Annotated in this window: 42 protein-coding genes and 1 pseudogene; 20 read left to right on the top strand and 23 right to left on the bottom strand. The window is 73.4% G+C overall.

Going from position 1 to position 48,792, the window contains the following annotated elements; translation table 11 throughout:
* Positions 1 to 284 precede the first annotated feature (284 nt).
* From B124_RS30460 to B124_RS30445, 4 genes are read left to right on the top strand one after another with little or no spacing between them, the layout of a single operon-like run.
* Entirely contained in the window at positions 285 to 1,844 is a 1,560-nt protein-coding gene (locus B124_RS30460) for an FGGY-family carbohydrate kinase (RefSeq protein WP_496506213.1), read from the top strand.
* Positions 1,841 to 2,479 carry a histidine phosphatase family protein gene (locus tag B124_RS30455; protein WP_496506212.1) on the top strand — a complete coding sequence of 213 codons (639 nt, stop codon included), beginning with the start codon at positions 1,841 to 1,843 and terminating at the stop codon, positions 2,477 to 2,479. The genes B124_RS30460 and B124_RS30455 overlap by 4 nt, the downstream gene beginning before the upstream one ends.
* Positions 2,476 to 3,504 (top strand): 2-hydroxyacid dehydrogenase, encoded by a 1,029-nt coding sequence (locus B124_RS30450; RefSeq protein WP_496506211.1) that lies wholly within the window; start codon positions 2,476 to 2,478, stop codon positions 3,502 to 3,504. Before B124_RS30455 ends, B124_RS30450 begins: the two co-directional genes overlap by 4 nt.
* A gap of 20 nt (positions 3,505 to 3,524) precedes the next feature.
* Positions 3,525 to 4,718: a hypothetical protein gene (locus B124_RS30445; protein ID WP_496506210.1), complete on the top strand. Its 1,194-nt coding sequence runs from the start codon at positions 3,525 to 3,527 to the stop codon at positions 4,716 to 4,718.
* A gap of 67 nt (positions 4,719 to 4,785) precedes the next feature.
* On the opposite strand, the gene msrB is transcribed toward B124_RS30445, so the two are convergent.
* A complete protein-coding gene (msrB, locus tag B124_RS30440) occupies positions 4,786 to 5,205 on the bottom strand; it encodes a peptide-methionine (R)-S-oxide reductase MsrB (RefSeq protein ID WP_496506209.1) in 420 nt (139 codons plus the stop codon).
* Between the two features lie 182 nt (positions 5,206 to 5,387).
* Between msrB and B124_RS30435 the strand changes: the two are divergent.
* Positions 5,388 to 6,609 (top strand): annotated as a pseudogene (locus B124_RS30435) (RNA-guided endonuclease InsQ/TnpB family protein).
* A gap of 38 nt (positions 6,610 to 6,647) precedes the next feature.
* Here B124_RS30435 and murC read toward each other — a convergent pair.
* The 3 genes from murC to B124_RS30420 form a co-directional block, all read right to left on the bottom strand.
* On the bottom strand, positions 6,648 to 8,057 hold the full coding sequence (murC, locus tag B124_RS30430) for a UDP-N-acetylmuramate--L-alanine ligase (protein WP_496506208.1): 1,410 nt from the start codon (positions 8,055 to 8,057) through the stop codon (positions 6,648 to 6,650).
* Between the two features lie 127 nt (positions 8,058 to 8,184).
* Complete coding sequence (locus tag B124_RS30425) at positions 8,185 to 8,652, bottom strand: indole-3-glycerol phosphate synthase (RefSeq protein WP_496506207.1); 468 nt, start codon at positions 8,650 to 8,652, stop codon at positions 8,185 to 8,187.
* Positions 8,653 to 8,758: 106 nt separating this feature from the next.
* Positions 8,759 to 9,526: a pyrimidine reductase family protein gene (locus tag B124_RS30420; RefSeq protein WP_496506206.1), complete on the bottom strand. Its 768-nt coding sequence runs from the start codon at positions 9,524 to 9,526 to the stop codon at positions 8,759 to 8,761.
* Positions 9,527 to 9,591: 65 nt separating this feature from the next.
* Between B124_RS30420 and zapE the strand changes: the two genes are divergently transcribed.
* The 3 genes from zapE (at position 9,592) to B124_RS30405 (ending at position 13,384) form a co-directional block, all read left to right on the top strand.
* Entirely contained in the window at positions 9,592 to 10,782 is a 1,191-nt protein-coding gene (zapE, locus tag B124_RS30415; protein ID WP_496506205.1) for a cell division protein ZapE, read from the top strand.
* Between the two features lie 103 nt (positions 10,783 to 10,885).
* Positions 10,886 to 12,247, top strand: a complete 1,362-nt coding sequence (locus B124_RS30410) for an alkaline phosphatase PhoX (RefSeq protein ID WP_496506204.1) — start codon at positions 10,886 to 10,888, stop codon at positions 12,245 to 12,247.
* Positions 12,248 to 12,463: 216 nt separating this feature from the next.
* The gene (locus B124_RS30405; RefSeq protein ID WP_496506203.1) at positions 12,464 to 13,384 is read left to right on the top strand and encodes a polysaccharide deacetylase family protein; all 921 of its coding nucleotides are present in this window, start codon (positions 12,464 to 12,466) and stop codon (positions 13,382 to 13,384) included.
* Between the two features lie 104 nt (positions 13,385 to 13,488).
* Here B124_RS30405 and B124_RS30400 read toward each other — a convergent pair whose 3' ends face one another.
* Positions 13,489 to 14,166, bottom strand: coding sequence for an AIM24 family protein (locus tag B124_RS30400; protein WP_496506202.1), 678 nt, complete (start codon positions 14,164 to 14,166; stop codon positions 13,489 to 13,491).
* A gap of 6 nt (positions 14,167 to 14,172) precedes the next feature.
* On the opposite strand from B124_RS30400, the gene B124_RS30395 reads away from it, so the two are divergent.
* Positions 14,173 to 14,994, top strand: coding sequence for a peptidyl-tRNA hydrolase (locus tag B124_RS30395; RefSeq protein ID WP_496506201.1), 822 nt, complete (start codon positions 14,173 to 14,175; stop codon positions 14,992 to 14,994).
* Positions 14,995 to 15,039: 45 nt separating this feature from the next.
* Here the strand turns inward: B124_RS30395 and B124_RS30390 are convergent, their stop codons facing one another.
* Positions 15,040 to 16,446, bottom strand: a complete 1,407-nt coding sequence (locus tag B124_RS30390) for an FAD-dependent oxidoreductase (RefSeq protein ID WP_496506200.1) — start codon at positions 16,444 to 16,446, stop codon at positions 15,040 to 15,042.
* A gap of 200 nt (positions 16,447 to 16,646) precedes the next feature.
* On the opposite strand from B124_RS30390, the gene hemG reads away from it, so the two are divergent.
* Both hemG and hemQ read left to right on the top strand, forming a co-directional pair.
* Positions 16,647 to 18,320 (top strand): protoporphyrinogen oxidase, encoded by a 1,674-nt coding sequence (gene hemG / locus B124_RS30385; RefSeq protein ID WP_496506199.1) that lies wholly within the window; start codon positions 16,647 to 16,649, stop codon positions 18,318 to 18,320.
* Positions 18,317 to 19,063 (top strand): hydrogen peroxide-dependent heme synthase, encoded by a 747-nt coding sequence (hemQ, locus tag B124_RS30380; protein WP_496506198.1) that lies wholly within the window; start codon positions 18,317 to 18,319, stop codon positions 19,061 to 19,063. Before hemG ends, hemQ begins: the two co-directional genes overlap by 4 nt.
* A gap of 61 nt (positions 19,064 to 19,124) precedes the next feature.
* Here hemQ and B124_RS30375 read toward each other — a convergent pair whose 3' ends face one another.
* The 3 genes from B124_RS30375 to B124_RS30365 form a co-directional block, all read right to left on the bottom strand.
* Positions 19,125 to 20,738 (bottom strand): alpha/beta hydrolase, encoded by a 1,614-nt coding sequence (locus tag B124_RS30375; protein ID WP_496506216.1) that lies wholly within the window; start codon positions 20,736 to 20,738, stop codon positions 19,125 to 19,127.
* 193 nt (positions 20,739 to 20,931) lie between these two features.
* Complete coding sequence (locus B124_RS30370; RefSeq protein ID WP_496506197.1) at positions 20,932 to 21,666, bottom strand: TIGR04222 domain-containing membrane protein; 735 nt, start codon at positions 21,664 to 21,666, stop codon at positions 20,932 to 20,934.
* Between the two features lie 39 nt (positions 21,667 to 21,705).
* Entirely contained in the window at positions 21,706 to 22,170 is a 465-nt protein-coding gene (locus B124_RS30365; protein ID WP_496506196.1) for a winged helix-turn-helix transcriptional regulator, read from the bottom strand.
* Positions 22,171 to 22,285: 115 nt separating this feature from the next.
* On the opposite strand from B124_RS30365, the gene B124_RS30360 reads away from it, so the two are divergent.
* On the top strand, positions 22,286 to 23,224 hold the full coding sequence (locus B124_RS30360) for an NADP-dependent oxidoreductase (RefSeq protein ID WP_496506195.1): 939 nt from the start codon (positions 22,286 to 22,288) through the stop codon (positions 23,222 to 23,224).
* 139 nt (positions 23,225 to 23,363) lie between these two features.
* Here B124_RS30360 and hemE read toward each other — a convergent pair whose 3' ends face one another.
* Positions 23,364 to 24,371: a uroporphyrinogen decarboxylase gene (gene hemE / locus B124_RS30355; RefSeq protein WP_496506215.1), complete on the bottom strand. Its 1,008-nt coding sequence runs from the start codon at positions 24,369 to 24,371 to the stop codon at positions 23,364 to 23,366.
* Between the two features lie 188 nt (positions 24,372 to 24,559).
* Between hemE and B124_RS30350 the strand changes: the two genes are divergently transcribed.
* The 3 genes from B124_RS30350 to B124_RS30340 all read left to right on the top strand — a co-directional run bounded on the left by B124_RS30350 (position 24,560) and on the right by B124_RS30340 (position 27,491).
* Complete coding sequence (locus B124_RS30350) at positions 24,560 to 25,255, top strand: DUF3000 domain-containing protein (RefSeq protein WP_496506194.1); 696 nt, start codon at positions 24,560 to 24,562, stop codon at positions 25,253 to 25,255.
* Between the two features lie 177 nt (positions 25,256 to 25,432).
* On the top strand, positions 25,433 to 26,125 hold the full coding sequence (locus tag B124_RS30345; RefSeq protein WP_496506193.1) for a LuxR C-terminal-related transcriptional regulator: 693 nt from the start codon (positions 25,433 to 25,435) through the stop codon (positions 26,123 to 26,125).
* A 106-nt stretch (positions 26,126 to 26,231) separates the two neighbouring features.
* Positions 26,232 to 27,491: an HRDC domain-containing protein gene (locus B124_RS30340; RefSeq protein ID WP_496506192.1), complete on the top strand. Its 1,260-nt coding sequence runs from the start codon at positions 26,232 to 26,234 to the stop codon at positions 27,489 to 27,491.
* A 21-nt stretch (positions 27,492 to 27,512) separates the two neighbouring features.
* Here the strand turns inward: B124_RS30340 and B124_RS30335 are convergent, their stop codons facing one another.
* Complete coding sequence (locus B124_RS30335; RefSeq protein WP_496506191.1) at positions 27,513 to 29,066, bottom strand: isocitrate lyase/PEP mutase family protein; 1,554 nt, start codon at positions 29,064 to 29,066, stop codon at positions 27,513 to 27,515.
* A gap of 427 nt (positions 29,067 to 29,493) precedes the next feature.
* Here B124_RS30335 and B124_RS30330 point away from each other — a divergent pair, with 427 nt between their 5' ends.
* From B124_RS30330 to B124_RS30320, 3 genes are all read left to right on the top strand, one after another.
* Positions 29,494 to 30,714 carry a thiolase family protein gene (locus tag B124_RS30330; protein WP_496506190.1) on the top strand — a complete coding sequence of 407 codons (1,221 nt, stop codon included), beginning with the start codon at positions 29,494 to 29,496 and terminating at the stop codon, positions 30,712 to 30,714.
* Complete coding sequence (locus B124_RS30325) at positions 30,711 to 32,840, top strand: 3-hydroxyacyl-CoA dehydrogenase NAD-binding domain-containing protein (RefSeq protein ID WP_496506189.1); 2,130 nt, start codon at positions 30,711 to 30,713, stop codon at positions 32,838 to 32,840. Before B124_RS30330 ends, B124_RS30325 begins: the two co-directional genes overlap by 4 nt.
* A gap of 77 nt (positions 32,841 to 32,917) precedes the next feature.
* Entirely contained in the window at positions 32,918 to 33,307 is a 390-nt protein-coding gene (locus B124_RS30320) for a PIN domain-containing protein (protein WP_496506188.1), read from the top strand.
* 96 nt (positions 33,308 to 33,403) lie between these two features.
* On the opposite strand, the gene B124_RS30315 is transcribed toward B124_RS30320, so the two are convergent.
* The 8 genes from B124_RS30315 to B124_RS30280 form a co-directional block, all read right to left on the bottom strand.
* Positions 33,404 to 34,195, bottom strand: coding sequence for a hypothetical protein (locus B124_RS30315; RefSeq protein ID WP_496506187.1), 792 nt, complete (start codon positions 34,193 to 34,195; stop codon positions 33,404 to 33,406).
* Positions 34,192 to 34,530, bottom strand: coding sequence for a PadR family transcriptional regulator (locus tag B124_RS30310; protein ID WP_496506186.1), 339 nt, complete (start codon positions 34,528 to 34,530; stop codon positions 34,192 to 34,194). Before B124_RS30310 ends, B124_RS30315 begins: the two co-directional genes overlap by 4 nt.
* The gene (locus B124_RS30305; protein ID WP_496506185.1) at positions 34,527 to 35,267 is read right to left on the bottom strand and encodes a CPBP family glutamic-type intramembrane protease; all 741 of its coding nucleotides are present in this window, start codon (positions 35,265 to 35,267) and stop codon (positions 34,527 to 34,529) included. The genes B124_RS30310 and B124_RS30305 overlap by 4 nt, the downstream gene beginning before the upstream one ends.
* Positions 35,268 to 35,427: 160 nt before the next feature.
* Positions 35,428 to 37,401 carry a 1-deoxy-D-xylulose-5-phosphate synthase gene (gene dxs / locus B124_RS30300; RefSeq protein WP_496506184.1) on the bottom strand — a complete coding sequence of 658 codons (1,974 nt, stop codon included), beginning with the start codon at positions 37,399 to 37,401 and terminating at the stop codon, positions 35,428 to 35,430.
* Between the two features lie 220 nt (positions 37,402 to 37,621).
* A complete protein-coding gene (locus B124_RS30295; RefSeq protein ID WP_496506183.1) occupies positions 37,622 to 38,971 on the bottom strand; it encodes a sugar ABC transporter permease in 1,350 nt (449 codons plus the stop codon).
* Positions 38,968 to 39,759: an ATP-binding cassette domain-containing protein gene (locus B124_RS30290; protein ID WP_496506182.1), complete on the bottom strand. Its 792-nt coding sequence runs from the start codon at positions 39,757 to 39,759 to the stop codon at positions 38,968 to 38,970. Before B124_RS30290 ends, B124_RS30295 begins: the two co-directional genes overlap by 4 nt.
* 129 nt (positions 39,760 to 39,888) lie before the next feature.
* A complete protein-coding gene (locus B124_RS30285) occupies positions 39,889 to 40,986 on the bottom strand; it encodes a substrate-binding domain-containing protein (RefSeq protein ID WP_496506214.1) in 1,098 nt (365 codons plus the stop codon).
* A 142-nt stretch (positions 40,987 to 41,128) separates the two neighbouring features.
* Positions 41,129 to 42,334 (bottom strand): ROK family transcriptional regulator, encoded by a 1,206-nt coding sequence (locus tag B124_RS30280; protein ID WP_496506181.1) that lies wholly within the window; start codon positions 42,332 to 42,334, stop codon positions 41,129 to 41,131.
* 491 nt (positions 42,335 to 42,825) lie between these two features.
* Between B124_RS30280 and B124_RS30275 the strand changes: the two genes are divergently transcribed.
* The gene (locus B124_RS30275; protein WP_496506180.1) at positions 42,826 to 43,470 is read left to right on the top strand and encodes a hypothetical protein; all 645 of its coding nucleotides are present in this window, start codon (positions 42,826 to 42,828) and stop codon (positions 43,468 to 43,470) included.
* Positions 43,461 to 44,486 (top strand): hypothetical protein, encoded by a 1,026-nt coding sequence (locus B124_RS30270; RefSeq protein ID WP_496506179.1) that lies wholly within the window; start codon positions 43,461 to 43,463, stop codon positions 44,484 to 44,486. The genes B124_RS30275 and B124_RS30270 overlap by 10 nt, the downstream gene beginning before the upstream one ends.
* 51 nt (positions 44,487 to 44,537) lie before the next feature.
* Here B124_RS30270 and B124_RS30265 read toward each other — a convergent pair whose 3' ends face one another.
* The 4 genes from B124_RS30265 to B124_RS30250 all read right to left on the bottom strand — a co-directional run.
* On the bottom strand, positions 44,538 to 45,467 hold the full coding sequence (locus B124_RS30265) for a carbohydrate ABC transporter permease (protein WP_496506178.1): 930 nt from the start codon (positions 45,465 to 45,467) through the stop codon (positions 44,538 to 44,540).
* A 36-nt stretch (positions 45,468 to 45,503) separates the two neighbouring features.
* Positions 45,504 to 46,535, bottom strand: coding sequence for a carbohydrate ABC transporter permease (locus B124_RS30260; protein ID WP_496506177.1), 1,032 nt, complete (start codon positions 46,533 to 46,535; stop codon positions 45,504 to 45,506).
* Positions 46,536 to 46,579: 44 nt separating this feature from the next.
* Positions 46,580 to 48,001, bottom strand: a complete 1,422-nt coding sequence (gene ngcE, locus B124_RS30255) for an N-acetylglucosamine/diacetylchitobiose ABC transporter substrate-binding protein (RefSeq protein WP_496506176.1) — start codon at positions 47,999 to 48,001, stop codon at positions 46,580 to 46,582.
* A 531-nt stretch (positions 48,002 to 48,532) separates the two neighbouring features.
* The coding region (locus B124_RS30250) for a transposase (RefSeq protein WP_496506175.1) at positions 48,533 to 48,792 on the bottom strand (260 nt) is incomplete at its 5' end.

Here is a 48,792-nt window from a genome sequence, read left to right as displayed (position 1 = left end):
CGCCGGCAGGCTTGTGCTGGCAGACTCCATGTCAGCCTCTCCGCTGCTAGACCCAGTGGGGAGGCACCCTCGTATCGGTGCCGGAGCGTGTCTGCCAGTCCGCTCACTGTTCGGCGCTCGACGGCGCTCAGCCCTGTCGACGGTCTCCACGCCCCGGGCAACCGCCGGATCCCGCAGAACTCATGCCGGACGTCATCAACGCGTCGAGCGAGCAGGGCGGTAACCCGGCGGCACCTCGGGTGCATCAGCAGTCACACGACCACCGACACAAGGATGGTGCACCAGTGAGCGACCCGGCTGACGACGCCTGGCTCGGCATCGACCTGGGCACCCAGGGCGTCCGGGCGGTGGCCGCCGACTCCGCGGGGCGGCTGCTCGGCGCGGGGACGGCCCCGCTGACCAGCAACCGGCACGACGGCCGCCACGAGCAGGACCCCGACGAGTGGTGGCGCGCGGTCTGCGCCGCGGTCGGGCAGGCCCGCACCGCGGGCGCAGAACCGCGGCGGATCCGGGCCGTGGCCGTGGACGCCACCTCCGGCACCGTCACCCTGACCGACCGGCGCGGACAGGCCGTCACCTCCGCGCTGATGTACGACGACGGGCGCGCCGCCGCCGAGGCCGAGAAGGTCAACGAGGCCGGCGAGGCGCAGTGGACCCGGGCCGGCTACCGGCGGATGCAGCGCTCCTGGGGGCTGCCGAAGCTGCGCTGGCTCCTCGACCGGCATCCGCGGGCCGCGGCGGACGGCTGGCGTCTCGCCCACCAGAACGACGTGGTCAACCGCCGGCTCGTCGGCCACGACGTGCCGGCCGACACCAGCAACGCGCTCAAGACCGGCGCCGACGCCGCCACCGTGACCTGGCCCGAGCAGGTCTTCGCCGACCTCGGCATCCCCGCCGAGGTGCTGCCCCCGCTGGTGGCGCCCGGCACCGTGCTCGGGGAGGTCTCGGCGGCGGCGGCCGAGGAGACCGGCCTGCTCGCGGGCACCCCGGTGGTCGCCGGGATGACCGACGGCTGCGCCGCCCAACTGGGCTCCGGCGCCACGGCGGTGGGGAGCTGGAACTCCGTCATGGGCACCACGCTGGTGCTCAAGGGCGTGACCGAAGAGCTGGTCCACGACCCGGCGGGCGTCATGTACTCGCACCGCTCGCCCGCGGGCACCTGGCTGCCCGGCGGCGCGTCCAGCGTCGGGGCCGGGCTGGTGGCGCGGGAGTTCGCCGGCGAGGACCTGGACCGGCTGACGGCCGAGGCGGCGAAGCTGCTGCCGACCGGGCTGCTGCGCTATCCGCTGGTTTCGCCCGGGGAGCGGTTCCCGTTCACCGCCCCGGACGCGACGGCGTTCCGCAGCCGGGAGGCGGCGGGCCGCGCCGAGGACTTCGCGGCGCTGCTGCAGGGGGCCGCGTACGTCGAGCGGCTCTGCTTCGACTACGCCGACCTGCTCGGGGCGCCCGCCACCGGGGCCGTCGTCCTCACCGGCGGGGCGACCCGCAACCCGGTGTGGAACCAGCTCCGCGCGGACGTGCTGCGCCGCCCGGTGACGCTGCCGAGGAACGCCCAGCCGGCGCTCGGCATGGCCGTCCTGGCCGCCGCCGCCCTCGACGACAGCGGCGGCAGCAGCGGCAGCGGCAGCGGCAAAGACAGCGACGGCAGCGGCAGTCCCGGCGCGGGCGGCGCCCTGGACCGTGCCGCCGCGGCGATGGTCCGGGCCGACCGCACCGTCGAGCCCCGCGACACGTACCGATCCGCCCACGACGAGGGCTACGTCCGGCTCGTCGACCTGCTGGCCCGGCGCGGCTGGCTGCCCGAGGTCGTCGCGGCCCACGCACGAGAAAGGACCGCGTCTTGAGCCTCAACGTCATCTTCGTCCGGCACGGGGAGAGCGTCTGGCACGGCGAGAACCGCTACGCCGGCACCACGGACATCGACCTCACAGAACACGGCCGCGCCCAGGCCGCCGCGCTCGCCGACTGGGCGGCGCAGGCGGGTCTTACGGGCGTGTGGTCCTCGCCGATGCTGCGCTGCCGGCAGACGGCTGCGGACTGCGCGGACCGCGCCGGGCTGCCGCTGCGCCTGGACCCGCGGCTGCGCGAGCTGGACTTCGGCGTCGCGGAGGGGCTGACCCGTGCCGAGATGCGCGAGCGGATGCCCGAGGCGGTGGCCTCCTTCGAGAACGACCCGGTGGGCAGCCACTTCCCCGGCGGCGAGGATCCCGCGGCGGTCGTCGAGCGGTACGTCGGCTTGCTGACCGACTTGCGCGCGGAGTACGACACCGGCGAGAAGGGCGACGGCCGGATACTCGTCGTCGCCCACTCCACCGCCATCCGGCTCACCCTGTGCCGGCTGCTCGACCTGCCGCTGCGCGACTACCGCCGCCGCTTCCCCCGGCTGGCCAACTGCGCCCTCAACGAGCTGGTCCTCAGCGACGGCACCCCCTCGCTGCTGACGCTGAACCGCCCCGTGACCCCCGGAGTCCCCGCGTGACCACCATCCTCGCCGCCGGCGACCACTTCGTCCGCAACGACCTGCTCCGCGACCGCATCCGCCCCCACGCCCCCGACGCGGCGTTCCGCGAGCTGACCCTGCCCTGGCCGGTCGAGCCGTTCGGCCCGGTGGCCGAGGTCCGCGAGGCGTCGGGGACGGAGGACCAGCTCATCGAGGCCCTGGACGGCGTCGAGGTCTGCGTGACGCAGATGGCGCCGCTGACCGAGCGCATCCTCGCCGCCAGCCCCGCCCTGCGGCTGTTCTGCGTCAGCCGCGGCGGCCCCGTCAACGCCAACCTCGACGCCGCCACCCGCCACGGCGTCGCCGTCACCTACGCCCCCGGCCGCAACGCCACGGCCACCGCCGAGCACACCGTGGCCCTGATGCTGGCCGCCGCCCGCCGGATCCCCGCCACCCACGCGGACCTGGCGGCCGGCACCTGGCGCGGCGACTACTACCGCTACGAGGCCGTCGGCCCGGAGCTGGCGGGCAGCACGGTCGGCATCGTCGGCTACGGCGCCATCGGCTCCCGCGTGGCCCGTATCGTCCGCGGCTTCGGCGCCCGCGTGCTCGTCGCCGACCCCTTCGCCGACGCAGCGGCCGTCGCGCCGGACGAACTGGTCGGGCTCCCCGAACTGATGAATCGTTCCGCCTTCGTCACCGTGCACGCCCGCGCCACCCCGCAGACCGAAGGTCTGATCTCCCGCGAGCTGATCGGCCTCATGCCCGCCGGCGGCGTCCTCGTCAACTGCGCCCGCGGCTCCCTCGTCGACTACGACGCGGTCTGCGACGCGCTGGACGACGGCCGGCTCTTCGGCGCCGCGTTCGACGTGTTCCCCGTCGAACCGCTGCCCGCAGACTCGCGACTGCCCCGTACCCCGGGCGTCGTGATGACCCCCCACCTGGCCGGCGCCAGCCGCCAGACCGCCCACAACGCGGCTGACATGGTGGCCGCCGAGGTCGGCCGGCACCTGGCCGGCCGCCCCCTGATCCACTGCGCGAATCCGGAAGTGCTCACCAGATGAACCCGTGGAAAGGAACCAGCATGCGCGGCAAGTTCCGTACGGCCAGAGCGGCCGTCGTCGCCGGCATAGCCGTCCCCGCCCTTCTGCTCACCGCCGCCCCGGCAGGCTTCGCAGCCGCCGCCCAACCCGCCGAGGTCTCCCCTGCATCGAAGCCGGCCCTGCCGGAGCTGCCCACCCACATCGAAGGCGGGGCGTGGCCGACGAGCCACGTCCAGGGCGTCACCGTCGACACCGAACGCGGCTACGTCTACTGGTCGTTCACGCAGATGCTGGTCAAGACCGACCTCGACGGCAACGTCGTCGGCACCGTCGAGGGCCTCACCGGCCACCTCGGCGACATCGACCTCAACAACCGCGACGGCCGCGTCTACGGTTCTCTGGAGTACAAGGCGGAAGAGGCGTTCTACATCGCCGTCTTCGACGTGGACAAGATCGACCGGGTCGGCATGGACGCCGAGACCGACGGCGTGATGACCGCCGTCCACCTCCAGGAGGTCGTCGACGACTTCACCGCCGACATGAACGGCGACGGCGTCTTCGACGGCGACACCGCGAACACCCCCGACCACCGCTACGGCTGCTCCGGCATCGACGGCGTCTCCTTCGGCCCGGAGTTCGGCAAGAGCGGCGGGGCGCAGAAGCTGATGGTCGCGTACGGGGTGTACTCCAACACCGAGCGCACGGACAACGACCACCAGGTGATCCTGGAGTACGACGTGCGCGACTGGGGCCAGTACGAGCGCCCGCTGTCGCAGGCCGACCCGCACCGCAGCGGCCCGAAGCGGCCCGGCGGCAAGTACTTCGCGTACACCGGCAACACCACCTACGGCGTGCAGAACCTCCAGTACGACCCGTACACCCGCAACTGGATGATGGCGGTCTACGACGGCAAGAAGGAAGGCTTCCCGAACTACTCGTTCTTCACCGTCGACGGTTCGAAGGAGCCGGTGCGCGGCGAGATCAAGGGCCAGGCGGAGCCGGAGACCGGCAAGCTGCTGACGCTGCGCGACGCGGGCCTGAACGACCCGGCGACGGGCCTGCGCGGCTGGGAGTTCCACGGCAACTACGGCATCGACGCGCTGGGCGACGGCCGCTACTACGTCGCCGAGGGCCACGCGGTGGACGACGGCGGCGTGAAGAAGAATGCGGGCGAGGTCTACCTCTACCGCTGGACGGGCGAGACCCCGGCCCCGTTCGAGCGCGTCGAGGACTGACGCGGGGAGGTTCTCGTCCCTCCCGGGCCCGCACGTATCGGGGGCGGGCCCGGGGGGTCCCCGGCGGTCACCGTCCGGTGGACTCCGCGGCAGGCAGCAGCCGCAGGGAGACGGAGTTGATGCAGTAGCGCTGGTCGGTGGGCGTCGGGTAGCCCTCGCCGGAGAAGACGTGGCCCAGGTGGGAGCCGCAGCGTGCGCAGCGCACCTCGGTACGGACCATGCCCAGCGAGCGGTCCTCGATCAGCTCGACGGCCTCACTCTGCGCGGGGTCGTAGAAGCTCGGCCAGCCGCAGTGGCTCTCGAACTTCTCCGTGGAGCGGAACAGCTCCGCGCCGCAGGCGCGGCACTCGTAGACGCCCTCCGCCTTGGTGTCGGTGTACTCGCCGGTGAAGGCGGGCTCGGTGCCCGCCTGCCGCAGGACGCGGTACTCCTCGGGCGACAGCTCCGTGCGCCACTGCTCGTCCGGCTTGTCGACCTCGTATGTCATCACATCTCCTTCGTGGATGCCGCCGGCTTCAGCCGGGAGAGGAATCGAAGTTCCCGCGTGTGCGGGGCAGGGAGAGCCGGATCGCCGTCCGGGCGATCCGCTGTCCACTAAAACGGCTGGTGAGGGACACTGCAAAGAGCAATCGGGGTCAACTGTCAGTCCTCCCCGGTAGGTTCTGGTGCATGACGACAGAGATGGCGACGGAGGCGGTCGGGCATGCCCGGTACACCTTTCGTCTCCGGTTGTCGTCCACGGCCCGTACGGCTCTTGAAGCTGAGTGGGGCCGGGTGCGGTGGGTGTGGAACGAGTGCGTCGCGAAGTCCCGGCAGGTGCACCGGCACAACCGGGCGACGGGCGAGCAAGCGACGTGCGGGCCAGTGCAGCTCGCGGCGCTGCTGACCCGGGCCCGCGCCCGTACGCCGTGGTTGCGTAAGGGGGCGTGTGTTCCGCAGCAGCAGGTGGTACGCGACTTCGGACGAGCCCGCGCCAAGGCGATCAAGGACATCAGGGCCGGGTTGCCGATGCGGCAGCGGGCGGGGATGCCCCGTTGGAAGAAGAAACGTGAGGCACTGCCCTCGCTCGAATACACCCGGCGCGGGTTCCGCCTGAAGGACGGCCGTCTGCATCTGGCGGGCGGGATCGTCGTACGTCCGGTGTGGTCGCGGGAACTGCCTGAGCCGCCCAGTTCGGTGCGGGTGTACCGGGATGCGGTGGGGCACTGGCAGGCGAGCTTCGTCGTCCCCGCCGTGACCGAGCGGCTTCCCGCCACCGGACGGGTGATCGGCATCGACTGGGGTGTGAAGGAGACGGCCACCACCACCTCCGATGACCACGACCTTCCCCACCCCCAGCACGGAAGGACCGCTGCGCAGAAGCTGGCCAGGTACCAGCGGATGATGGCCCGCAGGAAGCCGAAGCGCGGGCAGGCAGCGTCGCACGGCAACCGCGAAGCGAAGCGGCAGACGGCCAAGCTCCACCAGAAGGTCGCCCGGCAACGCCAGGACACCGCCCGCAAGTGGGCCAAGAAGGTCGTCCGTGACCACGATGCCCTGGCCGTCGAGGACTTCCGCCCGAGGTTCCTGGCGAAGTCGGCCATGGCCCGTAAGGCCGCTGACGCGGCGATCGGCGCCACCAAGGCGGCGCTGGTGGAGATGGGCCGCAAACACGGCCGGATCGTGCACCTGGTACACCCGGCGCACACCACCATGGATTGCGCAGACTGCGGAGCGAGAACCAAGCACGCGCTGCCTCTCTCGGAACGAACGTATACGTGCACCGCGTGCGGAGTGTCCCGGCCCCGGGACAAGAACTCCGCCCGCGTGATGCTCGTCCGGGCTGGTCTTCAACCCGGCTGGCGCTGACCGTGCAAGACCTGCACCCCCGGCGGGGAGGCAGGCGACGTGAGCCAGGAATCCCCTCGGCTACGAGGAGGAGGAGTCAACTCAGCCCTCCAGTCGGGACAGGATCCTCGGTCCCAGCTCGGTGACGTCTCCTGCCCCCATGGTCAGAACGAGATCGCCGGGCTTCGCCATTCCGGCGACGAGGCCGGGGACGGCGGCCAGGTCGGGTGCAAAGGTCACGTCGGCGCCCCGGGCGCGGGCGGCTTCGATGATGATGTCGCTGGTCACGCCGGGGATGGGGTCCTCCCGGGCGGGGTAGATGCCGAGCACGACGCAGGCGTCGGCGAGCGCGAGTGCGTGGCCCATCTCGGTGCCCAGCTCGCGGGTGCGCGAGAACAGGTGCGGCTGGAAGACGACGAGGATGCGGCCGGAGCGCCCGCCGGGGCCGTCGTCGGCGGCGGCCCGTACGGCCTCCAGGTCGGCGCTCATCTCGGTGGGGTGGTGCGCGTACGTGTCCACGACCCGTACGCCCGCGGCCGTGCCCTTCGGCTGCAGCCGCCGGCCGACGCCGGTGAAGGACGCCAGCGCCGGCGCCAGCTCCGCGGCGGGCACGCCGGCCGCGGCGCCGGCGGCGAGGGCGGCGACGGCGTTGTGGGCGTAGTGGCGGCCGGGGACGGAGACGCCGAAGGTGAGCTTCTCGCCGTCGAGGACCACGGTGACCTCGCTGGCCAGGCCGCGGGGGGTGACGGCGAGCACGCGCACGTCGGCGTCGGGTGACTCGCCGTAGGTGACGGTGCGCACGCCGCTGCCGGCCAGCCGGCGGGTCAGCTCGCGGGCGCCGGGGTGGTCGGCGGAGACGACGAGGGTGCCGCCGGGGACGATGCGGGCGGCGAAGGTCTCGAAGGAGGCGTAGATCTCCTCCAGCGAGGCGTAGTTGGCGTGGTGGTCCAGCTCGGCGTTGAGGACGATGGCGACCTCGGGCGCGTACTTGTGGAAGCTGCGGTCGCTCTCGTCCGCCTCGGCGACGAAGAGCTCGCCAGTGCCGTGGTGCGCGTTGGAGCCGGGGGCGTCGATGTCGCCGCCGATGGCGTACGACGGGTCGCGGCCCAGGGTGCGCAGGGCGACGGCGAGCATCGAGGTGGTCGTCGTCTTGCCGTGGGTGCCGGCGACGGCGATGGGGCGCAGCCCGTCCATGACGGCGGCCAGCGCGTCGGAGCGGTGCACGACGGGCAGGCCGCGCTCGCGGGCGGCTGCCAGCTCGGGGTTGTCCTCGCGGATGGCGGAGGAGACGACGACGGCGGTGGCGCCGGGGTCCAGGTGCCCGGCGGCGTGGCCGAGGTGCACGACGGCCCCCAGCTCGCGGAGCGCGGCGACGGCGCCGGACTCGCGGGCGTCACTGCCGGCGACGGCGGCGCCACGCTGGGCGAGGATCTTCGCGATGCCCGACATACCGGCGCCGCCGATGCCGATGAAGTGCGGACTCTCCAGCGTGGGCGGGATCCCCGGGGTCATGTGGTGCGCTCCTTGGGCTCGGGTCGGACGCGACGATTCTCGCACCCCGCTCCGTCATTCCGGGGCCGGACCGGGCGGCGGGCCCGCGTACGGGTGCCGGGGCGCGCCGCCGCGGCCCGGGGGCCGGTCAGCCCTCGTGCGCGAAGAGCTTCAGCACCGGCACGCCGACCTTGTGCCGGGCCCGGGAGGCCCAGTCGCGGTGGAAGAACTCCTCCACCAGGTGCGGCGCGGTGAGCACGATGACCTCATCGGCGCGGGTCTGCTCCACGACGGACTTCAGCAGGTCGAGCGGGTGCCGGTCGACGATCTCCCCGACCGCCTCCGCGCCCTTCTCGCGCAGTGCCTGCAAGGAGTGCTCCAGCGCCAGCTTGGCGGTGGGCAGCGCCTCGTTCCCCTCCGGCTCCTCCGACTCGCGGACCGCGTCCTCCAGCTCTCCGAGCGCTACGTCGTCGAGCGCCCGCAACAGCACTCCCTGGTCTCCGCGGGGTTGCAGCAGCACGACGAAGCTGACGGGCTCCTGCCCGTGGAGCGTGGTGACCATTTCCGCATCCACGGGTGCGAGCGGCTTCTCGATCATCAGCACGGTGGTGAACACGATGAACGCCCTTCTTCCGCACAGGCTCACAGACCACGCCAGAAACGATCCTGCCGACCTAGTCTGCCCCAGCACGGCTAAGCGGAACGCTATATTCCGCGGATTGTCAGAACCGACGGTAACGCGTGAACAGGAAGCCGGCCTCCTCCATGACCGACTCCAGATCGAGGCCCAGCGGCTCCGCCAGCGGGGCGGTGCCGTGCATGATCCGGGGCGCGTCGCCCAGCACCATCCGGGGTGCCAGCGTCAGACACAGCTCGTCGAGCACCCCCGCCCGGGCGAAGCCCGCCAGCACCGAGGGGCCGCCCTCCGTCAGCAGCCGCCGGTGCCCGCGCTCGGCCAGCGCGGTGACGGCCGCCGCCGGGTCGGCGCCCCGGCCCTGCCCCGCGACCACGACCTCCACCCCCGCCGCCCGGGCCGCCGCCACCCGCTCAGCGGGCGCCTGCACGCCCGTGAGCAGCAGCGTCGGGACGGCCGGCGCCGTGAAGAGCGGCAGCGAGAAGTCCAGGTCGAGCGAGGCGGAGAGCACCGCGACGGGCGGCGCGGGCGACTGGCCCGCCGCGGCCCGGCGAGCCGCGAAGGCCGCCCGGACGCGGGCCGGCCGGTACCCCTCAAGGCGTACCGTTTCTGCACCCACGACGACCACGTCCGCCAGCGCGCGCAGCACGCCGAAGACGCGCATGTCCGCCGCGGACGACAGCGGCTGGGAGCGCCCGTCGGCGGACGCGGCGCCGTCGACGGAGCTGACCATGTTGGCCCGTAGCCACACGCCGTCCCCCGGGGGGTAGGCATAGGCGTCCGCCAGCTCGTCCAGGGACCACTCGCGGTCGGCGAGGGCGGACGGCTCTGCGGGTACGGGCAGCAGGCGGCGCATATGCCGCAGTGTGGCATGGCGCACTGGTGTACGGCTCAACGAATTGCCGACCGTACAGTGAAGACGTGCCACTTTCCGCCTCCGCCTCCACCACCGACACGCCCGGCGGCATCGCCCCAGGCGCGCTCACCGGCCGCGAGCCGCACGTCCCCGCCGAGCGGCTGGTCGCCGAGCTGGTGCCGCCGCCGCGCTTCGACGCGGTGCGCTTTTCGACCTACGTCCCGGACCCCGCCCGCCCCAGCCAGGCCGAGGCCGTACGCACCCTCGCCGCCTTCGCCGCGGGCCTCGGCGGCGGCGCCACCGTGGGGGGCCGGCGCCCCTGGTGGCAGCGGGCGCCGAAGGAGCCGGCCGGGCCGCGCGGGGTGTATCTGGACGGCGGCTTCGGCGTCGGCAAGACGCACCTGCTGGCCTCGCTCTGGCACGCGACCGAGGCGGCGCCCGAGCGCAAGGGCTTCTGCACCTTCGTCGAGCTGACGCATCTGGTGGGCGCGCTGGGCTTCCAGCAGACGGTACGCACCCTCGGCAGCCACCGACTGCTGTGCATCGACGAGTTCGAGCTCGACGACCCCGGCGACACCGTGCTGGTCTCCAGCCTCCTCGGCAAGCTGGTGGAGTCCGGCGTCGCGCTGGCCGCCACCTCCAACACCCTGCCGGGCAAGCTGGGCGAAGGCCGCTTCGCCGCGGCCGGCTTCCTGCGCGAGATACAGGGGCTGGCCGCCCGCTTCCGCCCCCTGCGCATCGACGGCGACGACTACCGCCACCGCGGCCTGCCGGCAGCCCCCGCCGGCTACGCCCTCACTGGCGGGGGTACCCCCACTTCCGCCCCGCTGACCGACGAGGCCGTCGCCCGCGCCGCCCGTACCGCCCCCGGCGCCGTGCTCGACGCCTTCCCCGACCTCCTCGGCCACCTCGCCCGCATCCACCCCAGCCGCTACGGCGCGCTGACCGACGGCGTACGGACCGTCTGCCTGACCGGCGTGCGGCCGGTGACCGACGAGGCGACCGCGCTGCGGCTCGTGGTGCTCGCGGACCGGCTGTACGACCGGGAGATACCCGTACTCGCCTCCGGTGTGCCGTTCGACCGGCTCTTCGGCGCCGGCATGCTCGCCGGCGGTTACCGCAAGAAGTACTTCCGCGCGATATCCCGGCTCACCGCCCTGGCCCGCGACGCCCGCGCTGACGTGGACGAACGGGACACCGCGGGCGAGTCCGCGACAGACAGCGGCACCGACGGCACAAAGCCGCCACAGGAGTAGACCCTTCACACACCCATCACCTGGTTCACTTTCGGTTCACCGGGTGGTACACACGGTCTGGTCACCGTTTTCCTGTCCGTCAGCAGGGAGTTGGTCTTTCCGCATGTCTGCAACACGACGTCAGGTCCTCGCCCGCACCGGCGCGCTCGGCGCCGGCATCGCCTTCACCGGGAGCGTCTCCGAGCTGTACGCCGGCACCGCCGCCGCGCACGCCCCGCAGGACGCCGGGTACGGCCCGCTCGTCCCCGACCCCGACGGCATCCTGGACCTTCCCAAGGGCTTCGCATACCGGGTGCTCTCCCGCGAGGGCGACCAACTGCTCTCCGGCGAGGGCACCGTGCCCAGCAACCACGACGGCATGGCCGCCTTCCGCGCCCGCGGTGGTGACGTCCGGCTCGTCCGCAACCACGAGAACCGCCACAACGCCACCCACCGCGTCCCCGCCATCGACGGCCTGACCTACGACCCCATGGGCATGGGCGGCTGCACCGTGCTGGAGGTCGGCCGGGACGGCCAACTGGCCGGCGAGCGCGTCGGCATCGCCGGCACCGCGGTCAACTGCGCCGGCGGGCCCAGCCCCTGGGGCACCTGGCTGACCTGTGAGGAGACCGAGGACAAGGCCGGCACCAACGGGTACACCAAGGACCACGGCTTCATCTTCGAGGTCGACCCGGCCGACCCGCACGACAGCGGCGCCGAGCCGCTCACCGCCATGGGCCGCTTCCAGCACGAGGCCGTGGCCTTCGACCCGTCCAACGGCGTCGTCTACGAGACGGAGGACGCCTTCCAGCAACCGTTCGGGCTGTTCTACCGCTTCCTGCCGAAGAAGCCCAAGGGCGGCCTCGGCTCCCTGCGCGCCGGCGGCGAACTGCAGGCCATGCGGGTGCCGGACGTGCCCGACCTGTCGGTGGTCGAGGAGATCGGCACCACGTTCGACGACGTCGAGTGGATCGAGGTGCCCGACCCGCTGGCGGCCGGGACCCCGATCCGCCACCAGGACTTCGGGCGCGCCATGTCTCACGCGCAGAAGCTGGAGGGCTGCTACTGGGGCGGCGACTCGGTGTACTTCGTCTCCAGCTTCGCCGTGTCCGACGAGGGCTCGGGCGCAGACCACTTCGGCCAGGTGTGGCGCTACACCCCGCGGACCAACGAGCTGAAGCTCGTCATCCGCTTCGGCCCCGACCACGGCGTCGACACCCCCGGCGAGTCCCCGGACAACATCTGCCTGTCGCCCTCGGGCGGCCTGTTCCTCTGCGAGGACGGCGGCGGCGAGCAGCACGTGTACGGCGTCTCGCAGCGCGGCGAGGTCTTCGCGGTGGCGCGCAACCGGCAGAACACGGGCAGCGCTGAGGAACCGGCGTACGGCGAGTTCGCCGGCGTCACGTTCTCGCCCAGCGGCCAGACGATGTACGTGAACTGCTACGCGCCCGGCACCACGTTCGCCATCACCGGCCCCTGGCGGTAACCGCCCGGCCGTAACCGCTGAACGGCACACGCCGCACGGCACCCGCCGGACGGCAGGGCCGACAGGCACGGCGCCCCGGCGCCCTGCGCCGGCCCCGCGGCGGACTGGTTCTGACCCGGTCCGCCGCCCGGGCCGGCGCCGCGGCGTGTCGTACCCCGTTCACCCGGGCGCTCGCTCCGGCGCGCGCGCCCCCACGAGCGCTTTTACGCTCCCCGCATGATCGACTTCCGGCGCCCGCGCCCTGCCCGCGCGGCCCTCGTCACGCTGCTCGCGCTCTTCCTCCCGGCGTGCGCCGAGCCGACCGCGCCCTCGGCACCGGTCGGCGCGCCCGCCGCGCGGGAGCGCAGCGACCACCCGGCGGCGTACGGGAGGGTGCGACCGCCGGAGAACCCGCGGGGCGGCCCACGGGACCAGCTGCGCAGGGCAGCGCGCGGGGAGGCCAAGGCGCTGCGCGCGGCGCACGCGCCGGTGTGGTGGCACGGCACGCGCCGGGGCGCGGGCGGCAAGCGGGTCGCGCTCACCTTCGACGCCGACATGATGGCCGGCCAGCACGCCAGGGCGGACGCCGGCGAGCGGTTCGACAACCCCGGGCTCATCGCCGCGCTGCAGCAGCTGAAGGTGCCCGCCACCGTCTTCATGACCGGCACCTGGGCCGAGCGCTACCCCCGCCAGGCCCGCGCCATCGGCCGCGACCCCCTGTTCGAGGTGGCCAACCACTCCTACAGCCACCACGCCTTCGCCGCCCCCTGCTACGGGCTGCCCGAGGTCGCACCCGGCGCCATGCGCGCCGAGGTCGAGCGCACCTTCGGCGCACTGCGCCGTGCGGGTGTACGCGCGCCCGTCCCGTACTTCCGCTTCCCCGGCGGCTGTTACGACGACGCGGCGCTGCGCGCCCTCGCCCCGACGGGCGTGACCGCCGTGCAGTGGGACGTCTCCAGCGGCGACGCCTTCGCCACCGACCCGGGCGCGGTGGCCGAGGAGGTGCTGACGCGGGTGCGGCCGGGGTCGGTGGTCGTCCTGCACGTCACGCGCAGCGCGGCGCCGGTCACCGAGCAGGCGGTGCGCGAGATCGTGCCGGAGCTGCGCCGGCGCGGCTACGGCTTCGCCAAGGTCTCCGAGCTGATGGCGGCGCGCTGAGGCGCGTACGGTACGCACCGCGGCGGCGCCGGCGGGAGGACGCGGCCCGCCCCACCCGTCCCGCCCGCCCCGACCGCTCTCCCCCTCCGCCGCGGCGGCAGTGGTCACCCGGCGGGCGCCCCCGGGCCGGTCTCGCTCGGCCGGACCACGACGAACCCCTCGCCGTCCAGCCGGAGCTGCATGACCTCGCCGGAGCCGCCGCGGATCATCGACCCGAAGCTCTGCGAGCGGTGCAGCCCCGTCTGGAGCTGCGTGCTCCAGCCGACGACGGCGTCGGTGTCGACGAAGACCGGGTAGCCCGGCGAGACGGGGATGACGATCGGGGTGCCGTCGCAGACCACGCCCAGCCGGCCCTGGCCGGTGAAGACGCTGTTGAACAGCCCGCCGCCCGCCATGCCCGCGCCCTTGACCAGCTTGATGTCGTACGACAGCGTCGCGTCGAAGCACAGCACGTTGCGCCCGTTGAGCGTGATGCTGTCGCCCGGCTGGTCGAGGTCCAGGATGAAGCAGTTGGCCGCGCTGAGCGCGAACCAGCACTCGCCCTGCCCCTTCACCGACATGAGCGCCAGCCCCTCGCCGGTGACCGCGCGCTTGAGGAACTGCCCCGCCCCCTGGCCCTTCTTCTCGAACTGCAGATTGCCCCGGTAGGCGATCATCGCGCCCTGCCGGGCCAGGCACTCGCCGTTGACGGCGTACTTGATCGACTTGGCGTTCTGCAGAATCATGCCGGCCTGTGTGGCAGGCTCGGCCATGTTTTCCTTCGCGAACAAATCACTGCGCATACGCGCATGATCCGCCGGAATTGCTCCCTCCGCCAAGCGGGCTGCGCCCCTGGCACACTTGATCGCGTGACCAGCGCCGAGACCAGCCCCCTCCCGCCCGAGACGGTGAGCCGCGACGACCTGCCGCAGTTCGTCCTCCCCCTCGTCGTACGCATCGAACGCGGCAGCCCGCCCACCCGCACCGACGCGCTCGAGACGGCGGCACGCGCGGTGCTGATACTGCTGGCCGACGAGCGGACGGAGGGCGAGGGCCCGTGGGCCCGGGCGGTACGGGACTGGGAGGACGCCCGGATCCGCAAGGTGGTGCGGCGCGCGCGGGGCGCGGAGTGGCGCCGGGCGGAGGCGCTGCCGGGGATCACGGTGACGTCGGCGGACGGCGAGGGCGCGGCGGCCGGTACCGGGAGCCCGCCCGGTGGGCCGGGACCGGCCGAGGTGCGGGTCTTCCCGCCCGTGCCGGTCGACGGCTGGCCCGGGGACCTCGCCCGGCTCCAGGTCTCCGGCACCGACCTGGACGACCCCGAGCCCCCCGGCCCGGCCCCCGCGGGGGTCCCGGTGCTGTGGCTGGCGCCCGGGCTCGGGATGACCGCGGGCAAGGCCATGGCCCAGGCCGGCCACGGCGCCCAACTCGCCTGGTGGGAGCTGTCCGACGCGGACCGCGCGGCCTGGCGCGCCGCCGGCTTCCCCCTCGCCGTCCGCACCGCGGCGCCGGAGCGCTGGGCGGAGCTGGCCGCCAGCGGGCTGCCGGTGGTCAGGGACGCCGGGTGGACGGAGATCGCCCCCGGCAGTTGCACGGTCGTCGCCGACCACCCGGCGCTGCGCACCGCCTGACCCGCGGCCGTACGGGCACGCGCGCGTACCCGTACGGCTGGAGAGTCAGCCGCCGTCGCTCTCCCGCGCGTCCTCCGCGACCGCCGCCGCGGCCTTGCGCGCCGCCACCAGCACCGGGTCCCACACCGGCGAGAACGGCGGCGCGTACCCCAGGTCCAGGGCCGTCATCTGCTCCACCGTCATGCCCGCCGTCAGCGCCACCGCCGCGATGTCCACCCGCTTGCCCGCGCCCTCGCGGCCGACGATCTGCACGCCGAGCAGCCGCCCCGTACGCCGCTCCGCGAGCATCTTCACGTGCATCGGCGCGGCCCGCGGGTAGTAACCGGCCCGGCTGGTCGACTGGATGGTGACCGTCACGTACTGCAGGCCCACCTCGCGCGCCTGCGCCTCCAGCAGCCCCGTACGGGCGATCTCCAGGTCGCACACCTTGCTGACGGCCGTGCCGACCACGCCGGGGAAGGTGCCGAAGCCGCCGCCGACGTTGCTGCCGATGACCTGCCCGTGCTTGTTGGCGTGCGTGCCGAGCGGGATGTACCGCTCCCGGCCCGAGACGAGGTCGAGCACCTCGACGCAGTCGCCGCCCGCCCACACGTTCTCCTGCCCCCGCACCCGCATCGCCAGGTCCGTCAGCAGCCCGCCGGACTCGCCCAGCGGCAGCCCCGCGTCCCGCGCGAGCCCGGTCTCCGGGCGCACCCCGAGGCCGAGCACGACGACGTCCGCCGGATACTCGCCCTTCGCCGTGGCCACCCCGCGCACCTCACCGTCGGTGCCGGTGAGGATCTCCGTGACCTCCGCGCCCGTGACGGTGTCGATGCCGTTGCCGTTCATCGCCTCGTGCACCAGCGCGCCCATGTCGGGGTCGAGGGTGTTCATGGGCTGGTCGGCGCGCTCCAGCACGGTGACGTGGATGCCGCGGTGGCAGAACGCCTCCGCCATCTCCACCCCGATGTACCCGGCGCCGACCACGACCGCGTGCCGCACCTGCTGCTTCTCCAGCCGGTCCAGCAGCTCCTGGCCGTCGTCCAGGCTCTGCACGCCGTGCACCCCGGGGGCGTCGATGCCGGGCAGCGGCGGGCGCAGCGGGCGGGCGCCGGTGGCGACCACCAGGTGGTCGAAGCCGTGCCAGCGCTCCTGCGCGCCGCCGGGCCCGTCGAGGGCCCGGGTGCGGACGCACTGCCGGTCGAGGTCGATCTCGGTGACCTCGGTGAGCATCCGCAGGTCGATCCCGCGCTCGCGGTGCTCCTCCGGGGTGCGGGCGACGAGCAGGTCCCGGTCGGCGACCTCACCGCCGACCCAGTACGGAATGCCGCAGGCGGAGTACGACGTGAACCGGCCGCGCTCGAACGCGGTGATCTCCAGCTCGTCCGGCGACCGCATCCGGCGCGCCTGCGACGCCGCGGACATGCCCGCCGCGTCACCGCCGATGACCACCATCCGCTGCTTGGCCCCCATGACGTCCCTTTCGTCGCCGTGAAGGACACGCTACGTCCGGTGACGCCGCCGCGCGTCCCGGGGGTGCCGGGTGCCGGGGGCACGGACGGGGTCCCGGGGGCGCGCCGGGGGCGTACACACGCGTACAGCCGCGCGCGGCGGGTCACGGTTGTCCACAGGCGCGTACGGGCCCGCCGGTGCCGTCTGAGACAGTGGCTTTCATGGACAGCGCACCGCCCGCGGAGCCCGGGCCGCCCAGGGTCGTCGTCATCGGAGGCGGCATCGCCGGACTCGCCGCCGCGCACCGGCTGCTGGCCGGCGGGGCGCGCGTGACGGTGCTGGAGGCCGGGACCCGGCTCGGCGGCAAGCTGCACGCGGGCGAGCTGGCCGGGGTGCCGGCCGACCTCGGCGCGGAGGCGCTGCTCGCCCGCCGCCCGGAGGCCGTCGGCCTCGCGCGCGCGGTGGGCCTCGCCGAGGAGCTGCAGCCGGTGGCCGCGGGGGGCGCGGCGGTCTGGACCCGGGGGCGGCTGCGGCCGATGCCGGGCGGCCAGGTGATGGGCGTCCCCGCCGACCTGGAGCGGCTGGCGGCGGCGGAAGTGCTGTCGCCGGAGGGCCTGGCGCGGGTCGCCCGCGAGGCGGAGCTGCCGCCGGCGCAGCCGGGCGAGGACGTGGCGATCGGCGCGTTCGTCGCGGAGCGGCTGGGCGCGGAGGTCACGGACCGGCTGGTGGAGCCGCTGCTGGGCGGGGTGTACGCGGGAGATGCGTACCGGCTGTCGATGCGCGCGGCGGTCCCGCAGTTGTTCGCGGCGCTGCGCGAGGAGCGGACGCTGCTCGGTGCGGCGCGGGCGGTGCAGTCCCGCGGAGCCGCCGCGCCCGCCGCGGGCGCGGGCGTGGCGCAGGCGCCGGTGTTCATGGGCATCGAGGGCGGTGTCGGGCGGCTGCCGCTGGCGGTGGCTGACGCGGTGCGGGCGGCGGGCGGCGAGATCGTCCTCGGTACGGAGGCCGCCGCGCTGGAGCTGCGGGAGGGATTCCCCGGGCCCTCCCCCTACGCCCTTGGGGGCGTGGGCGGTACCCCCACTCCCCGAAACCCGGGGCTCCGCCCCGGGGACCCCGCCGGGGCGCCGCCCCCGGCCCCCGCGGCAGGCGCGTCGGCCACCGCCGCCCCCGGCACTCCTGCAGACCGCCCCGGAGTCGCTGACGGCGCTCCGGCCGTATCGGCGCCCCCGGCCGTATCGGCGCCCCCGGCCGCCCGCCGCGCCTCCCCCGCCCGCTGGCGGGTCGTCGCCGGAGGGCGGTCCTACGACGCCGACGCCGTCGTGCTCGCCGTGCCCGCCGGGGCTGCCGCACGGCTGCTGCGGGGGCTCGCGCCGCGGGCCGCCGCGGAGTTCGACGGCGTGCGGTATGCCTCCATGGCGCTGATCACCCTCGCCCTCCCCCGCCGGGAGGCGGAGGAGCAGTTGCCGGCCGGGACCGGATTCCTCGTGCCGCCGGTCGACGGGCGGACGATCAAGGCGTCCACGTTCTCCTCCGCCAAGTGGCGCTGGGCCGGCGACGACGACCTCTTCCTGCTGCGCACCTCCGTCGGCCGCGTCGACGAGGAGAAGACCCTCGAACGGGACGACGCCGACCTCGTCACCGCCTCCCTCGACGACCTCCGCGCCGCCACCGGCCTCGCCGCCCGCCCCGTCGCGAGCCGCGTCAGCCGGTGGCGGGGCGCCCTCCCGCAGTACGAGGTCGGGCACGACGCGCGCGTCGCGCGGATCCGCGGCGCGCTGCCCGCCGGGCTCGCGGTGTGCGGCGCGCTCTACGACGGCGTGGGCATCCCGGCCTGCATCGCGAGCGCGCACCGGGCCGCCGACGAGCTGCTGGGGCGCTCTGGGACAATGGCCGCATGAGTGACGCAACCCTCCCGTCGGCTTCCTCGCCCGCGGATTCGTCCCGCCCCGCGAACGCCGGAAAGAAGGCCAAGGACCTCAACGAGGTCATCCGTTACACCCTCTGGTCCGTCTTCCGGCTCCGCGACGCGCTCCCCGAGGACCGCACCGGTTACGCGGACGAGGTGACCGGGCTGTTCGAGCAGCTCGCCGCGAAGGACGTCGTCGTGCGCGGCACGTACGACGTGTCCGGGCTGCGTGCCGACGCGGACGTCATGATCTGGTGGCATTCGGAGAGTTCGGACGCCCTCCAGGAGGCGTACAACCTCTTCCGCCGCACCCGCCTCGGCCGCGCCCTCGCCCCGGTCTGGTCGAACATGGCGCTGCACCGCCCCGCCGAGTTCAACAAGTCGCACGTCCCGGCGTTCCTGGCGGACGAGAACCCGCGCGCGTACGTGAGCGTGTATCCGTTCGTCCGCTCCTACGACTGGTATCTGCTGCCGGACGAGGACCGCCGCCGCATGCTCGCAGACCACGGCAAGATGGCCCGCGGCTTCCCGGACGTGCGCGCCAACACGGTGCCCTCGTTCTCCCTCGGCGACTACGAGTGGATCCTCGCCTTCGAGGCCGACGAACTGCACCGCATCGTGGACCTGATGCGCCATCTGCGCGGGTCCGAGGCGCGCATGCACGTGCGCGAGGAGGTGCCGTTCTACACCGGCCGCCGCAAGCCCGTCGCCGAGCTGGTGACCTCCCTGGCCTGACGCCCGGCTCCGCCGCCCGGCGCCCCGCGCCCCGCGCCCCGCGCCCGCCGCCGGCACGGCCTCAGCCCGCCGCCGGGCCGCCCTCCCCCGGCGCCGCGGACCGCTTTCCGCCCCGCTCGGCCTCCGGCTCCCGGTGCGGCGCGCAGTTCACGTCGCCGGGTGTGCGGCCGGTCAGCAGGTACGTGTCGACGTGCTTGTTGACGCAGGCGTTCGCGCCCCCGGCGAGCCCGTGCGACCCGGCGTCCTTCTCCGTCACCAGGTCCGCAGAGCCGCCCAGCCGGCGGGCGAGTTCCACCGCACCGTCGTGCGGCGTGGCCGCGTCCCGCTCGGCGGCGAGGAGAAGCACCGGCGGCAGCTCGCCGGCGTCGGTGCGCACGTCGAGGGGCTGCTGCCGCGGCCCGGACCAGAACGCGCACGGCAGGTTCATCCAGGCGTTCTCCCATGTCTCGAACGGAGCCACGCGCGCGAGCCGGCTGTTGTCGCGGTCCCAGGTCTCCCAGTCGGTCGGCCAGGGCGCGTCGTTGCACTCGATGGCGGTGTAGACGGCGTTGCCGTTCTCTTCCGCCGCGTTGTCCACAGCGTCGTCGGCCGCGAAGTCCACCAGTGTCCCGGGCTTGCCGTCCAGGTAGTCCGCGAGCGCGGTGGCGGCCCGTGCCCAGTAGCCGTCGGCGTACGCGGCCCGCAGGAAGCCCGCCTGCAACTGGGCCGTGCCGACCCGGCCGCCGGCCGGCTCCTTCTCGATCATCTTGCGGGCCCGCTCGTACGCCGCCGCCACCTCCCACCGGCTGCGGCCGAGGTGGTAGACGTCGTCGTGGCGGGCGACCCACCGCTGCCAGTCGGCCCAGCGCTCCTCGAACGCGGCGGACTGGCGCAGGTTGTTGCCGTACCAGATCTGCCGCGGGTCGGGGTCGACCGGGCTGTCGAAGACCATGCGGCGCACGTGTCCGGGGTAGAGCGCGGCGTACAGGCTGCCGAAGTAGGTGCCGTAGGAGGCGCCGAGGTAGGAGAGCCTGCGCTCGCCGAGCGCGGCGCGCAGCACGTCGAGGTCGCGGGCGTTGTTGAGGGACGTGTAGTGCCGCAGGCCGGTGATCCGGGCACAGCCGTCGGCGTACGCGCGCGCCTTCTCGATACGGGCCCGCTTCTCGCGCTCCGAGGGGTGCGGGGACGTGTGCGACGGCGCCTTCTTGAACTCGTCGGGGTCCTGGCAGGACAGCGCGCGGGAGCGTTCGACGCCGCGCGGCGCGTAACCGGTGAAGTCGTACGCCTCGGCGAGCCGCTGCCACTTCGGGGACCGGCTCAGCAACGGGAAGTACGTGCCGGAGGCGCCGGGGCCGCCGGGGTTGAACACGAGGCTGCCCTGCCGCCCGGCGCGCGGGCCGGTGGCGCCGATGCGGCTGACGGTGAGCTTGAGCTGCCGGCCGCCGGGGCGGGCGTAGTCCAGCGGGACGGCGACGGTGCCGCACTTGATGGGCGCCGGCAGTCCCTCCGCCTTCGGGCAGGGGCCGAACTCGACGCCGGCTCCGGCGGCGCGGGCGGCGGCCACGGCGGCCCCGCGGGCCTCGGGCCCTTCGGCCGCCCGGGAGACCGGGACGCCGGTATCCGTCCGGGCGGCGTCGGCGGCGGGAGCCGCGGCGAGGCCGGTGAGAGCGAGCGAACCGAGGACTCCGTACAGCACTGCTGCTCTCACGAAGGACCCTTCCGGGGTGACGAGGCGTGACGAGGCGTGGGGACATGACCGGGCGCGGTGAGGCGTGGCGGACGGCCGCTCTGGGCGGCGCGCGCGACGGGGAGAAAGGAGGGTAAAAGTGATGTTTCTCGGCGGAGTTGCTGATGTAAAGGACCCGGGCGGGGTGTCGCGGCGCGTCCGCCTACCGTGCGAGCGCGGCGCGCATCTCCGGGTCGGACAGCGCCGCGGGCCCGCGCACGGCCAGCCCGGTCAGCAGCGAGTCCGCCTCGTCGAGGGTGGCGAGCAGGCCGAGGCCGTCGGGCGTGGCCCAGCGGGTGTACTCGCCGACCTCCAGCCGGGCTATGGCCAGGCAGCCGCAGACCAGTATCAGCGGCAGTACGAACCAGCCCGCGATCGGCTCCTGCGCCGGTGCCCGCAGCGCCAGCGCGGCGATCCCGGCGCCGAGCACCACCACCCCCGCGACCCGCACGTGCCGAACCGCGGTGCGCACGGCGGACCGGACCGGCGCGGGCACCGCGAGCCCGGCCGCGGCGAGGCCGTCGTCCAGGTCGCGCAGCGCCCCGGCGGCGCGGGCGGTGGCGCGGATGGCCGGTATCGGGCGCTGCCCGCCGGGCCCGGCGGCGGCGATCACGGCCCGCTCGACGGGGTCGCGCCCCTCGGGTGCCACGACGGTCGCCCAGCCGGTGTGCGCGAGCAGCAGCCGCCGCTCCCGCGCCAGCGACACCAGGGTGACGTCGACGACCCGCCGGGGCCCGCCGGCGAGGAAGGCGGCCTCGTACAGGGTCAGCTCACGCGCCCCGCGGACCCGCGCCGCCTCGGGCTCGGGCAGTGCCGCGGCGACCGAACCGACGAGGACCAGGCGCCCGCACGTCACCAGCGCGGCCACCCAGGCGACGAGCGCGAAGCACACCCACATGGCCGTGTTCTACGCGATCGGGGGCGCAGGGCGCCAGACCTATCTTTCCGAACGCCACCGTGATAGCGGGTCGTTACGCGCCGCGGCGCCCCCGCGCTCCTCTGCGCGCTCCGCCGCATCGTAGCTCGCCCGGGCCGCGTGGATCTGGTCGATGTGGGTGTTTGCGAACTCCTTGACTGCCTGAAGGATCGGCAGCATCCCGCGGCCGAGCCGCGTCAGCTCGTAGTCGACCCTGACCGGCACGGTGGGCGTCACGGAGCGCGCCACGTACCCGTCGCGCTCCAGGGCGCGCAGCGTCTGCGTGAGCATCTTCTGGCTGGCGCCCGCGAGCGCGCGGGTCAGCTCGCCGTAGCGGCGCGGGCCTTCGGCCAGCTCCAGCACGATCGGCCCGGTCCACTTGTCGCCGAGCCGCGCGAACAGTTGCCGGGACGGGCAGGCGGCCAGGTACTCGTCGTAGGCGGCGCGGGCCGCCGCCCGGCGCTGCGCGGCCGTGAGGGTGGACATGCGGGTGCGCTCCTCCGGGTTCGGTACGCACTGCAAAGTGCGTTCTTCTCGCTCACCGCAACCCTCCCTAGGGTCGGGTGCATTCCCCTTCCGTCACTTCTGTGAGGAGTTGCCCATGCGTGCTGTCGTCGTGACCGGACACGGCGGTCCCGAGGTGCTGCGCACCGTCGAGGTGCCGGTGCCCGAGCCGGGTCCCGGGCAGGTCCGGATCCGGGTCGAGGCGGCCGGCGTGAACCCGACGGACATCGCCACGCGGACCGGCGCGTACGTCGAGGCCGGGATGACGCCGCCGCGCGAGAGGTTCGGGCTCGGCTGGGACGCGGCGGGCGCGGTGGACGCGGTCGGCGCGGGTACCGAGGGCTTCGCCCCCGGGGACCGGGTCGTCGCCCTCATCGACCGCATCGACCTGCCGCTCGGTGCGTACGCGGAGTACGCGGTCGTCGACGCCCACGCCGTCGCGCCGGCACCCGCCGGCGCCACCGCCGCGGAGGCCGCGACCCTCCCGCTCAACGCCCTCACCGCCGACCAGGCGCTCGACCTGCTGGCCCTGCCCGAAGGGAGCACCGTCCTGGTCACCGGCGCGGCCGGCGGCGTCGGCGGTTTCACCGTGGAGCTGGCCGCCCGCGAGCGCGGGCTGACGGTGGTCGCGGTGGCGGGCGAGCGGGACGAGGAGCTGGTACGGGGCTTCGGCGCCGGGCTGTTCGTGGCGCGGGGCGCAGAGTTGGCGCACCGGGTGCACGCGGCGGTGCCGGGCGGCGTGCACGGCGTGGTCGACGCGGCGTCGGTGGGCGTGGCGGCGTTCGACGCGCTGCGGCCCCGGGGCGCGTACGTCGCGGTGCTGCCCGGCGCCGGTCCGGTGCCGCGGCGCGGGGCGCGGGTGGAGACGGTGCTGGTCGCCGCGGACGGCGAGCGCCTGGCGGAGCTGGCGGTGCTGGCGGAGAAGGGGCGGCTGAGCCTGCGGGTGGCGCAGACGCTGCCGCTGGAGCGGGCCGGCGAGGCGCAGGAACGGCTGACGGCGGGCGGCGTGCGGGGCCGGCTGGTGCTGGTGCCCTAGCCGGACGGGCACAGGGGTGCGGTACGTACGGGGTGGGGGCCGCGGGCTCCGCTCCGTACCCCCGCCCCCGTACCGCATGCGCTACGAGCCCTCCCCAGCCGGCTCTCCGCACGGAGGCTCCGGCGCCGGCCGGCCGGTGTCAGCGGGCCGAGGACTCGTGCACGTACTCCACGAGCCGCGTCAGCGCGTCCGGGTCCGTCGTCGGGAGCACGCCGTGGCCGAGGTTGAACACGTGCCCCTCCAGCCCCGCCGCCGCCTGCAGCACCTCGCCGGCCTTGGCCTCCATCGCCGCGCGCGGCGCGAACAGCGCCGCCGGGTCGAGGTTGCCCTGCAGCGCCTTGCCGGGGCCGACGCGGCGCGCCGCCTCGGCCAGCGGCACCCGCCAGTCGACGCCGACGACGTCGGCGCCCGCCTCGCCCATCGCGGTCAGCAGCTCGCCGGTGCCGACGCCGAAGTGGATACGCGGCACGCCGTACTCCGCGACCGCCGCGAAGACCTCCGCCGACGCGGGCAGCACCGCGCGCCGGTAGTCGGCGGGCGCCAGCGCGCCCGCCCAGGAGTCGAAGAGCTGCACGGCGGAGGCCCCGGCCTCGATCTGCACGCGCAGGAACGCCGCCGTGATGCCCGCGAGCCGGCCGACCAGCTCGGCCCACAGCTCCGGCGCCCCGTACATCATCGCCTTGGTGTGCTCGTGGTTGCGCGACGGGCCGCCCTCGACCAGGTAGCTGGCCAGCGTGAACGGCGCCCCGGCGAAGCCGATCAGCGGCGTCGCGCCCAGCTCCGCGGTCAGCCGGCCCACGGCCTCGGTCACGTACGGCACGTCGTCGGGCTCCAGCGGGCGCAGCCGCGCGAGGTCGGCGCGGCTGCGGACGGGCTGGGCGACGACGGGCCCCACGCCCGGCTTGATGTCGAGATCGACGCCGATGGCCTTGAGCGGTACGACGATGTCGCTGAAGAGGATCGCGGCGTCCACGCCGTGCCGCCGTACGGGCTGCAGCGTGATCTCGGTGACGAGGTCGGGCCGCTGGCACGACTCGAGCATGCCGATGCCCTCGCGCAGCCGCCGGTACTCGGGCAGCGAGCGGCCCGCCTGGCGCATGAACCACACGGGGGTGTGCGGCACGGGCTCGCGCCGGCACGCGCGCAGGAACGCGGAGTCGGCGGCCGGCCCCGGGCGGGCGGGCGCCGCGGCGGCACCGGCGACGGACGTGGCAGAGGGGCGGGAGGCGCTGTCGGGACTCACCCCTGCATCTTCGCACGCGCGTGGGAGTCGAGATCCGGCCACCCGGGTGTCCCGCAGCGCTTCTGCGCGCCGCGCCCCCTAGTCTTCCGGGCATGGTTGCGGCTCCTGGACACCTCGTCGACGAACCCGATGGCCCCCCGGACGGCCAGCCGGCGGGCCGAGCCCTGCCGCCCCCGTTCCGGCGGGCCGTCGAGGCGCTCGGCTCCGCTGCGGTACGCCCCGAGGTGACGCTGCGTCCGACGCGCGCGCCGCGGGGCATCGCCCCGTTCGCGTACGCCCTGGAGGCGGACATCGAGGAGGGCGCGGCACAGGACGCCGCGCCCGCCGACGGCCGGCTGGTGCTGCTGCACGACCCGGACGGGCAGGACACCTGGCGCGGTACGTTCCGCTTCGTCACGCTGCTGCGCGCGGACCTGGAGCCGGAGATGGCCGCGGACCCGCTGCTGCCGGAGGTGTGCTGGTCCTGGCTGACCGGCGCGCTGGACACCCGCGGCCTCGGCTACGGCGAGCCCGGCGGCACGGTCACGCGCGCGTCCTCGCACCACTTCGGCGGGCTGGCGGAGCGCGGCACGACGACGAAGATCGAGATCCGGGCCTCCTGGACGCCGCAGCCGTCGCGCGCGGCTGGGGACGGGACCCCGGACGCGGCGGCGCACCTGGCGGCGTGGGTGGAGATGCTGTGCCAGTGCGCGGGCCTGCCGCCGGCTCCGGCACCGCAGACGGCGCCGGAGCCGGACGCCGCACCGATCGTGCCGCTGCCGCAGCGCCGCGACTCGCGCCGGCGCTGACCGTCCCGCAGTCGATCGCCCATCCGAATTGTCCGTTTTTTACTCCCTCATTCGTGATCATTGCCTAAAGCCTCTCCGGGCTCCTGCCGAAGACGTGAGAGACCTTCCGTTCACCGAGCGGAACGTCCCGGCTCTCCCAGCCGGCCCCGTCCCCGCACCACCGTCTGGAGGGACCTGGTGTCTGTTCTCCTCGAGCAACCCACAAGCCTGGTCGCCTACCGCCCGAACAAGCCGACGGCCATGGTCGTCGTGGCCGACCCCCGCGTACGCTCGACCGTCACCCGCCACCTGTGGGCGCTGGGCGTGCGCGACGTGATCGAGGCGTCGTCCATCGCGGAGGCCCGCCCCCGGATCGCCAACCCCCGCGACATCTGCGTCGCCGACGTCCACCTGCCCGACGGCTCCGGTCTCATGCTGCTCTCCGAGGCGCGCTCGGCGGGCTGGCCCAACGGCCTCGCGCTCTCCGCCGCCGACGACATCGGCGCCGTACGCAACGCCCTCGCGGGCGGCGTCCGCGGCTACGTCGTCACCGGCACCCGCACCAGCATGGGCCTGCCCACCCGCCCCAACGCCGCGCACATCGGCGCCGCCGCCGGCCGGCTGCACCACCGCCGCCCACCGGGCTCCCCCGGTGCCGGCGGCAACTCCGGCCCGCCCGGGCACCCGGGCGGCTACCGCGAGCTGTCCGGCCGCGAGGTCGAGGTGCTGCGGCTGGTGGCGGAGGGCCAGTCGAACAAGGCCATCGGCGTCTCGATGGGGCTGTCCGCGCTGACCGTCAAGAGCCACCTCGCCCGCATCGCGCGCAAGCTCGGCACGGGCGACCGCGCCGGCATGGTGGCGGTGGCCCTGCGCACCGGCATCATCCACTGAACCGGGCCCGGTGACGGGCCCCTCCCGGCAGCACGCGCAGCGCCCGTCGACGTGACGTTCCGTCGACGGGCGCTGTCGTGCACGACTCACAGATACCCTGTAACACGTGACCGACGCCCAAGAGACCGCAGCAGAGGACAGACTCCCCGCCCCCGGAGCACCGACTTCCGGATCGGCGCCGGTCCCCCTTCTCGATCCCCGCGAGGGCATTCCACCCGTCACCGCGGACGCCGAGGCGCTCGACGCGGTGGTCCGCGCGTTCGCCGCGGGCAGCGGCCCGGTCGCCATCGACGCCGAGCGCGCCAGCGGCTACCGCTACGGGCAGCGGGCGTACCTCGTACAGCTGCGCCGCGAGGGCGCGGGCACCGCGCTGATCGACCCGGTGGCCTGCCCGGACCTCTCCGGGCTCGCGGCGGCGATCGGCGGTGCCGAATGGGTTCTGCACGCCGCCACCCAGGATCTGCCGTGCCTCGCCGGGATAGGCATGCACCCCACCACCCTGTTCGACACGGAGCTGGCCGGGCGGCTCGCCGGCTTCCCCCGGGTCGGCCTCGGCGCGATGGTCGAGAACGTCCTCGGGTACGCGCTGGAGAAGGGCCACTCCGCCGTCGACTGGTCGACCCGGCCGCTGCCCGAGCCGTGGCTGCGCTACGCCGCGCTCGACGTCGAGCTGCTCGTGGACCTGCGCGACGCCCTGGCCGGGGAGCTGACGGCGCAGGGGAAGCTGCGCTGGGCCGAGGAGGAGTTCGCGGCGATCGCCGCGGCGCCGCCGCCGGAGCCGCGGCGGGACCCCTGGCGGCGCACGTCGGGGATGCACAAGGTACGGCGCCGGCGTCAGCTCGGCACCGTACGGGAGCTGTGGACGGCCAGGGACCGCATCGCGCAGCGGCGCGACATCTCACCGGGCAAGGTGCTCGCGGACACCGCCATCGTGGAGGCGGCGCTCGCGATGCCGACCTCCACGCGGGCGCTGGCCGCGCTGCCCGGCTTCGGGCACCGGATGGGCCGGCGGCAGTTGGAGCAGTGGCTCGCCGCGGTGGAGCGCGCCCGCGCGCTGCCGGAGTCCGAGCTGCCGCAGCCGGGGCTGCCGCTGAACGGCCCGCCGCCGCCGCGCGCCTGGGCGGACAAGGACCCGGCCGCCGCCGCGCGGCTGTCGCGGGCGCGGGCGTCGGTGACGGCGCGCGCGGAGGAGCTGGGCCTGCCGCAGGAGAACCTGATCGCACCGGACACGGTCCGCCGCGTGTGCTGGGAGCCGCCGAAGGACGCCACCGAGGAGTCGGTGGCGGCGGCCCTGACCCGCCTGGGCGCCCGCCCGTGGCAGATCGAACAGGTCACCCCGCTCCTCACCACGGCCGTCCAGGGCTGACCGGCGCCCGCGGCGTGCGGGTCACGCGGGTCTCCGCGGCTTCCCGGCAGGCGCGGCCAGCGCCTGCACCTCCGCGTAGGAGGGAGCCGCGGGTTCCCTCCGCAGGCCGTCGCGGACGTCGCTCGCGGTGGTCACGGCCGCCGCCAGGGCGCTGCGGTAGAGCAGAGAGCCGAGACTGATCCTCCGCACGCCCAGCGCCGCCAGCTCGGTGACGGTGGGGCCGCCCGGTGCGTACAGGACGTTCAGCGGGACGGTGAGGGTCGCCGTCAGGGCGGTGATCCCGTCCGGATCCGACAGCCCCGGCACGAACACGCCGTCCGCACCGGCCTGCTCGTACACCGCGAGACGCGTCCCGGTCTCCTCCCTCCGGCGTCCGAGCCAGTGGGTGTCGGTGCGCGCGTTCACGAACAGCTCGGGTACGGCGGCCTTGACCGCGGCGATCTTTGCGGCGTGCAGCTCCACCGGGGCGAGGGTGCCGTCCGGGCGCCCGTCTTCGAGGTTGATCCCCGCGGCGCCCGCGGCGTACAGCCGTCCCGCCAGCTCGGCCACTTCCGCCGGGTCGTCGCCGAAGCCCCCTTCGATGTCGACGGTGAACAGGAACGGGCACTGTCCGAGTCGGCGGGCCAGCGCCAGGGTCTCCTCGGCGATCGCCGCCGCCCCGTCCGGCAGCCCCGCGCCCGCGGCCACGCCGAGGCTCGTGGTGCCGATCGCCCGGAAGCCCTGCGCCGCCAGCAGGGCGGCGGAGGCGTGGTCCCAGGCGTTGGGCAGCAGCAGCGGCGTCGCCTCGTCGTGCAGCCGGGCGAAGGCGGTCCGCGGGCGCTGGAGCAGGCCTTCGGCCATCGCGAGGGCGTGGGCCCGGCCGGGGCAGACGCGCGGCGGGGCGCCGAAGGCGAGGGGCACGGGGTGGCCGCGGTTGGCGGTCGCGAGGTCCAGGAGCACCACGTCGCCCTCGGCGATCTCCCGGCCGGCGACCCGGGTGGCACGGGCGGCGACCCGGCGCATGGCCTGGACCGGCGGCACCTCCCGGAGTACCCGGGACAGCGGTGCGTCCCGGCCGGCCGCGGCCTCCACCAGGGCAGCCGTCGCCGCGCATGCCTGTACCAGCAGCCCGATGCGGTTGGCGGCGGCCTCCAGGGCGGCTTCGTCCGCCGGCGGTGTCACCAGCCGCGCCACCAGCCGGGCCACAGCCTCGTCCGCGGCACCGTGGTGGCCGGGGCCTCCGAAGCAGGCCCCGGCCACCACGGTCACCGCCTCGGCGACCGCCCCGGGCTCCGGCATCCCCAGGGCCTCTGCGAGGGTACGCACCACCCGTACCCGGACCTCCTCCTCGGGCCCTGCCGCGACCGCCCGCCGCAGCGCGGCCGGCTCCAGCCGGGCCAGTTCGGCCTCCACCAGAGCCCGCCGGCGCCGGTGCCGCTCTCCGGAGCTGAACCGGGCCACGGTGGCGCGCAGCCATGCGACGCCGGCCCCGGGCGGACCGCCGTCCAGGGCCGGCGGTTCCGGGACGAGCGCCGGATCGGCGAGTGCCGCCGAAATATCCTCGTAGCGGTCGAACTCATGCCTCGTGCACGTCATGGCCCGACGCTAGGGCGGGGACGGTTCGGCGCTTCCCGAACCGTCCCTGCGCCATCATGGCCCCCATGCCCCCACTCGCCGAGACCGCCGCCCTGCCCGGTGCGGCGCAGCGCCGAAGGCCGGGCCCGCACCTGCTACGGCCATCCGGCGGGGCGACTGGGCGTGACCTTGGCGGACGCGGCGATCGCCCGCGGCCTGGTCGAAGCCGCCGCCGGGGTCGCCGGCACCGTGGCGGGCCGGGAAGGCACAGGGACAGGGCCGGGTTCCCGCCGGCGCCCGGTCGGGCCCGCGCGGGGACGCTGTGAGAGACGCCTCCGGGCGGCCCCCTGGGCACCTCCTGTTACCCACGAGTAGCATGGCCTCAGAGCCGCGCCGCCCCCGGCGGGCCGGCACCACGAGAACCCGCACCCCCTCCGGAGGAGAGCCCGTGCCTCGTACCGCAAGGGACGTCGTCTTCGTCGACGGCGTCCGGACCCCGTTCGGCAAGGCGGGCCCGAAGGGCATCTACCACGAGACCCGCGCCGACGACCTCGTCGTCAAGTGCATCCGCGAGCTGCTGCGCCGCAACCCCGCCCTCGACCCCGCCACCATCGACGACGTCGCCGTCGCCGCCACCACCCAGATCGGTGACCAGGGCCTGACCATCGGCCGCACCGCCGGCATCCTCGCCGGTCTGCCGCCCACCGTGCCCGGGTACTCCATCGACCGGATGTGCGCCGGCGCGATGACCGCCGTGACGACGACCGCCGCCTCCACCGCCTTCGGCGCGTACGACATCGCGCTGGCCGGCGGCGTCGAGCACATGGGCCGGCACCCGATGGGCGAGGCCGTGGACCCCAACCCGCGGTTCGTCTCCGAGAAGCTCGTCGACGAGTCCGCCCTCTTCATGGGCATGACCGCGGAGAACCTGCACGACCGCTTCCCGCACCTGACCCGGGCCCGCGCCGACGAGTACGCGGTGCACTCGCAGGAGAAGGCCGCCAAGGCGTACGCGAACGGGCGGATCCAGGCCGACCTGGTGCCCATCTCCGTCCGCCGCACCAGCGCAGAGGCCGGCGAGACCGGCTGGGGCCTGGCCACGCAGGACGAGCCCATGCGTCCCGGCACCACGCTGGCGAACCTCGCGGGGCTGAAGACCCCCTTCCGCGCCCACGGCCGGGTCACCGCCGGCAACGCCGCCGGGCTCAACGACGGCGCCACCGCCTCCCTCATCGCCGCCGAGGACGTGGCGCGGGCGGCGGGGCTGCCGGTGAAGATGCGGCTCGTGTCGTTCGCCTTCGCCGGCGTGGAGCCCGAGGTGATGGGCATCGGCCCCATCCCGTCCACCGAGAAGGCCCTCGCCAAGGCGGGCCTGGGCATCGGCGACATCGGCCTGTTCGAGATCAACGAGGCGTTCGCCGTGCAGGTGCTGGCGTTCCTCGACCACTTCGGCATCGCCGACGACGACCCCCGCGTCAACCAGTACGGCGGCGCCATCGCCTTCGGCCACCCCCTCGCCTCCTCCGGTGTCCGGCTGATGACGCAGTTGGCGCGGCAGTTCGAGGAGCAGCCGCAGGTGCGGTACGGCATCACCACCATGTGCGTCGGCTTCGGCATGGGCGGCACGGTCATCTGGGAGAACCCGCACTTCGAGGGGGCAGGCAAGTGAGCAGCACCGTGGAACTTCTCAAGGGCGCCGCCGAGGTCTTCCCCGACGAGGTCGTCACGCAGGCGCACGTACGCCACCTCGACCTGCCCGACGGTGCCGGCAGGTTCGCGCTGATCACCCTGGACAACGGCTTCGACCACACCAAGCCGACCACCTTCGGCCCGCAGTCGCTCGCGCGCCTGGACGCCGCGCTCGACCAGGTCAAGAAGGAGGCCGCGGACGGCGAGATCGTCGGCGTCGGCGTCACCGGCAAGCCGTTCATCTTCGCCGTCGGCGCCGACCTCAAGGGCGTCGAGGTGCTCGGGCACCGCGACGAGGCGCTGGCCATCGGGCGCGGCGGGCACGAGGTGTTCAAGCGGCTGTCCGCCCTGGCCGTGCCGACGTTCGCGTACTACAACGGCGCCGCGATGGGCGGCGGCGTCGAGGTCGGCCTGCACTGCACGTACCGCACGGTCTCGCGCGCCGTGCCCGCGTTCTCGCTGCCGGAGGTCTTCCTCGGGCTGGTGCCCGGCTGGGGCGGCTGCACGCTGCTGCCGAACCTGATCGGCGCGGACCGCGCGGTCACCGTCGTGATCGAGAACAGCCTCAACCAGAACCGGCAGCTCAAGGGCAAGCAGGTCTACGACCTGGGCATCGCCGACGCGATCTTCGACGGCGCCGACTTCCTGGAGCAGTCCCTCGCCTGGACCGCCGCCGTCCTCGGCGGCGAGGTGGAGGTCGTGCGCCCGGACCTGGACCGCGGCGAGGCGTGGGACGCCGCCATCGGGCGCGGCCGGGCCGTCGCCGACGACAAGGTGCACGGCGCCGCCCCCGCGGCGTACCGCGCGCTGGACATCATGGCCGCGGCGAAGAACGGCGACCTGCGGCAGGGCTTCGCGGCCGAGGACGACGCGCTGGCCGACCTGATCATGGGCGGCGAGCTGCGGGCCGGGATCTACGCCTTCAACCTCGTGCAGCGGCGCGCCAAGCGGCCCGCCGGAGCGCCGGACAAGAGCCTCGCCCGGCCGGTCACCAAGGTCGGTGTGGTCGGCGCCGGGCTGATGGCCTCGCAGTTGGCCCTGCTCTTCGCCCGCCGGCTCGAAGTCCCCGTCGTGCTCACGGACATCGACCAGGAGCGCATCGACAAGGGCGTGGGCTGGGTCCACGAGCAGATCGACATGCTGCTGCTCAAGGGCCGGGTGAACCAGGACGCGGCCAACCGGCTCAAGGGGCTGGTCACCGGGTCGCTGGACAAGGCGGCGGCGTTCGCCGACGCCGACTTCGTCATCGAGGCGGTCTTCGAGGAACTCTCCCTCAAGCAGCGGATCTTCGCGGAGCTTGAGGAGGTCGTCCCGGCCGAGGCGATCCTCGCGACGAACACCTCGTCCCTGTCGGTGACCGAGATGGCGGCCGGGCTCAAGCACCCCGAGCGGGTCGTGGGCTTCCACTTCTTCAACCCGGTCGCGGTCCTGCCGCTGCTGGAGATCGTACGGGCCCAGGGCACCGACGACGCCTCGCTGGCCACGGCGTTCGCCGTCGCCAAGAAGCTGAAGAAGTCGGCGGTCCTGGTCAAGGACGCCCCCGCGTTCGTCGTCAACCGCATCCTGACCCGCTTCATGGGCGAGGTGCTGGGCGCCGTGGACGAGGGCACGCCGGTGGAGATCGCGGACCGGGCGCTGGCGCCGCTAGGGCTGCCGATGTCGCCGATCGTGCTGCTGGACCTGGTCGGCCCCGCGGTCGCCCACCACGTCGCGGGCACCCTCGCCACGGCGTTCCCGGACCGCTTCGCGCAGTCGGCGAACCTGGGCCGGGTCGTGGAGGCGGGCAAGCGGACGCTGTACGTCCATGACTCCGGCAAGCCGGAGCTGGACCCGGAGGTGGCGGCGCTGTTCCAGGTGGGCGACACGGTGCTGACGGAGGAGCAGGTACGCGACCGGGCGCTGGACGCCATCGCGCAGGAGATCCGGCTGATGCTGGACGAGGGCGTCGTGGCCGAGGCGCAGGACGTCGACCTGTGCCTGATCACCGGCGCGGGCTGGCCGTTCCATCTGGGCGGCATCACGCCGTACCTGGACCGCGCGGGCGTCAGCGAGCGCGTGACGGGCCGCCGGTTCCTGCAGCCGGGCGTGGCGAGCGTCCCGGCGTAGGCTGCCGGCGCCTGTGCCCCGGCCGCCGCGGTGGCCGGGGCACAGGCGTGTCGTACGGGCGTGGGAGGCTGGACGGCATGGACGCACCGCTCCCCCTGCTCGTCGTGGACGCCGCCAACGTCGTGGGGTCGGTCCCCGACGGCTGGTGGCGCGACCGGCACGGTGCGGCGGAGCGGCTGCGCGACGGGCTCGTGCCGTACGCCTCGGCGGGCGTGGCGGGCCTGCCGGGGCCGGTGGAGGTGGTGCTCGTGGTGGAGGGCGCGGCCCGCGGGGTGCAGGAGGTGCCGGGGGTACGGGTCACGGCGGCGGACGGCAGCGGGGACGACCGGATCGTGGCGGTCGTCGCGGACGCCGTCGAGCGGGATCCCGGGCGGCGCGTGCTGGTCGTCACGGCGGACCGCGCCCTGCGCGAGCGCGTCCAGCGCCACGGCGCGGGCACGGCGGGCCCGCGTACGGTACGGCCGTAGCGCGCGGGGCACGGCGTACGCCCCTCGTACGCGCGCAGCCCCGCTCCCCCGCGTCTCCCCGCGACTCCCCCGCGTCTCCCCGCCGTCGACGCCCGCTCAGCGACCGCCGCGGTTGCGCCACACCGCGTAGCCGGCGAACGGCAGCAGCACCGCCAGCGCCCCCGCCACACCGCCCACCAGCGTGCCCGACGCGCTGCTCAGCCCCTCCCCCGCATCGCCCGCCTCGACCGCCTCGTAGACCCCGACCGCCGCCACGGCGACCGCGACCAGCGCCAGGAGCGCGTACAGCCGCCAGGTGACGAAGACCCTGCGGGCGGGTGCGGGCGGCACCGCCGCCAGGTCCGCGGCCGGGCCGAGGCTGGCCGCGCGCGGGCGCTTGAACCAGGCGTACATCACCCAGGTCCCGCACGCCTCCCAGCCGTCCGGCGCGAGCCGCGCTTCGACCCGGTCGCGGTCCCCGAGCACCGTCTCCCTGCGGTACTCCCAGCGCTGCGCGCCGCCCCGCTCGCGCCGGCTGACGAACCGGCCGGCGGCATCGACGCGGACCAGCTCCCAGCCCTGCTCCCCGTACTCGTTCAGCAGCCGCTCGTCGACGGAGGTGCCGGCGCTCCAGCGCCACTCCTCGGCCGCCTCCTCCGGCGGGTCCCCGGGGCCGCCGTCCCCGGCGAGCTGCGCCGCGAAGGCGTCGACCGGGCCGAACTCGGCCTCCGCCGGCGTGCCGGACTCCGCGAGGTACGCCTCGACGTCGGCGACGGTCGCGGCCACCCGGTCCGCGGCCATCCCGGCGGCGCGCAGCCGGGCGGCGAGTTCGCCGGCGTAGCCGCCGGCGCCGGTCGCTGCCGCTGCCGCTGCCGCTTCCGCACCCGGCGGCTGGTGCCTGTGCGTCATGTGACTCCCCCCTTGCCGAGCAGTTCGCGTACGGACTCGTCGAACGCGAGCCAGAGCCGGCCCTGTTCGCCGAGGACGGCGCGGCCTTCGGCGGTGAGCTTGTAGTAGCGCCGGCCGGGGCCGCGGTCGGCCGCGCGGAACTCGGCCTCCAGCAGACCGGCTTCCTCCAGCCGGTTGAGTACGGGGTACAGCGTGCCCCCCTTGATCTGGCCGAGGCCGGCTTCGCCGAGGCGCTTGGCGATCTCGTAGCCGTAGCTCTCGCCGCCGGTGAGGGCGGCGAGCACGAGCAGGTCCAGTACGCCCTTGAGCCAACTGGCCCGGCGGTCTGCGGTCACGCGCGCTCCGGATGCAGTGCGGGCGGTACGGCCAGCAGGTCCCGGCCGACCGTGACGACGTTCATGAGGATGGGCAGCAGCAGGCTGCCGGTGGCCACGTAGGCGACGGTGACCACCGCGCCCCACAGGGCGAACAGCGGGATCTGCGCCGCGCCCTGGTAGAGGCCGGCCAGGGCGTGGACGGCGACGGCGACGGCCGCGGCGGGGTACACGCCGATGCCCAGGACGTCGGTGCCGAGGGCGATGAGCAGGCCGCGGTAGACGACATTGGCGCAGATGCCGTCGGTGAGGGAGACCGCGACGGCGAGCCGGCGCTCGGCGGGGGTGCGCGGGAGCATCGCCGCGATGGTGGCGAGCCCGGGGATGTTCCTGTCGTCGGCGGCGAGCCTGCGCATGTTCCGCCCGCCCAGGAGCACCGAACCGGTGAACAGGACGGCGATGCCGAAGGTGGCCAGGGCGGCGCCCGGCGAGTCGGGGAGCGCGAAGCCGACGTCGGCGGCGGCGACGCCGGGCGAGAGGAGCACGGCGGCGACCGCGAGCGCGGCCAGCGGCCACCAGATCGCGAGGAGGGTCCGGTAGAAGCGGGTCAGTGCGCGGTCGTCCGTGTCCCGTCGGCGCTCCAGGCGGGCGTAGAGCCGGCGGCCTGCCCACGGGTCCGCCAGCGCGAGGTAGGCGGCGAGCGGCAGGGCCACGGCGAGGCCGGCGGTGGAGAACTCGGGTGAGATCTCAAGAGACATCGGATTCCCCCTCTTGCTCTGATGACTAGCTAGACCATAGAGCGACCTAGGTTGGATAGCAACCTATACCGCTTCGCCGACTGCCCGGGAACGGCGAAGGGGCGGCCCGCCGGGCGGGCCGCCCCTTCTGCCGTGCAGTTCCGTCTGCTGTGCCGTGCGCTCAGTCCCTGGCGACCTCGGACACCGTGCCGTCCCCGGTCTCCTGGGGCGCGAAGTCCTCGCCCGCGCGCCGGTCGATCCGGGCCACCAGGCCGGTGACCTGGCGGGCGATGTCCGGCGCCGTCAGGCCGATGTCCGCCAGCACCTCCTTGCGGGAGGCGTGGTCGAGGAACCGCTCCGGGATGCCGAAGTCGCGCAGCGGGATGTCGACGCCCGCGTCGCGCAGCGCCTGCGCGACGGCGGATCCCACACCGCCGGTGCGGATGTTGTCCTCGACGGTGACGACCACGCGGTGCCGCGCGGCGAGCGGCGGCAGCGCCTCGTCGACGGGCTTGACCCAGCGCGGATCGACGACCGTCGTCGTGATGCCCTGCTTGTCGAGCAGGGCGGCGACCTCCAGGCACATCGGGGCCAGCGCGCCGACGGAGACCAGCAGCACGTCGGGGCGCTGGGCTTCCTCGGTGCCGCCGGCCTCGGTGCCGCCGGCCGGCTCGTGGAGCACGTCCATGCCGCCGATCCGGCCGACCGCGGGGACCGCGGGGCCGACGGCGCCCTTGGAGTAGCGCACGACGGTCGGGGCGTCGTCGACGGCGACGGCCTCGCGCAGCTGGGCGCGCACCTGGTCGGCGTCGCGCGGCGCGGCGATGCGCAGGCCGGGGACGACCTGGAGGATCGACATGTCCCACATGCCGTTGTGGGAGGCGCCGTCGCTGCCGGTGACCCCCGCCCGGTCCAGGACGAACGTCACCCCGCAGCGGTGCAGCGCGACGTCCATCAGCACCTGGTCGAAGGCGCGGTTGAGGAACGTGGCGTAGACGGCGAAGACCGGGTGCAGCCCGCCGGTGGCCAGGCCGGCGGCGGAGACGGCGGCGTGCTGCTCGGCGATGCCCACGTCGTAGACCCGGCCGGGGAACGCCTCGGCGAACTTCTGCAGGCCCACGGGGCGCATCATCGCGGCCGTGATGCCCACGACGTCGGCGCGCTCGCGGCCGATCCGCACCATCTCGTCGGCGAAGACGGAGGTCCAGTCGGCGCCGCCGGCGGCGACCGGCAGGCCGGTGTCGGGGTGGATGACGCCGACCTGGTGGAACTGGTCGGCCTCGTCCTGGCGCGCGGGCAGATAGCCGCGGCCCTTCTCGGTCAGGCAGTGCACGATGACGGGCCCGCCGAAGCGGCGGGCGCGCTGCAGCGCGGACTCGACGGCGGCGATGTCGTGCCCGTCGATGGGGCCGACGTACTTCAGCCCCAGGTCCTCGAACATGCCCTGCGGCGCGATGAAGTCCTTCAGGCCCTTCTTGGCGCCGTGCAGGGTCTCGTACAGCGGCTTGCCGACCACGGGCGTGCGGTCGAGCAGCTCCTTGCCGCGGGCGAGGAAGCGCTCGTAGCCGTCGGTGGTGCGCAGGGTGGCGAGGTGGTCGGCGAGGCCGCCGATGGTGGGGGCGTACGAGCGTTCGTTGTCGTTGACGACGATGACCAGCGGGCGGTCCCGGGCGGCGGCGATGTTGTTCAGCGCCTCCCAGGCCATGCCGCCGGTCAGCGCCCCGTCACCGATGACGGCGACGACGGCGGCGTCCCGGCCCCGCACCTCATTCGCCTTGGCCAGGCCGTCGGCCCAGCCGAGGACGGTGGAGGCGTGGCTGTTCTCGATGACGTCGTGGTCGGACTCGGCCCGCGAGGGGTAGCCGGACAGGCCGCCCTTCTGCTTGAGCTTGCCGAAGTCCTGGCGGCCGGTGAGCAGCTTGTGCACGTACGACTGGTGACCGGTGTCCCACAGCACCCGGTCGCGGGGCGAGTCGAAGACCCGGTGCAGCGCGATGCTCAGCTCCACCACGCCGAGGTTGGGACCGAGGTGGCCGCCGGTGCGGGCGACGGATTCCACGAGGAAGGTGCGGATCTCCGCGGCCAGCCGCTCGAGCTGCTCGGGATTGAGCCGGTCCAGGTCGCGGGGTCCCTTGATACGGGCCAGCAGTGCCACCCGTGCCTCCTTGCTGTCGCAGCCTGCTTTCGGGCCGTACGGTGCGCCCGGGCCCCGCCGCCCACGCGGACGTGCCGGATCCGGAGCGTCCGGACGAGTCTAATGTTCCCCATGTCCGGTCGCTGATCCGACAGTGCGATGTATGCCACAGGTCCGCAACAGCTATGCCCCCGGACCGGGGTCGGCACGGGGGCACAGCGGGTGGCGGGCGGGACGCCGGTCAAGCGCGTCCGGCCGATTTCTGGGTGCGGCGGGAGACGGAGTCGATGACGACCGCCGCCAGCAGCACCGCACCGGTGATCATGTACTGCACCGGCGCGTCGATGCCCTTGAGCGCCAGGCCCGACTGGATGGAGATGATGACCAGCACGCCGAGCAGCGCGGACCAACTGCTGCCCCGGCCGCCGTAGAGGCTGGTGCCGCCGATGACGGCCGCCGCGATGGCGTTCATCAGCAGCGTGCCGCCGCCGGCACCCTGGTTCGCCGCGGCGATCTTGGAGGCCATGAACAGGCCGCCGACCGCCGCCAGCGTGCCGGAGGTGGCGAAGACGGCGATGCGCATCAGCTCGACGTTGATGCCCGCCCGGCGGCTGGCCTCGACGCTGCCGCCGAGGGCGAAGATCCGCCGGCCGAAGCCGGTGCGGCGCAGCACGAAGTCGGCGCCGACGACCACGACGAGGAAGACCAGCAGCGCCAGCGGCAGGCCCTTGTGCTGGTTGAGCACGTAGGCCGGGACGTACGCGAGCACCGCGAGGACCGCCGTACGCAGGATGATCTCGCTCAACGGCCGGGCCGGCACGCCGGCCCCCGCGCGCCGTTTCGCGTCGAAGTACGCGGCGGCGAAGTAGCCGGCGACGGCGACGGTCGCGAGCCCGTAGGCGGCGGCGACGTCGGTGAAGTAGTACGTGGTGAGCTTGCCGACGATGCCGTCGCGGTCGAGGTTGACGGTCCCGGTGCTGCCGAGGATGTAGAGCATCAGGCCCTGCCAGCCGAGCAGGCCGGCCAGGGTCACGACGAGCGGCGGGACGCCGATCCTGGCGAAGAAGAAGCCGTGGAAGGCACCGGTCGCGGTGCCGATGAGGACGGCGAGGATGATCGCCGGGACTTCCGGCCAGCCCTCGTTCACGGCGAGCACCGCGAACACCGCGCCGGCCAGGCCGCTGAGGGAGCCGACGGACAGGTCGATCTCGCCGAGCAGCAGCACGAAGATGATGCCGACGGCGATCAGGCCGGGGCCGGCGATGTCGACGGAGATGTTGGACAGGTTCCGTGCGGACAGGAAGGCGTCGTCCAGAACCTGGAAGATCGCCATGATGAGGATCAGGCCGACGGCGACCGGGACGGAGCCCAGCTCACCCGCCCGCATCCGGCGCTTGAACTCGGTCAGGTAGCCGGCGAACCCCTGCTCGCGGACGAGCAGCCGGGGGTCGACGGCGGTGACGGCGTCCTTGGCGACGCCGGGCGCGGACTCGGCGGACGGGGTGTCGGCGGGTGCGGATTCGGTGCGCGGGGCGGACTTCGCGAGGTCGGGCTTCGCGGCGTCCTCTGTCCCGATCCCCTCGGTGCTCACTTCTCTGCCTCCGCGCTGGTACGTGCCGAGCGGCGCGTCACGGCGTTGTCCGTGGCGCCCGTGATGGCGGCGACGATCTCTTCCTGCGTCGTGGTCGCGACGTCGAAGACGCCGTTGTTGCGGCCGAGGCGCAGCACGGCGACCCGGTCGGCGACGGCCCGGACGTCCTCCATGTTGTGGCTGATCAGCAGCACGGCGTGGTTGCGCTCGCGGAGCCGCTCGACGAGGTCGAGCACCTGGGCGGTCTGCTCGACGCCGAGGGCGGCGGTGGGCTCGTCGAGGATGACGAGCTTGGGGTCGCCGAGGAGCGAGCGGGCGATGGCCACGGTCTGCCGCTGGCCGCCGGACAGGGAGGCGGTGGGGATGCGGACGCTGGGGATGCGGATGGACAGGGTGGTGAGCAACTCGCGGGAGCGGCGCTCCATTTCGACCTCGTCCAGAACGCCGACGCGGCGTATCTCGCGGCCGAGGAAGAGGTTGCCGACGACGTCGAGGTTGTCGCAGAGCGACAGGTCCTGGTAGACGGTCGCGATGCCCAGGTCCTGGGCGTCGTGCGGCCGTTGGATGCGAACGGGGCTCCCGCCCCACTCGATGCAGCCGTCGTCGATGGCGTGGACGCCGGCGACGGTCTTGACGAGCGTGGACTTTCCGGCGCCGTTGTCGCCGACGAGGGCGAGGACTTCACCGGCGCGGACCTCGAGATCGACGTCGGTGAGCGCCTGGACTGCACCGAACCGTTTCGAGATCCCGCGCAACGCCAGCACGGGCGTAGCGGACACGTGAACCATCTCCTACAGGGGGATAGGCGTGGGTGGGGGTGAGGGCGGTCTGTGGCCATGGGCCCGGGTGCCCGGGGCCCCGCCGGCAGCGGGATGAGTGGCGGGTCCCCGGGCACGCGGGTGGCTGTCAGGGCGCGCTCACTCCAGGCCGGCGTCCTTGCAGGCGGAGGCGAACTTGCCCTTGCAGATCTGGTCGATCGTCCAGAGACCGTCCTTGACGACGGTCTCCTTGATGTTGTCCTTGGTCAGCGCGATCGGCTCGATCAGCACGGCCGGCACGCCCTTGTCGGTGGGGCTGTCCACGGTGCTGGTGGCGACGGAGTCGAGCTTCTCGCCGCGGGCCGCCTTGACCGCCATCTCGGCGGCGGCGTCGGCCTCCGGCTTGTACGGCTTGTAAACGCTCATGTACTGGTCGCCGGTGACGATGCGCTGCACGCCGGCCAGCTCCGCGTCCTGGCCGGTGACCGGGGGCAGCGGGTCGAAGTCGGCGTTCTGCAGGGCGGTGATCGCACCGCCGGCCATGCCGTCGTTGGCGGAGTAGACGCCGATGATCTTGTCCTTGCCGAGCGAGGAGATGGCGCCCTGCATGTCGGAGTTGGCGTTCTCCGCCTTCCACTCCTCGACGTCGTACTCCTTGCCGACGTTCACCTTGCCGTCGAGGACGGAGTGCGCCCCCTCCTTGAACATCGCGGCGTTCGGGTCGGTGACGGAGCCGTTGAGCATGACGACCTCGCCGTCCTTGGCCTTGTCGCCGAGCGCCTCCAGCAGGGCTTCGCCCTGGACCTGGCCGACCTTGTTGTTGTCGAAGGAGGTGTAGCCGCTGATGGGGCCTTCGGCGAGGCGGTCGTACGCGATGACGGGGATGCCCGCGTCGTCGGCGGCGGCGACGCCCGTGGCGATCGCCTTGGAGTCGACGGCGTCCAGGATCAGGGCGTCGACGTCCTGCGTGATCATGGTCTCGACCTGCTGCTGCTGGGTGGTCGCGTCCTGCTTGGCGTTGTTGTAGACGATCTTGGTGTCCGGGGCCAGCTCCTTGATCTTCTCCTCGATCAGCGGCCGGTCGAAATCTTCGTAGCGCGCGGTCTGGTCCTCCGGCAGGAGGAGACCTATCGTCAACGGCCCGTCGTTCTTCTTGTCACCGCTGTCGGAATCGCTGTCGGCCTCATCGGCGCTGCCACAGGCCGCGATGCCGACGGTCATGGTTACGGCGGCCAGTGTGACTGCCGCACGGCGCAGATAGGTGTGCACGGTCGAACCTCCCTGACGTGGCCGCGCCTTCGCGGCCGAGGTGTTCGGTAGTCAACTCGCCCGTAACCATGCCGTCAAGAAGTAAATGCTTAACGAGACGGATACGATCGCCTGGTTTCTCTACGTGAACTCATCCTTCTGTGAGAGCGGGCGCGAGAACCGGCACGGCGCCGTCAAGGATCGAACGGTCGCCCATCTCGCTCAGCACCAGCGCCAGCGCCCCGAGCACCTCCGCTCGGCTGCCCAGCGACCCGGAGGCCAGGTCGAGCTGGCGGGCGGCGCTGGGGATCGCGTAGCGCGCGACGGACTCCCCTATGGGCTGCAGGATCAGCTCCCCGGCCTCGGCCAGGTCGCCGCCGAGCACCACCCGGCTGGGGTTGAGCAGGTTGCACAGGCTGGCCACGCCGCTGCCGATGTGCCGGCCGACGTCGGCGATCACCCGCCGGCAGCCGGGGTCGCCGTCCCGCGCGAGCTGCACCATGCGCTCCACGGTCAGCCCGGGGCCGTGGCTGGCCTCCAGCAGACCGAGTATGTAGCGCCCGGCGGTGAAGGTCTCCAGGCAGCCGCGGTTGCCGCAGCGGCAGACCGGGCCGGACTCGTCCAGCGTGATGTGCCCTATCTCACCGGCCGTCCCGCCGGGGCCGCGGTAGAGCTGCCCGTTGATCACCAGACCGGCGCCGACGCCGCTGGCGACCTTGATGTACGCCACGTCCTTGGCCCCCCGGCCACTGCCCCAGACCAGCTCGCCCAGGGCGCCGAGGTTCGCGTCGTTGTCGACGTACACCGGGACGCCGAGGCGGGACTGGAGGTCGTCGCGCGGGTTGGTGCCGGTCCAGCCCGGCAGGATGGCGGTGGAGCCCAGCACGCCGGTCTCGGTGTCTATCGGCCCCGGCACCCCGAGCCCCACGCCGACGACCTTGTCCGCGGGCACGTCCGTGGCCCCCACGAGGCGGCTCACCAGGGCCTGCGCCCGGTCCAGGCCCTGGGTGGCGGAGGCGTCCACGTCGATCGGCTCGGACTCCTCGGCGAGCACCTGGTGCGCCAGGTTGCCCACGGCCACGCGCAGGTGCGTGTGGCCGAAGTCGACCCCGACGACGATTCCGGCGTCGCCGCTCAGCGACACGGCCCGGGCCCGCCGCCCGCCGGCGGAGGTGGGCGTGACGCTGACGGTGCCGCTCTCCTGCAGTTCACGTACGATGTTGGAGACCGTGGCGGCGGACAGCCCCGTGCTCCGTGCGATCTGCGCCTGGGTGAGCGAACCGGACAGTCGCACGGCGCGCACGACGCGCTCAAGGTTTGCCCGGTGCAGCGAGGACTGCGAGCCCGGAGTCTCCACGGCCATCCACTCCTGGTTCGGCGGGTGACACGACGGCCGCCCACCTCCCGGGCCACACCGATGCGACCCGGATCGCCTACAACTTATGAAGTCTAGGCTCGACGGCCATGGTTGCCGCCGTCAAGACCTTGACGGCGTGACTATTCCGTAACCCGCACACTTCCGCGGTACCGAGGCCGTCCGGCCGCCCCGCCCACCCGCGGTTTCCGGCAGCGGCTCCGGGTCGGCCACCGCCCGCCCGGAGCCCGGCGGGCCCCTTCAACGCCCCCGCCCGCGGCACGGCTGTGCCGCGTGTCATTGCCGTGGCACGTGTAACGGCTGTGTCGCGAACTCCCGTCATCCGGTGGCCCGTCCAGGTCATGGCTGGATAACGTTGTTTCGAACATGACGCGCGGGGAACGCACAACCGCTCGGAAGGCCAGACCACTTCGAGCCCGTACCGGACCGCCCCCTGCCGCAGTCAACCGGACGACGCTGGGAGTTGGTCATCGATGCGGCACCGCACCCTCGGCCGGGCGACGGCCGCAGCCCTCGGCGCTGCGCTGCTGCTCACCGCCTGCGGGGGCTCCGACGACGGCGACGGCGGAGAGGACATCGTGGGGGCGGAGACCAGCGAGTCCGCGTCCCCTGACGTCCCCGCGGAAGAGGACCCCGACGCCCCCGCCTTCGACTTCCCCGACGACCTGAAGGCCGACGTGGAGCCCGCGGACACCGGCGACAAGAAGAAGGACGCCGTGCTGCGCGACCACGGCTACGCCCTCAGCGCCATGGTGGAGAGCTACGGGCAGCAGAAGGCGACGGCCAACTTCGAGCAGTACTGGCAGGATCCGGCCTACACGAACTACGTGAAGGACTTCAAGCGCTTCGCCGACGAGGGGCAGCGCATCGCGGGCACGGGGCGGTACTTCAACCGCGAGGTCAAGCAGGTCACGGACGGCAAGGCGCTGATCGTGTTCTGCGAGGACCAGAGCGACGGCTACGTCGTCGACGCCGAGACCGGCAAGAGCGTGGGCAGCGACGGCGGCGGCGACGCCGCGGTCCTGCGGCTGTACCGGCAGACGCTCACGCGCGCGGACGACGGCACCTGGACGGTGACCGAGTCCGACTGGACGGAGGGAAACGGAACATGTCGGTGAACAAGGCGGTCGCGGTACGCCGGTCGGGGATCGGCCTCACCGCCGCGCTGAGCGTGTCCGCGATGCTGCTGACGACCGCGCAGCCCGCGTACGCGCAGGGCGGCGGCTGGGGCACCGACGGGGGCGGCGGCTCCGACGGCGGCGACAACATCAGCGCGGTGTCCCAGGTGACGGTCACCACCACCGGCGGCGACTCCTCCGCCCCGCCGATGACCCCGGCCCAGGGCAACTGGACTCCCCCGGCGTGCTGGCTGGAACCGGTCATGACCTCCGAGGAGATGGCGGAGTGGGGGCCCGGCACCTGGACGAGCTCGGAGAGCGCGCAGGCCGACTGGATCCGGGAGTGGGAGGACAAGGAGTGGAACAAGGACAAGGACGGCGCCTGGTGGGACGTCGTCTACAACAAGGACATGGGCAGGGACGAGGCGCTCGCGGCATGTGAGGTCCTCCAGGGCAACCCGGTCTGGGTGGACCAGGGGGACGTGCCGGAGGGCGGCCCGGCCATCAGCCCCGAGATGCTCGCGGAGATCGCCTACAACGCGACCAGGCTGCCCGCCCCGCCGGTGCGGTTGAAGCCCGACTTCGCGCTGCAGAAGGTCAACCTGCCGGTGCACGCCACGTTCCAGAGCGACACGGGGCTGCAGCGGGTGGCGACCACCGCCAGCGTCGACGTCCTCGGCGTCCAGTTCGCTGCCACCACCGTGGCCACGCCCAAGCGGCTGCAGATCGACGCAGGCACCGAGTACGCCGAGCCGCAGACCTGCACGTACGAACTCAGCGGCGGCGCGGGCGGGTACAACGTCAACACCGAGGACGCCGCCTGCAACGTGACGTACCGCAAGTCCTCCGGCGGCGGCACCTACCCGCTGGAAGCCTCGCTCACCTGGGAGGTCCACTGGACCGCCTCGGCCGACCCGGACGGCCCGCCGGAGGCGGGCGACCCGCAGTTGCCCGAGGGCCTGTCCTCCGGCACGTACGACGTGACCGTCAAGGAGATCCAGACGGTCGTACGCTGACCGCCGCCCGGCGGCCGGTGCGGTGGGCCCGCACCGGCCGCCGCGCGCGTCCTACTTCACCGCGCCCGCGGTGAGCCCGGACTGCACCTGGCGCTGGAAGATGATGTACACGACCAGGATCGGCAGCGCCGCCATCACCAGCCCCGCGAAGAGCCGGCCGTAGTCGGAGCGGTAGCCGGCCTGGGCGAAGAGCAGCCCGATGCCCTGGGTGAGCACGTAGTCGTCCTCGTCGCCCTGGTTGAGCGCGAAGGGCAGCACGTACTGGTTCCAGTGCCCGAGGAAGTTGAAGATGCCCACGCTGATCAGGCCGGGCTTCGCCATGGGCAGCATCACCTGGAAGAAGATCCGGCTGTGGGAGGCCCCGTCGATCTCCGCGGCCTCGGAGACGGACGAGGGCAGCGTGCGGAAGAACGTGGTCATGAAGAAGATGGTGAACGGCATGGAGTACGCGATGTACACCATGATCAGCCCGTGCCGGGTGTCGAGCAGCGACAGGTTCTTCATGACGAAGAACAGCGGCACGAGCGCCATCACCACGGGGAAGGCCATGCCGCCGACGAAGGTGAAGTAGACGATGCGCGCGCCCTTGAAGTCGAACCGGGCGAGCACGTACGCCGCCATCGACCCGAAGAGCATCGTCAGCGGCACCGAGATGGCCACGATGACCACGGAGTTCGCGGCATAGCGGCCGATGTGCGCCCGGCTCCAGGCGTTCGACCAGTTCGCCCAGTCGATGCTGGTGGGCAGCGACCACGGGTTGGCCAGGATGTCGCCCGAGTCCTTCAGGGCGTTCATCAGGGCCCAGACCAGCGGGCCCGCGGCCAGCACGGTCCACAGGATCAGGAAGCCGTGCGAGAAGACGTTGAGTACGGCGCCCTCGATCTTCTTCCGCGGCTCCAGCAGCGGCGACCGCGACGGGTCGTCGGCCACGTCCGCCTTGTCGAGCGCGGCTGGGCGGTCGGTGGGTTCCGCAGTGGTCATGACCTGGCCTTCCGGATCGTGCTCTGCACTCGATGCTCAGTACTCGATGCGGTCGCGGCGCCGGCCGACGGACAGCGCGGCCACGGCGAGGATCATGGTGAGGAGGAACAGCGCGACGCCCATCGCCGCGCCCCGGCCGGCCTGCAACTGGCTGAAGCCGGTGTTCCACAGGTAGACGCCGAGCACCATGGTGGAGTCGTCGGGTCCGCCCGGCCCCTGGGTGATGATGTTGACGACGGCGAACGACTCCGCGCCGAGCGCCATGATCCCCATGTACACCCAGCCGGTCTGCACGGTGTCCCGGATGAGGGGCAGGGTGATGCGGAAGAAGGTCGCCGCCCGGCTTGCGCCGTCCAGCAGCGCGGATTCGTAGATCTCCTTGGGGATCTGCCCGATGGCCGCGGAGAACAGGACCACGAAGAACCCGACCATGGCCCAGCACATCACGATCACCACGGCCCACAGGGCGAACTTCGAGTCCGCCAGCCAGCCGCCGTTCGGTGACAGCGCCTCGGGCAGGAGGGGTTCGAGCAGGCCGACGTCGGGTTTGAAGATATAGCCCCACAGCGCCGCGATCACCGCGATGGACAGGGCCTGCGGAAAGAAGTACACGATCTTGTACGTCTTGGCGCCCCGGACCCCGGAGACGGCCTCGCCCTTCTTGTGCCGGCCGCCGACGGTGACCATGAAGGCGAAGAACAGCCCGAGGCTGAGCGTCACGAGCGGAACGGCGAGGGCGAGAATCAGGTTGTTGCGGACGGCGGCCCAGAAGGTCGAGTCGTCCAGCAGCCGGGAGTAGTTCTCGAACCCCACCATGTTGAAGTCGCTGCTGACGCCGGTCCAGTCGGTGAACGAGTAGTAGAAGGTCTGGACGAACGGTGAGATGACGAAGACCGCGTACAGCCCGAAGGGGATGATGAGGAATCCCACCACGAACCGGTACTTGACGAATGACCGGTACCGCGGCGAGCTGCGGAAGCTCGTTTTCCGCGACTTCTCCGGCACCGGCCGCGCCGCTGCTTTCCGTGGTTCCCCGACCTTCGTCGCGGCATGGCCGTCGTCCGTCATTCCGGCGCCCCCATCTTGCTCGTTCACCGACTGGATCCGCCGCTTCAGTGCTTGTACTTCTTGATGCTGTCGTCCTGGGCCGTCTCGTCGGCGATGCCCTGGATCTTGTCGATGGCCTCGGCGGGCTTGATGCCGCCCTTCATCATGTCGCCCCAGACGAAGACGATCTTCTCCCGGTACGGGGTCGGGTACCAGTCGGGGAAGCGGGGGTTGAGGAAGTTCTCGCCGGCCCCGTCGAGGAGCCCGACGGCGGCGGTCAGCCCGGTGCCGAGGGTGAGGCCCTCCTCGGAGCCCTCGACGCAGGCGAGGGACGACACCAGCTCGGTGAAGCCCGACGCGGACTTCTTGCTCAGCATGTTCCGCAGGAACTCCATGGCGCCCACGGAGTTCTTGGCCTTCGCCGGCACGATGAAGGGCTCGCCGGCCTGCGCCCAGATGGTCTCGAACGGCATCGCGTCCGAGCTGTCCAGGTTCGGCGACGGACCGACGGCCATCTGGAAGTCCGGGGGCGTGGTGTCCTTGGACTCGTTCTCCACCCACGAGCCGTTCGGGATGAAGATGCAGTTCCCCTTCTCGGTCCAGTCGGTCTGGACGTCCGTGTGCGTCTTGCCGGGCGAGTTCTTCAGGACGTAGCCCTTGTCGTACAGCTCGTAGTGCGCCTCCATGACGGCTTTGACCGCGTCGTGCTTCCAGGCGTTGGGTTCGAGGTTGTCGATCGCGTCGAGCACCTCGACGCCGCCGACCTTGCCGATCATCGGCAGCATGCTGAAGCCGAGGTACTGGGGGAAGACGCCGGTGTACGCGAATCCGGCGATGCCCTGCTTCTTCGCGTCCGCGCAGATGGCGAGCATGTCGTCCCAGGTCTTCGGGTACTCCCAGCCGTTGTCGTCCAGCAGCTTCTGCGAGTACCAGAGCCCGAACACCGAATAGGCGATGTTCATCCGGTAGACCTTCTCGTCACCGTACTGGCCCATCTCGATGGTGCCGTCGCGCAGGGTGTCGCGGACCGTCTTCGCCGGGTCGTCGATGGACGGGGCGTCGAGCAGCGGGGTGAGGTCGGCGAGCTGCCCCTGGGTGATGAGCGCGGGCACGTCCATGGCCTCGTCGCCCGAGTTGTTGATGAGGTCCGGCGGGTCGCCGGCCGCCATCCGGCCCTGGACCTTCGACTGGATCTTCTCCGTCGAGTTGGTCTCCACCTTGCCGAAGTTCTTCTGGAACGCGGTGGCGTCGTCGTCCACGTACTTCGTGCCGAAACCGCCGTCGAACATCAGTACTTCGAGGCCGGCGTTCTTGTCCACACCGAGGGGATTCTTGTCGGTCTTGTCGCCCTTCGCCCCACCGTCGCTGTCGTCGTCGCCACCGCTGGCACACGCCGACAGAGCACCGACGGTGGGTACGGAGATCAGGCCGAGGGCCACGGCCCGCTTGATCAGATCACGGCGACCGACATGCGAGTTGGATCCCATGCTCAAGTCCTCACTCTCTCCAGGACTCAGGCGGTGTACCGGATCCCCCGATGCAGCGTGCCTCATGTGCAGGAGCCGATTACCGCGGTCAGCTGTTACGTGAGTGGTGCAGGGTGGTACGCCGGAGGGTTGGGGTGCCGCCGGGTGCGGACAGGTATAGTCCACTCCGCGCCGCCATATCAAGATCGAATACAAGGTTCACCGAGACTATTTCCCTACTTGAGACCTGCGGGAAACGCCCTGCGGCCCGACCCGCACCCGGTCGGCCGGAATATCCGGCAAGGGCACCCTCGGCCGCCATTGGTCCAGCCTTCTGAAGCCCCGCGCCCGACGGCCCCGGGCACCGCCGGCGCCCGTCTGGAACGCCCTGCTCAGCGCGGCGGGGCGGGACGTCCGCGGCGGCGCCGGCGGCACCCGTACGGCCCGGCCCGCGGCGTGGGTGGCGACGGGGGTGGCGACACGGAAAACCCCGCGCCCTCCCGGGTGGGAGGGCACGGGGTCCGGGCCGGTCGTGGGATGCTCTTATGGATGTCAAGCGGCGGTGGTGAGCTGTTCGGCAGTGGTGGTGGTGGTGTTGGCCGGGGTGGTCAGGACTTGGTAGATCTCGCGGGCGATGTACCGCTTGAGGCAGCGGATGATCTCCTTCTTGGACAGGCCGTCCTTGGTGCGCCGCTGCGTGTACTCCTTGGTTCGCTGGTCCCAGCGCAGGCGGCAGAGCACGATGCGGTAGAGCGCGGAGTTGGCCTGCCGGTCGCCGCCGCGGTTGAGGCGGTGGCGGTGGGTGCGGCCTG

Source organism: Streptomyces sp. CNP082 (assembly GCF_059570535.1).
This window is presented reverse-complemented; position numbering and strand designations above follow the sequence as displayed.

Coding starts and splice junctions, on each gene's coding strand:
- B124_RS30320 (WP_496506188.1), top strand. CDS start 32,918: ATGGACGCACCGCTCCCCCTGCTCGTCGTGGACGCCGCCAACGTCGTG.
- B124_RS30350 (WP_496506194.1), top strand. CDS start 24,560: ATGGTTGCGGCTCCTGGACACCTCGTCGACGAACCCGATGGCCCCCCG.
- B124_RS30305 (WP_496506185.1), bottom strand. CDS start 35,267: ATGTCTCTTGAGATCTCACCCGAGTTCTCCACCGCCGGCCTCGCCGTG.
- B124_RS30270 (WP_496506179.1), top strand. CDS start 43,461: ATGTCGGTGAACAAGGCGGTCGCGGTACGCCGGTCGGGGATCGGCCTC.
- msrB (WP_496506209.1), bottom strand. CDS start 5,205: ATGACATACGAGGTCGACAAGCCGGACGAGCAGTGGCGCACGGAGCTG.
- B124_RS30420 (WP_496506206.1), bottom strand. CDS start 9,526: ATGCGCCGCCTGCTGCCCGTACCCGCAGAGCCGTCCGCCCTCGCCGAC.
- B124_RS30410 (WP_496506204.1), top strand. CDS start 10,886: ATGTCTGCAACACGACGTCAGGTCCTCGCCCGCACCGGCGCGCTCGGC.
- B124_RS30290 (WP_496506182.1), bottom strand. CDS start 39,759: ATGGTTCACGTGTCCGCTACGCCCGTGCTGGCGTTGCGCGGGATCTCG.
- B124_RS30370 (WP_496506197.1), bottom strand. CDS start 21,666: ATGTGGGTGTGCTTCGCGCTCGTCGCCTGGGTGGCCGCGCTGGTGACG.
- B124_RS30405 (WP_496506203.1), top strand. CDS start 12,464: ATGATCGACTTCCGGCGCCCGCGCCCTGCCCGCGCGGCCCTCGTCACG.
- B124_RS30315 (WP_496506187.1), bottom strand. CDS start 34,195: ATGACGCACAGGCACCAGCCGCCGGGTGCGGAAGCGGCAGCGGCAGCG.
- B124_RS30445 (WP_496506210.1), top strand. CDS start 3,525: ATGCGCGGCAAGTTCCGTACGGCCAGAGCGGCCGTCGTCGCCGGCATA.
- hemG (WP_496506199.1), top strand. CDS start 16,647: ATGGACAGCGCACCGCCCGCGGAGCCCGGGCCGCCCAGGGTCGTCGTC.
- B124_RS30400 (WP_496506202.1), bottom strand. CDS start 14,166: ATGCGCAGTGATTTGTTCGCGAAGGAAAACATGGCCGAGCCTGCCACA.
- B124_RS30395 (WP_496506201.1), top strand. CDS start 14,173: ATGATCCGCCGGAATTGCTCCCTCCGCCAAGCGGGCTGCGCCCCTGGC.
- B124_RS30260 (WP_496506177.1), bottom strand. CDS start 46,535: ATGACGGACGACGGCCATGCCGCGACGAAGGTCGGGGAACCACGGAAA.
- B124_RS30275 (WP_496506180.1), top strand. CDS start 42,826: ATGCGGCACCGCACCCTCGGCCGGGCGACGGCCGCAGCCCTCGGCGCT.
- ngcE (WP_496506176.1), bottom strand. CDS start 48,001: ATGGGATCCAACTCGCATGTCGGTCGCCGTGATCTGATCAAGCGGGCC.
- hemQ (WP_496506198.1), top strand. CDS start 18,317: ATGAGTGACGCAACCCTCCCGTCGGCTTCCTCGCCCGCGGATTCGTCC.
- murC (WP_496506208.1), bottom strand. CDS start 8,057: ATGACCCCGGGGATCCCGCCCACGCTGGAGAGTCCGCACTTCATCGGC.
- B124_RS30365 (WP_496506196.1), bottom strand. CDS start 22,170: ATGTCCACCCTCACGGCCGCGCAGCGCCGGGCGGCGGCCCGCGCCGCC.
- B124_RS30335 (WP_496506191.1), bottom strand. CDS start 29,066: ATGACGTGCACGAGGCATGAGTTCGACCGCTACGAGGATATTTCGGCG.
- B124_RS30360 (WP_496506195.1), top strand. CDS start 22,286: ATGCGTGCTGTCGTCGTGACCGGACACGGCGGTCCCGAGGTGCTGCGC.
- B124_RS30390 (WP_496506200.1), bottom strand. CDS start 16,446: ATGGGGGCCAAGCAGCGGATGGTGGTCATCGGCGGTGACGCGGCGGGC.
- B124_RS30265 (WP_496506178.1), bottom strand. CDS start 45,467: ATGACCACTGCGGAACCCACCGACCGCCCAGCCGCGCTCGACAAGGCG.